The 51,551-nt window shown below is 70.2% G+C and carries 46 protein-coding genes and 4 tRNA genes; 16 read left to right on the top strand and 34 right to left on the bottom strand.

What is annotated here, in order from left to right:
• Positions 1–61: 61 nt before the first annotated feature.
• The 10 genes from WFI00_RS15905 to WFI00_RS15860 all read right to left on the bottom strand — a co-directional run bounded on the left by WFI00_RS15905 (position 62) and on the right by WFI00_RS15860 (position 12,572).
• Positions 62–616, bottom strand: coding sequence for a hypothetical protein (locus WFI00_RS15905; protein WP_336642373.1), 555 nt, complete (start codon positions 614–616; stop codon positions 62–64).
• Between the two features lie 135 nt (positions 617–751).
• Positions 752–2,296: an amidohydrolase family protein gene (locus WFI00_RS15900; protein WP_336631839.1), complete on the bottom strand. Its 1,545-nt coding sequence runs from the start codon at positions 2,294–2,296 to the stop codon at positions 752–754.
• Positions 2,185–3,114: an SMP-30/gluconolactonase/LRE family protein gene (locus WFI00_RS15895; protein WP_336631838.1), complete on the bottom strand. Its 930-nt coding sequence runs from the start codon at positions 3,112–3,114 to the stop codon at positions 2,185–2,187. Before WFI00_RS15895 ends, WFI00_RS15900 begins: the two co-directional genes overlap by 112 nt.
• A 117-nt stretch (positions 3,115–3,231) precedes the next feature.
• The gene (locus WFI00_RS15890; protein WP_336631837.1) at positions 3,232–4,101 is read right to left on the bottom strand and encodes an NAD(P)-dependent oxidoreductase; all 870 of its coding nucleotides are present in this window, start codon (positions 4,099–4,101) and stop codon (positions 3,232–3,234) included.
• An 8-nt stretch (positions 4,102–4,109) separates the two neighbouring features.
• Positions 4,110–5,165 (bottom strand): LacI family DNA-binding transcriptional regulator, encoded by a 1,056-nt coding sequence (locus WFI00_RS15885; RefSeq protein ID WP_336631836.1) that lies wholly within the window; start codon positions 5,163–5,165, stop codon positions 4,110–4,112.
• Between the two features lie 52 nt (positions 5,166–5,217).
• On the bottom strand, positions 5,218–6,315 hold the full coding sequence (locus WFI00_RS15880) for a zinc-dependent alcohol dehydrogenase (RefSeq protein WP_336631835.1): 1,098 nt from the start codon (positions 6,313–6,315) through the stop codon (positions 5,218–5,220).
• A gap of 38 nt (positions 6,316–6,353) precedes the next feature.
• Entirely contained in the window at positions 6,354–7,604 is a 1,251-nt protein-coding gene (locus WFI00_RS15875) for a M24 family metallopeptidase (protein ID WP_336631834.1), read from the bottom strand.
• Positions 7,605–7,675: 71 nt separating this feature from the next.
• Complete coding sequence (locus WFI00_RS15870) at positions 7,676–9,058, bottom strand: aldehyde dehydrogenase family protein (RefSeq protein WP_336631833.1); 1,383 nt, start codon at positions 9,056–9,058, stop codon at positions 7,676–7,678.
• Between the two features lie 15 nt (positions 9,059–9,073).
• Positions 9,074–10,393, bottom strand: a complete 1,320-nt coding sequence (locus WFI00_RS15865; RefSeq protein ID WP_336631832.1) for a dihydrolipoamide acetyltransferase family protein — start codon at positions 10,391–10,393, stop codon at positions 9,074–9,076.
• Position 10,394: 1 nt separating this feature from the next.
• Positions 10,395–12,572 (bottom strand): alpha-ketoacid dehydrogenase subunit alpha/beta, encoded by a 2,178-nt coding sequence (locus WFI00_RS15860; RefSeq protein WP_336631831.1) that lies wholly within the window; start codon positions 12,570–12,572, stop codon positions 10,395–10,397.
• Positions 12,573–12,710: 138 nt separating this feature from the next.
• Between WFI00_RS15860 and WFI00_RS15855 the strand changes: the two genes are divergently transcribed.
• Together WFI00_RS15855 and WFI00_RS15850 are read left to right on the top strand one after the other, a co-directional pair.
• The gene (locus tag WFI00_RS15855; protein ID WP_336631830.1) at positions 12,711–13,250 is read left to right on the top strand and encodes a VOC family protein; all 540 of its coding nucleotides are present in this window, start codon (positions 12,711–12,713) and stop codon (positions 13,248–13,250) included.
• Between the two features lie 11 nt (positions 13,251–13,261).
• Positions 13,262–13,930, top strand: a complete 669-nt coding sequence (locus WFI00_RS15850) for a GntR family transcriptional regulator (RefSeq protein WP_336638482.1) — start codon at positions 13,262–13,264, stop codon at positions 13,928–13,930.
• Between the two features lie 659 nt (positions 13,931–14,589).
• Here the strand turns inward: WFI00_RS15850 and WFI00_RS15845 are convergent.
• From WFI00_RS15845 to WFI00_RS15835, 3 genes are all read right to left on the bottom strand, one after another.
• Positions 14,590–14,712 carry a hypothetical protein gene (locus tag WFI00_RS15845; RefSeq protein ID WP_336631828.1) on the bottom strand — a complete coding sequence of 41 codons (123 nt, stop codon included), beginning with the start codon at positions 14,710–14,712 and terminating at the stop codon, positions 14,590–14,592.
• A gap of 40 nt (positions 14,713–14,752) precedes the next feature.
• On the bottom strand, positions 14,753–14,977 hold the full coding sequence (locus WFI00_RS15840) for a PadR family transcriptional regulator (protein WP_336631827.1): 225 nt from the start codon (positions 14,975–14,977) through the stop codon (positions 14,753–14,755).
• A 99-nt stretch (positions 14,978–15,076) separates the two neighbouring features.
• Positions 15,077–15,167, bottom strand: a tRNA-Ser gene (locus WFI00_RS15835).
• Positions 15,168–15,267: 100 nt separating this feature from the next.
• Between WFI00_RS15835 and WFI00_RS15830 the strand changes: the two genes are divergently transcribed.
• The 3 genes from WFI00_RS15830 (at position 15,268) to radA (ending at position 19,248) form a co-directional block, all read left to right on the top strand.
• Positions 15,268–16,644: an MFS transporter gene (locus tag WFI00_RS15830; protein ID WP_442928338.1), complete on the top strand. Its 1,377-nt coding sequence runs from the start codon at positions 15,268–15,270 to the stop codon at positions 16,642–16,644.
• Positions 16,645–16,786: 142 nt separating this feature from the next.
• Positions 16,787–17,740, top strand: coding sequence for an L-lactate dehydrogenase (locus WFI00_RS15825; RefSeq protein ID WP_336631825.1), 954 nt, complete (start codon positions 16,787–16,789; stop codon positions 17,738–17,740).
• 164 nt (positions 17,741–17,904) lie between these two features.
• On the top strand, positions 17,905–19,248 hold the full coding sequence (gene radA / locus WFI00_RS15820) for a DNA repair protein RadA (protein ID WP_336631824.1): 1,344 nt from the start codon (positions 17,905–17,907) through the stop codon (positions 19,246–19,248).
• A 2-nt stretch (positions 19,249–19,250) separates the two neighbouring features.
• On the opposite strand, the gene WFI00_RS15815 is transcribed toward radA, so the two are convergent.
• From WFI00_RS15815 to WFI00_RS15805, 3 genes are all read right to left on the bottom strand, one after another.
• The gene (locus tag WFI00_RS15815) at positions 19,251–19,655 is read right to left on the bottom strand and encodes a dehydrogenase (RefSeq protein WP_336631823.1); all 405 of its coding nucleotides are present in this window, start codon (positions 19,653–19,655) and stop codon (positions 19,251–19,253) included.
• A 252-nt stretch (positions 19,656–19,907) separates the two neighbouring features.
• The gene (locus WFI00_RS15810) at positions 19,908–20,606 is read right to left on the bottom strand and encodes a hypothetical protein (protein WP_336631822.1); all 699 of its coding nucleotides are present in this window, start codon (positions 20,604–20,606) and stop codon (positions 19,908–19,910) included.
• Between the two features lie 27 nt (positions 20,607–20,633).
• The gene (locus WFI00_RS15805; protein WP_336631821.1) at positions 20,634–21,134 is read right to left on the bottom strand and encodes an amino-acid N-acetyltransferase; all 501 of its coding nucleotides are present in this window, start codon (positions 21,132–21,134) and stop codon (positions 20,634–20,636) included.
• 64 nt (positions 21,135–21,198) lie between these two features.
• Between WFI00_RS15805 and WFI00_RS15800 the strand changes: the two genes are divergently transcribed.
• From WFI00_RS15800 to WFI00_RS15785, 4 genes are all read left to right on the top strand, one after another.
• On the top strand, positions 21,199–24,453 hold the full coding sequence (locus WFI00_RS15800) for a transglutaminase family protein (RefSeq protein WP_336631820.1): 3,255 nt from the start codon (positions 21,199–21,201) through the stop codon (positions 24,451–24,453).
• Entirely contained in the window at positions 24,450–26,963 is a 2,514-nt protein-coding gene (locus tag WFI00_RS15795; RefSeq protein ID WP_336631819.1) for a circularly permuted type 2 ATP-grasp protein, read from the top strand. Before WFI00_RS15800 ends, WFI00_RS15795 begins: the two co-directional genes overlap by 4 nt.
• A complete protein-coding gene (locus tag WFI00_RS15790) occupies positions 26,960–27,844 on the top strand; it encodes a transglutaminase family protein (RefSeq protein WP_336631818.1) in 885 nt (294 codons plus the stop codon). The genes WFI00_RS15795 and WFI00_RS15790 overlap by 4 nt, the downstream gene beginning before the upstream one ends.
• A gap of 67 nt (positions 27,845–27,911) precedes the next feature.
• Positions 27,912–28,907: a zinc-binding metallopeptidase family protein gene (locus WFI00_RS15785; RefSeq protein WP_336631817.1), complete on the top strand. Its 996-nt coding sequence runs from the start codon at positions 27,912–27,914 to the stop codon at positions 28,905–28,907.
• 91 nt (positions 28,908–28,998) lie between these two features.
• On the opposite strand, the gene WFI00_RS15780 is transcribed toward WFI00_RS15785, so the two are convergent.
• Positions 28,999–31,524, bottom strand: a complete 2,526-nt coding sequence (locus WFI00_RS15780; protein ID WP_336631816.1) for an ATP-dependent Clp protease ATP-binding subunit — start codon at positions 31,522–31,524, stop codon at positions 28,999–29,001.
• A gap of 402 nt (positions 31,525–31,926) precedes the next feature.
• Here WFI00_RS15780 and WFI00_RS15775 point away from each other — a divergent pair, with 402 nt between their 5' ends.
• Together WFI00_RS15775 and WFI00_RS15770 are read left to right on the top strand one after the other, a co-directional pair.
• Positions 31,927–32,532: a hypothetical protein gene (locus tag WFI00_RS15775; RefSeq protein ID WP_336631815.1), complete on the top strand. Its 606-nt coding sequence runs from the start codon at positions 31,927–31,929 to the stop codon at positions 32,530–32,532.
• On the top strand, positions 32,529–32,759 hold the full coding sequence (locus WFI00_RS15770; protein ID WP_336631814.1) for a helix-turn-helix domain-containing protein: 231 nt from the start codon (positions 32,529–32,531) through the stop codon (positions 32,757–32,759). Before WFI00_RS15775 ends, WFI00_RS15770 begins: the two co-directional genes overlap by 4 nt.
• 43 nt (positions 32,760–32,802) lie before the next feature.
• On the opposite strand, the gene WFI00_RS15765 is transcribed toward WFI00_RS15770, so the two are convergent.
• The 3 genes from WFI00_RS15765 to WFI00_RS15755 form a co-directional block, all read right to left on the bottom strand.
• Positions 32,803–33,531 (bottom strand): hypothetical protein, encoded by a 729-nt coding sequence (locus WFI00_RS15765; protein ID WP_336631813.1) that lies wholly within the window; start codon positions 33,529–33,531, stop codon positions 32,803–32,805.
• A gap of 96 nt (positions 33,532–33,627) precedes the next feature.
• Positions 33,628–35,097 carry a cardiolipin synthase gene (gene cls, locus WFI00_RS15760; protein ID WP_336631812.1) on the bottom strand — a complete coding sequence of 490 codons (1,470 nt, stop codon included), beginning with the start codon at positions 35,095–35,097 and terminating at the stop codon, positions 33,628–33,630.
• 70 nt (positions 35,098–35,167) lie between these two features.
• On the bottom strand, positions 35,168–35,353 hold the full coding sequence (locus tag WFI00_RS15755; RefSeq protein WP_336631811.1) for a hypothetical protein: 186 nt from the start codon (positions 35,351–35,353) through the stop codon (positions 35,168–35,170).
• A gap of 101 nt (positions 35,354–35,454) precedes the next feature.
• On the opposite strand from WFI00_RS15755, the gene WFI00_RS15750 reads away from it, so the two are divergent.
• Positions 35,455–36,621, top strand: a complete 1,167-nt coding sequence (locus tag WFI00_RS15750; protein WP_336631810.1) for a DUF4192 family protein — start codon at positions 35,455–35,457, stop codon at positions 36,619–36,621.
• 23 nt (positions 36,622–36,644) lie between these two features.
• Here WFI00_RS15750 and WFI00_RS15745 read toward each other — a convergent pair whose 3' ends face one another.
• The 13 genes from WFI00_RS15745 to tilS form a co-directional block, all read right to left on the bottom strand.
• Entirely contained in the window at positions 36,645–37,358 is a 714-nt protein-coding gene (locus WFI00_RS15745) for a LysE family translocator (RefSeq protein ID WP_336631809.1), read from the bottom strand.
• Between the two features lie 12 nt (positions 37,359–37,370).
• Positions 37,371–38,921 (bottom strand): lysine--tRNA ligase, encoded by a 1,551-nt coding sequence (gene lysS, locus WFI00_RS15740; RefSeq protein WP_336631808.1) that lies wholly within the window; start codon positions 38,919–38,921, stop codon positions 37,371–37,373.
• A gap of 146 nt (positions 38,922–39,067) precedes the next feature.
• Positions 39,068–39,763 (bottom strand): DUF2520 domain-containing protein, encoded by a 696-nt coding sequence (locus tag WFI00_RS15735; RefSeq protein ID WP_336631807.1) that lies wholly within the window; start codon positions 39,761–39,763, stop codon positions 39,068–39,070.
• Complete coding sequence (locus tag WFI00_RS15730; protein ID WP_336631806.1) at positions 39,760–41,439, bottom strand: PH domain-containing protein; 1,680 nt, start codon at positions 41,437–41,439, stop codon at positions 39,760–39,762. The genes WFI00_RS15735 and WFI00_RS15730 overlap by 4 nt, the downstream gene beginning before the upstream one ends.
• Positions 41,436–42,056: a PH domain-containing protein gene (locus WFI00_RS15725; protein WP_336631805.1), complete on the bottom strand. Its 621-nt coding sequence runs from the start codon at positions 42,054–42,056 to the stop codon at positions 41,436–41,438. The genes WFI00_RS15730 and WFI00_RS15725 overlap by 4 nt, the downstream gene beginning before the upstream one ends.
• Entirely contained in the window at positions 41,998–42,492 is a 495-nt protein-coding gene (locus WFI00_RS15720) for a DUF3180 domain-containing protein (protein ID WP_336631804.1), read from the bottom strand. Before WFI00_RS15720 ends, WFI00_RS15725 begins: the two co-directional genes overlap by 59 nt.
• On the bottom strand, positions 42,489–43,028 hold the full coding sequence (folK, locus tag WFI00_RS15715) for a 2-amino-4-hydroxy-6-hydroxymethyldihydropteridine diphosphokinase (protein ID WP_336631803.1): 540 nt from the start codon (positions 43,026–43,028) through the stop codon (positions 42,489–42,491). The genes WFI00_RS15720 and folK overlap by 4 nt, the downstream gene beginning before the upstream one ends.
• Positions 43,025–43,441: a dihydroneopterin aldolase gene (folB, locus tag WFI00_RS15710; RefSeq protein WP_442928337.1), complete on the bottom strand. Its 417-nt coding sequence runs from the start codon at positions 43,439–43,441 to the stop codon at positions 43,025–43,027. Before folB ends, folK begins: the two co-directional genes overlap by 4 nt.
• Complete coding sequence (gene folP, locus WFI00_RS15705) at positions 43,435–44,280, bottom strand: dihydropteroate synthase (RefSeq protein ID WP_336631801.1); 846 nt, start codon at positions 44,278–44,280, stop codon at positions 43,435–43,437. The genes folB and folP overlap by 7 nt, the downstream gene beginning before the upstream one ends.
• 1 nt (position 44,281) lies before the next feature.
• Positions 44,282–44,881: a GTP cyclohydrolase I gene (gene folE, locus WFI00_RS15700; protein WP_336631800.1), complete on the bottom strand. Its 600-nt coding sequence runs from the start codon at positions 44,879–44,881 to the stop codon at positions 44,282–44,284.
• A 9-nt stretch (positions 44,882–44,890) separates the two neighbouring features.
• Positions 44,891–46,900, bottom strand: coding sequence for an ATP-dependent zinc metalloprotease FtsH (ftsH, locus tag WFI00_RS15695; protein ID WP_336631799.1), 2,010 nt, complete (start codon positions 46,898–46,900; stop codon positions 44,891–44,893).
• Between the two features lie 88 nt (positions 46,901–46,988).
• A complete protein-coding gene (hpt, locus tag WFI00_RS15690; RefSeq protein WP_336631798.1) occupies positions 46,989–47,540 on the bottom strand; it encodes a hypoxanthine phosphoribosyltransferase in 552 nt (183 codons plus the stop codon).
• 85 nt (positions 47,541–47,625) lie between these two features.
• A complete protein-coding gene (gene tilS / locus WFI00_RS15685) occupies positions 47,626–48,615 on the bottom strand; it encodes a tRNA lysidine(34) synthetase TilS (RefSeq protein WP_336631797.1) in 990 nt (329 codons plus the stop codon).
• A gap of 114 nt (positions 48,616–48,729) precedes the next feature.
• Between tilS and WFI00_RS15680 the strand changes: the two genes are divergently transcribed.
• The gene (locus WFI00_RS15680; protein WP_336631796.1) at positions 48,730–49,263 is read left to right on the top strand and encodes an inorganic diphosphatase; all 534 of its coding nucleotides are present in this window, start codon (positions 48,730–48,732) and stop codon (positions 49,261–49,263) included.
• Between the two features lie 79 nt (positions 49,264–49,342).
• On the opposite strand, the gene WFI00_RS15675 is transcribed toward WFI00_RS15680, so the two are convergent.
• Complete coding sequence (locus WFI00_RS15675; RefSeq protein WP_442928336.1) at positions 49,343–50,737, bottom strand: M23 family metallopeptidase; 1,395 nt, start codon at positions 50,735–50,737, stop codon at positions 49,343–49,345.
• Between the two features lie 257 nt (positions 50,738–50,994).
• Between WFI00_RS15675 and WFI00_RS15670 the strand changes: the two genes are divergently transcribed.
• The 3 genes from WFI00_RS15670 (at position 50,995) to WFI00_RS15660 (ending at position 51,321) form a co-directional block, all read left to right on the top strand.
• Positions 50,995–51,067, top strand: a tRNA-Glu gene (locus WFI00_RS15670).
• A 27-nt stretch (positions 51,068–51,094) separates the two neighbouring features.
• Positions 51,095–51,168, top strand: a tRNA-Asp gene (locus tag WFI00_RS15665).
• 80 nt (positions 51,169–51,248) lie between these two features.
• Positions 51,249–51,321 (top strand) — tRNA-Phe (locus WFI00_RS15660).
• The last annotated feature ends 230 nt before the right edge of the window (positions 51,322–51,551 follow it).

The following is a 51,551-nucleotide window of genomic DNA, read 5'->3' as shown; positions in this document are numbered from 1 at the left end:
CCTTCCGGACTGGTAAACGTTGCTCTAGACAATCAACATTTTCCCAGACCAGAAGGACATTTCACTTCACGGCACGCCCACGAACCGCACCCGACATGGTGGATCGGGGCTGAGTGTCCCAGAACTCCGCCATCGACTGCGGACACACCTTGACGCGGTCGGTGTTGCAGACGATGAGCATCGCCGTGGTACCGCTGTGGTAGCCATAGTCGGTCACGTTCTCGGCACCGAGCTCGTCGACGAGTCGAGCTTTCACGTCGGAAGGGATGGGATCCAGAAGGTCCTGGGCCGCGAGGAACTCGACGTCCGAATCGGTGATGGACTCCAGCACGTCCCACTCCGTACGGTTCGCCGAGGCTTGCGCCTCGGTGCGCGCGACGAACAGGCCGGGCGCATCGACCTGCTGCACCTCGATGCCCGTGTCGGCCGTGAACGGCTCCACGTACGCCGCCTGGTAGGCCTCGCTGGCCAGACCACCCCAGTTCGCGACCACGACCGGCCCGGAAGACTGCTCGGCACCTCCGGCTGACGATGCGCAGCCCGTGAGGGCCACCGCGGCCACAGCCACGAACGTTCCTGCGGCCGCGACGGCCGTCCGTCGAAGTGTCAGCACCATGTTCGATCTCCTCGTCGTTGAAAAGTGAACGGACCGTCCGGTCGTTCGAGTTGCAGAGCCCGTTTGCTAATGCAATCGTTTGCACTTCGATAGTATGCCGCGCGGCGATGTGACGCAAGCGGAAAGATGTCGGTGCTATGCGGGGATGTCGATGCGAAAGCCCCTCGACCACCGGGCGCGGATAGGAGCTTCGGGGATCAGGGAGAATCTCTCGTCGATCCTCTGCTTCGAGGCATCCAGCGCGGCCCGCGCGCCCGCCCAGTCGAACCCCACCAATCGACCATCGCGCTTCACGATGCGTCCGTCGACCATCACCAGGTCGACGAGAGCGGGAGCACCGTAGTTGACAACCGCCGCGTACGGGTCGCTCATCGGAGCCAGCCCGAGGACGTCCGTCCGCATCAGCAGGAGGTCGGCCTTCATCCCCGGCGCAAGGCTGCCCGTGATGTCGCCGAAACCCGCCGACCTCGCGCCTCCCGCGGTCGCGATGTCCAGGACCTGCTTCTGATGCACCTTCCGGGTCATGCGGAGGCGGTTCGAAAGCGCGCGCTCCAAGCGCCACACGTTCAGCAGAGCGCGCATCTGCCCGAACATGTCGGCCGACAGATCGATGGTGGCGTCTACGCCGAGGCTGGATTGCCCGCCGAGCGCGGCGAACCTCTCGACGGCGGGGAACGCCCCATAGGTCATCTCGATCTCGATGGCCGAGCTCAGAGACGCGCCGGCGTCGATAATCATCTGCAACTCGTCGTCCGGCAAGTGGTTGCCGTGGACGAACAGCAGGTCGGGGCCGATCTCACCGGCGTCATGCAGTTCGCGTACGACCTTCAACGGCTCCTTGGCACTCATGCCCATGTGGATGCTGATGCGCATCGGGTCGAGGGTACGACTCCAGCGCACCTCCTCGAGCATCGACCCGGGCTCCGAGAGAGTCTCGAACTCCCGCGACGCGATACCGAACCGGACCCGTGCGGACTCGTTCGAGAAGTAGGCGTCTCGCACGCGCACGGCGTTGTTTCGGTGCCACTGGTTCAGCGGGACGTTCACTTCTTCGAGCAGTGCCGGGAGTTCGCTCGGGTCCTGACCGGGACGATAGCGAAGATTGCGATAGGTGCCGTAGCCGAAGATCCCGCGGATGCCGGAGGAGATGAGCCCCTCCGCGAGTGCATCGGAGTGCTCTTCCGACAGCTGCAGGTGCGAGTGATCCACGATCGTCGTGATCCCGGAATCCAACGCCTCCATGGCGCCCACACGATTCGCCAGCTCGGCATCCTCCGGTTCGTAGCAGATGCAGTACATACCTCGGATGTAGGTCATGTAGTCCAGCAGGTTCCAGTCGGTGCGGATGCCGTGCAGCGGCGTCAGCCAGGTGTGTCGATGCGTGTCCACGAATCCGGGGCAGAGGATGGTTCCCGTCGCATCGATCACCTCGGCATCGACGACGTCGAGGTGGGGCGCGATCGCCGCGATCCGCTCGTCCTCGACGAGCAGGTCGCCCGCCGGCAGGTCATCGATGTCCCCTCGCATCGGCAGGATCGTGGCACCGCGGAAGAGGGTGCGCCGCCGGGTCAACGCTGCACCGATTCCGGCGAGGCGGCCATGTACGACTCCCGCCGCGGACCCACCATCGTCTCGATCGCGTACAGCGATGAGGATGCCGTGATGAACAGCGTGCGCCACGCATCGGCGCCCCACGTGAAGTTCGCCGCCCGCTCGGGAGTGCGCACGACGCCCAGACGCGCTCCGTCGGGGTCGAACACCCAGATCCCGCCCGGTCCCGTGACCCACACGTTGCCGAGTTCATCGCACTTCATGCCATCGGGAAGACCGGGATCGTCATCGCTGCGAATACCACGGGCGAAGACGCGCTCCCTCTTCAGCGACCCGTCCGGACGCACGTCATAGACGAGGATGCTCGCCCGGTCGGTGTCATTGACGTAGAGGAGACTCTCATCGGGCGAGAAGCACAGTCCGTTCGGCTCGATGAACGAGGCGCGGTCCACTACGAGCTGAACGTCCCCGCCGCCTGGTGGCACGCGATACACGCCCTGGAATCCCATCAGGAGGGGTCGCGCGACACCGAAGGCGGCCCGCCGCCCATACGTCGGGTCGGTGAAGTACACCGAACCGTCCGAACGGACGACAACATCGTTCGGACTGTTGAGCTCACACCCGTCGAAGTGCGTCGCCAGGGTCGTGGCCGTGCCGTCGCCCGCGGACCGGAGGACCGACGATGTCGCGTGCACACAGACGATCAGTGAAAGATCGGCGTCGTACGTCATCCCGTTGGCGAAACCGGTCGGCCGAGCAACGGCGGTCGCGCCCGATGCATCCCAGCGGTGGCGGGCGTCGCCGGGGACATCGGAGAAGTACAGCGCGCTCTCGCGCGGATTCCAGACCGGACCTTCCAACCAGGAGTATCCGGTGGCGAGGCGTCGAACGGGGGCGTCGACATTCACCAGCTGGGCGAAGCGGGGGTCTACGGAGATGTGGAGCACGACGGAGTGCCTTTCTTCTGCAGTGGAGGAGCGGTGGACGGTCGTCAGCGACCTGCGGGCCGCACGCCGGAGTCGGTGGCCATGAGCGCGGTCGCCTGAGGCATCGCGCGGCGCCCGTCAGCCGATACGGCGGCGGGTGATCTCCGCCATGACCGACCAATCGCGATCGGCGAGCTGCGGGTCGGCCAGAGCCTCCTCGAAGATCTCGCGCAATACCGGTGCGGTCGGGAGCGCGGCGGACGTCTCGGCAGCGGCCTCCTGCGCGAGCGAAAGGTCCTTGAGCCCGAGCTTCACGCTGAACGCAGCCGGCAGGTACTCCCGGGTCGCGATGACGGGGCCGTAGCCCTGATACGCGGAGCCGGTGTACGCGGCGTCCGTGAGAATCTCGACGAACGTGTGAGCGTCGACGTCGTCACGCTCCATCAGGTTGAGCGACTCCGCCAGGGCTTGCATCGTGTGGATGAGGTTGTAGTTCACTCCGATCTTCACCAGGTTCGCTTTTGCGGCGTCCTCACCGACACGCCATATGCGCCGGCCCAGCACCTGAAGGAAAGGCTCCGCGCGATTCAGTACGTCCTGCGGGCCGGCGGCGACGATGTTGAGCGCACCGGAGGCCGCCAGATGCGGTCTGCCCAACACGGGAGCGGCAGCATAGCCCACGCCGTGAGCCTCGTGACGAGTCTGCAGCCGACGCGCGGTGTCGAGACTCACGGTCGACATGTTCACGTGCGTTGCACCGCGGACGTCCCGAAGAGTCTCGTCGGTGAACACCGCGTGGACGGCCGCATCATCGGAGAGCATGGAGAAGGCGATGCCCGTCTGCAGCGCCTCTGCGGGGGAGGACGCCGCGCGGGCGCCGGCTGCCTGCAGAGGGATGACTGGCGCGGCGGAACGGTTCCAGACGGTCACATCGTGTCCGGCATCGAGCAGGCGGTGCGCCATGACGACACCCATCGTGCCCAGGCCGATGAATCCGATCGCTGCCATGCAGACTCCTACGTTCCGGACCCGATCGCTCGGGTCGATTTGCGCTCGATGAACTCCGGGGCGAGCATGATGCGCTCGGCGACGGCGCTTTCCCCCGCCACGGCGGCGAACGCGAGCCGTGCACTGTGCTGGCCGAGTTCGAACCCGGGCAGCCGCACCGTCGTGAGGGGAGGGTCGAGATGGTCGCTCAACGGCGCATCGTTGTACCCGACGACGGAGACATCCTCGGGGCAGCGCAGTCCGGCCTCGCGCAGCGCGTCGATGGCGCCCACGGCCATGAGGTCGTTGTGGGCGAAGAGCGCCGTCGGCCGTCGCTCGGGGGGAAGCCTCAGCACCGCAGCGGCCAGACGTCGCCCCTCGTCGATCGTGCTCGCCATGGCGTGACCGTCGACCGAAACGTCCTCAACGCCGATGTGCGCGGCGACGGCCTCGTGAAAACCACGTGATCGGCCGACGAACGATGAGATGCGGGGGTCCCCCGCGAGCTGGGCGATACGCCTGTGGCCTTGGGAGATCAAGTGGGTGACCGCCATGCGGGCGCCCATCCTGTCGTCCTGCAGCACCTCCCGGCGGTCGCCACCGCCTCCGGGCACCATGTCGAAGCCGCGCACCGCGAGCACCACCGGGACGCGGCTCTCCAGGTCGGCAACGTATTCTTCGTCGTCCATATGCGCGGCGCTGAGGATGATCGCGTCGACCCGATACCGCAGCAGCCGCGTCACGGCGCTGCGCAGGATGGCAGGATCGTCGTGAGTCTCGGCCACGAGCGGGAGCACCCCTCGCTCATGCGCCTCCTTCTCGACACCGCGGAGCAGAGCGAGGACGAACCCGTTGGACAGGTCGGCGACGATCACTCCGACAACCCCTGTGGATCCTTTGCGGAGCGAGCGTGCGACCGCGTTCGGCCGATAGCCCAGGTGCTCCGCGGCCGCTCGCACCCGGGCGCGGGTCTCCTCGTTGACGAGATGCGCCTGCTGCTCGTCCAGGGCGCGCGAGGCGGTGCCCACGTGCACCCCGGCGCGCAGTGCGACGTCCTTGAGGGTGGCGGGTGCGGACTTGGTCATCTGCGAGGCCTTCTTCCCCTTCGCGTGCGGGGTCGCGCACGTCCTCCGCCCATTATCGTGATGGCCGGACCAGGGTCTTGATCGCCGGCGGTGCGCCGTCTGACATCGGCCTCAGCGCCTCGTCCACGAGCCGATCGAGAGTGAGCGGGTCCGGCGCGATCGAGCCCCATCTCCCGCGCCGCGTGGCGACCAGCCGCGCAGCCTCCGGGAAGTCGGTCTCGCGCACCATCGCATTGGTGCCGATCAGGCTCAGCTCACGCACGGTCACACGCGCCAGGTCGACGGAGCGCAGGGCCTTCTGAATGCCCACGAGCACGATCTCGGTGCCCATGGGTACGATGTCGATCGCGAGCTGGATCCCGGGGTCCGACCCGGTGACCTCGAAGAACACCGGGATGCTGTGCGCGAACTCCGCAGCGATGCGGTCGCCGCTGCCGGGTTCCCCGGCACGCACCGTGACCTGTGCGCCCAGATCGGCCGCGACATCGAGACGCTCCTGCGTGAGATCGACGGCGACGACGTGGGCACCGGCATCCACCAGAGCGTGGATGAGGAACGCGCCGATGCCACCGATACCCTGCACGATCGCGACCGTCCCCGGCTCCACGTGTGCTCGCCGCAGCGAGTGCACGGCGATCGCCATCGGCTGCGCCAGCGCCGCCTCCTCCTCCGTCAGCCCAAGGGGTCCCACGTCGACGCAGCTGCCTACCGGCGTGGAGACGTACCGGGTCAGCGCGCCATCGCGATGCAGACCCACGGCCGCGTACCGGCGACAGAGGTTCGAGCGGCCCGTCACGCATTCACGGCAGGTACCGCACGGCGCAGATCCGCAGGAGGCGACGAGCTTGCCGAGCCACGTGGAATCCACTCCCTCTCCCACCTCGACAACCGTCCCGGAGAACTCGTGCCCCATCACCATCGGTCCGATGTGCCCCGTCACGGGGTGGGCACTCTCCACCGGGAAGAGCCTCGGCCCGTACGCCCACTCGGTCGCATCGGTGCCGCACACCCCGACCACTCCCACCTCGAGGAGGAGTTCTCCGGCGCGGGCCCGCGGAACCTGCACGTCTTCGAGCCGCAGGTCCTGACGACCGTGGAGCACCGCAGCACGCATGGTCGCTGGACGGGAGGGGGCGAGACTAGGGATCATCGATGACTCCTCGGTGGAGATGGGACAGCGTCGGTAGGTCAGTACGGGTTGGCGACGACGAGCTCTTCGGCCGGATACTTCGTGATGACGACCGGGCCGTCATCGGTGACGACGACCTCTTCCTCGATGCGCGCGGCGGAGTAGCCGTCGCTCGCCGGACAGTAGGTCTCAACCGCGAACACCATGCCGGCCTTGATCTCCACCGGCTCGCGGTAGCTGTTCAGCCGCGAGATGACCGGCCGCTCGTGCAGCCCCAGGCCGAGTCCGTGGCAGAACTGCAGTCCGAACGCCGACAGCTCGTCATCGAAGCCCAAGGACTCCGCTGTCGGGAAGAGCGACGCGATCTCGTCCGACCCGACGCCTGGCGCGATGGCGGCGAGAGCGTTGTCCATCCACTCCCGAGCTCGGCTGTAGGCGGCACGCTGGGGCGCCGTCGACCTGCCGACGCTGAACGTGCGGTAGTAACACGTGCGGTAGCCGTTGAACGAGTGGATGATGTCGAAGAACGCCTGGTCGCCGGGGCGGATGATCCGGTCGGTGAAGTTGTGGGGATGCGGGTTGCACCGCTCCCCCGAGATGGCGTTGACGGCCTCGACCTGGTCGGAGCCGTACTCGTACAGCTTCTTCGCCGCCAGAGCGACGATCTCGTTCTCACGGACGCCAGGCTTGAGCGCCTCCACGATGTCGGTGTAGACCCCGTCGACCATGGCTGCAGCCTGGTTGAGCAACATGATCTCGTCCGCGCTCTTGATCTCCCGCGCATCAAGCATGTGCTGCTGCGCGTCGACGACGGTGAAGCCCTGACGCTGCATCTCGAACAGGAAAGGCGGTTCGACGATATCGATTCCCACCGGAGCGTCCTGCAGGCCGAGGTCGGTGAGGATTCGTCGGATCTGCGTGACGGCATCGACCATGAGTCCCGCCGACGGCGCGACCGCGCCGCGGAAGCCGAGGAAACCAGGGTGATTGTGGTCATGCTTCAGCCACGGCGAGTAGAGCCGGTGATGCGTGACCGCTGAGCCGAAGTCCCACAGGTGCGGCTGGCCACCTCGTGTGAGCAACGCGTACCGGATCATCTTGTCGCCGAGCGCGCCGCCGACCCAGGACTGGGTGGTGTAGCGGATGTTGTAGAAGTCGAACAGCAGGAAGGCCCCGCACTCGCTGGCGTCCAGGGCGGCCTGCGCGCGGGTCAACCGATAGTCACGCAGCCGATCGAAGTCGACTCGCATCTCGTAGTCGACGCTTCCCACACCGGGCGTCAACAGCGGACGCGACGTGTTCTCGCCCATGAGCACAACTTCCTCCTCGATGAGTCTTCGCTGTCATCGTATTGCAATCGTTTGCATATCGCAACTGGCCCTTAGGCCACCCAGACGGTCTTGAGGTTGCAGAACTCGCGAATGCCTTCGCGTGAGAGCTCGCGCCCGTACCCTGACCGCTTGATGCCGCCGAACGGCAGCTCTGCGTACGAGACGGTCATGCCGTTGACGAAGACCGCGCCCGCCTCCATGCGCCGTTCGGCGTACGCGATCTCGTCGGGATCACTCGACCAGAACGCGGAACCGAGCCCGAAGTCACTGTCGTTCGCGATCTCGAGCGCGTGGTCGAGCGAGGTCGCACGATACAGGGAGGCGACGGGACCGAACGCCTCCTCCGACCACAGCCGCATGTCCCGGGTGAGCCCGCCGACGACCGTCGGTGCATAGAACCAGCCGGCGTCGGCGTCGCCGCGCGAACCTCCGACCAGGATTTCGGCCCCTTTCGCGCGCGCATCATCGACGAGCTCCTCGATGTCACGGCGACCGGATTCCGTGGCGAGCGGGCCGATGTCGGTGGACTCATCAGCCGGGTCGCCGACGACGAGCGCTGCCATCCGCTCGGTGAACCGACGGGCGAACTCGTCGTAGAGGTCCTCATGGATGATGAAACGCTTCGCGTTGATGCATGCCTGCCCGTTGTTCGTCGTACGGGCTCTCACCGCGGTCTCGACCGCGCCGTCGAGGTCGGCCGAGGGCATCACGATGAAAGGATCGGACCCGCCGAGTTCGAGCACGGCTTTCTTCAACACGTCCCCGGCCGCCGCGGCGATGGCACGTCCGGCCCCCTCAGAGCCCGTGAGGGTGACCGCGGCGACGCGTGAGTCGCGGATGACCGCCTCCACGCCCGCCGAGCCGATCAGCAGCGTCGAGAATGCACCGGACGGGAACCCGGCCCGGGTGAACAGTTCACCGAGGTACCGAGCGGACTGCGGCACGTTCGAGGCGTGCTTGAGCACGCCGGCATTGCCCGCCATCAGCGCGGGGGCGGCGAATCGGACGACTTGCCAGATCGGATAGTTCCACGGCATCACCGCCAGCACGACACCCAACGGCTCGTACCGGGTGCGCGCGGACGATGCCGTGACGGAAGACGGATCCTCGAGCTCGCGTCCCCGAAGGAAGAGGCGGGCGTTGTCGGCGTAGTAGTGCATGGTGTGCACGGACTTCGCGACCTCCGCGCGCGACTGGGCGAGCGGCTTGCCCATCTCGGCGGTGATGGTTGCGGCGACGTCGTCGATCTCGGACGCCAGGATGCCTGCGGCCGCCCGCATCCACTCGGCACGCCGGTCCCATCCGGCCACGTCGAGCGCGCCGACGGCGACGGCGGCTGCGGCGAGCTTTCGCTCGACCGCGTCGGCACCGTCCTCTTGGTACGCCGCGAGTTCGGTGCCGGTGGTCGGGTCGATGCTGCGGATGATCGCCATGGTGTGCTCCCTGGGTCAGATGAGGATGGTGAGCGGGTTCTCGATGCGCCGCTGCAGCGCGGCCAGCCACTGCGCCGCGACAGCGCCGTCGAGCACCCGATGATCGGCGGAGAGCGTGACCGTCATCACGGTCGCCGCGACGAGGTCGCCGGAGGCGTCGACGATTGGCCGTCTCCGCGCCGCACCGACAGCGAGGATGCCCGACTGCGGCGGATTGAGGATTGCGGTGAACGCGCCGGTGCCGTACATGCCGAGGTTCGACACAGAGAAGCTGCCGCCGTCGAGCTCGTGCGGCGTGAGTCGGCCGGCGCGAGCTCGTCGGGCGAGCTCGGCGACCGTGTCGCTCACACTGGTCAGCGACATCCGCTCGACAGCCCGCAGAACGGGCGTCACGAGCCCGCCGTCAGTCGCCACAGCGACGGAGATCTCGACGGAGGAGAACTGGCGGATGCTGTCGGCGTTCCAGATCGCGTTGGCGGCCGGCACGTCCATCAGAGCTCCGGCGACCGCCTTGATCACGAAGTCGTTGACCGACACCCGTCGAGGCGACGTCTCGTTGACCTGCGCGCGCAGCGAGAGGAGGTCGTCGACGCGGCAGTCCGCCTCGAGGTAGAAGTGCGGCACCGTCGTTGCGCTTTCGGTGAGTCGGCGCGCAATGGCGCGCCGCATCCGGCTGAGGGGCACGTCCTCATACGACCCGTCCGACGAGGCGGATGGGGACGAGACGGCGACGGAGGTCTCCTGCTCGAATGCGGGCTCCGGCGCCGCGTGGGCCGCTGACGTCAGCGCAGGATCCTGGGCGAGGTGGCGCTCGAGATCGCGGCGGACGATGCGGCCGTTAGGCCCGGTTCCCTCGATGCGGGCGATATCCACTCCCTGGTCGGCGGCGAGACGGCGCACGAGCGGACTCGTGAACACACGCGCCGCCACGCCGGCCGCCGAGCCCGCCGACGCCTCGCCGATCGGCGGCACCGTCGACGGCACGTCCTCATCGCCCGGGGACCGGTCATCCGGCGCCGCATCCACATCGGACTGCGCCTCGGAGACAGCCACCCCGCCGGCAGCGAGCGCATCGGCGACTGCACCGTCCCCGTCACCCTCTCCGAGCATGACGAGGATGGGCTCGCCCACACTCACGCTGTCTCCCTCGGCGGCGAGGAGGCGACCGACGACGCCTGCCGATTCCGCGGTCAGCTCGACGACGGCCTTGTCTGTCTCGATCTCGGCCAGCGGTTGGCCGAGCACGACGCTCGCGCCGACGGCGACCAACCAGGTCTGGATGGCGGCCTCGGCCGCACCCGCGAGCACCTCCGGCATGCGGATCAGTTCGGCCACGTCAGGCTCCGAATCCAGCACGTACGGCTTCGAGTCCGGCGATGACTTCCTCGGTGCGAGCGATCGCCGCGCGCTCCAGGACCCGCGATATGGACGGCGAGGCCTCCTCGCCGGTGACTCGCGAGACGGGCTGGTCCAACCAGTCGAAGAATCGCCGCTGGATCTCGTCGGCGAGCCACGCACCGTAGGACGTGCCGCGCGCGCCCTGTTCCACGATCAGAACCGCGTTGGTCTTGCGAATGCTCGCGCCCAGGGTCTCCCAGTCGAGCGATGCCCGATCGAGCCACCGCAGATCGATGAGCTCGGCGTCGATCCCCGTCAGCTCGATGGCCTCTCGAGCGTGCGCGATCATCGACAGGTAGCTGACCACGGTGACGTCGGATCCTTCACGAAGGACCGCGGCGCTTCCGGGCGGGATGACCCAATCGAGGTCGCCGACGGGCACCTCGTCGGCCACGCCGTAGAGGTCGACGTGTTCGATCACCAGGACGGGGTCCTGTAGCGCGAGCGCGGCGTTGACGAGCCCCACGTAGTCGGTGGCGTTCGACGGAGCGACGATCCGCCATCCCGGACTGGTCGCGAAGATGCCGGCGGGATCCATGAGATGCTGCGAGCCGTAGCCCGAGCCGATGGCCACCTTGGTGCGCAGGACCAGCGGGACGGGGTTGTCGCCTCCGAACATGTGGCGCGCCTTCCCGATCTGGTTGAAGACCTGATCGGCGGCGACCCACATGAAGTCGGGGTACATGAATTCCACGACGGGGCGGTAGCGGCCGTCGAGCGCGAGACCACCGGCGAGTCCGACGAACGCGTTCTCGCTGATGGGCGTGCCGAGAACGCGCTCGTCGCCGTACGTGTTCGCCAGCCCCTTCGTCGCGCCGTTCGTGCCACCGCCCAGGCGATGCACGTCCTCGCCCATCACCACGATGCGAGAGTCCTCGCTCATCCGCCGGTCCATCACTTGCGCTACAGCGTCGACGAACTTCAGCGCGCGCCTGTCCGCTCCCGGCTGGAGTGTCTCGAGAGCATCGAGCTCCGAGGCATCCCCCCGAACACCCACATTGACGAAACTCGTCTCCGGCCACAGCCCGGGACGAATCCGCCTCGTGCCGGGGCTCTCGGGGTCGCCTTCCACGAGCTGCGCGACGACGGCCGACATCGCAGACCGCACCCGATCGCGCAGACCGGCGACACCGGCAGCGTCGATGATGCCGCGTTCGATCATGCGGCGGGCGACGAGCTCGAGCGGGTCACGTGCACGCCACTCCGCTTCCTCGGCCTTGGTGCGGTAGCCGAACGCCGACCCCGGGTAGGCGCCGTTCTGGTGGAAGAAGCGGTAGACCTCCGCCTCGATCACCGTCGGCCCCCCGCCGGAACGCATCCGCTCCGCGGCCTGCTGCATCGCGAGGTACACAGCGAGTGGATCCATTCCGTCCACCCGCCAGGACGGAATGCCGAAGCCCTGGCCGCGCACGCTGAACCGAGGGTCTGCGGTGATCTCATCCGCACGGGTCGAGACGGCGTAGAGGTTGTTCTCGACGAAGAAGCAGACCGGCAGCTTCCAGGCGGCGGCGAGGTTCATCGACTCGAGCACCGACCCGATCTGGGCGGCCCCGTCTCCGAAGTAGTTGATCGTGAGGTCGGTGGTTCCGCTGTGTTTCTGGGCCCACGCGTTTCCTGTCGCCATCGGCGCGCCGCCGCCGACGATGGCGTTGGTCCCGAGTGCACCGGCCTCGAACCACTGCAGGTGCATCGACCCGCCGCGACCGCGGCAATACCCTTGCGCGAGGCCGAGGATCTCCGCGAGGGTGCGCTGCAGCACGGTCTGGATGGCCGCGCTCACCGGCTCAGCAGGATCGATGTCGCCTCCGCTCACATGGGTGAGTGCTTTCGCGAGGAACTGATGGTGTCCTCGGTGGGATCCATTCACCCCGTCGGAGGAGCGGAGGCCGATGATCGATCCGACCGCTCCGCCCTCCTGACCCACGCTCGAGTGCGCCGGCCCGTGGACCAGCCCCTCTCCGGCCAGCTCGAGCACCGTCTCCTCGAAGGCACGGATCAGATGAAGCTGGCTCAGCATCGTGCCGAGGAGGCGCGGGTCGGCAGCATCCCAATCCGCGGGTGTGGTCGACACCTCGACCCAGGGCACCCCCGTCTGCAACTTCTTCGTCTTCGGCATCGTCGCCTCTCTCATCACTCTCGTCACTAATCGGATCCAATGCTAGGCACAGGCGCGCGGTCTAGCAAGGAAAACGGGGGTTGAGTTACGCATGATCTCGCACTTAGGATCCAATCATTGAGACAGAGAGGTCACGCCATGGCAGAACACACTCCGGGGATCCCGGGCCTCCGAGGTACCGAACACATCGGGTTCACCGTCCCCGATCTGACTGAGGCGGAGCACTTCCTCGTCGACATCCTGGGGTGCGAGCGTGTCTACACGCTGGGCTCGAAGCAGGCGAACGACGACTGGATGCACACTCACTTGGGCGTGCACCCCCGCACCACGATTCGCGAGATCCGCTTCTACCGGCTCGGCCACGGGACCAACTTCGAGGTGTTCCTCTACGAACCCGCCGACGGTCAGGCGCCGCCGCCTCGCAACAGCGACCTCGGCGGCTATCACCTCGCGTTCTACGTCGACGATCTCGACGCGGCGGTGTCGTTCCTGCGCAGCCACGATGTCGAGGTGATGGGCACACCCACGAGCAGCAAGCACGCGGCGGAAGGCCAGCGCTGGGTGTACTTCCGCAGCTCCTGGGGCATGCAGTTCGAGCTCGTCAGCTTTCCGAACGGCAAGGCATACGAGAATGGAGCTCAGCGCGCACTGTGGCACCCCGCGGATCCCGCGCGCTGACGGGAGATCGGATGACAGTGGAGACCGTCCCACACGGAGCCACCGGTGCGCGCATCGCCACCACACTGCGCGACGCCATCCTCGCCGGCGAGTACACGCCCGGCGAACGCATTCGCCAAGACGAGCTCGCCGAGCGGCACGGCTCGAGTCGACTCCCTGTGCGCGAGGCCCTGCGGATGCTTCAGGCCGAGGGCCTCGTCACCCTCGTGGCCAACACGGGAGCCTGGGTGTCGCGCATCAGCCTCGCGGAATGCCACGAGATGTACCAGATGCGAGAACATCTGGAGCCGCTCCTCCTCCGCATGAACGTGCCACTCGTCACCGACGACACGATCGATGGTCTCGAACTTCTGGCCGATGCGATGGAATCCTCCGACGACGTCGAGCGCTTCCTCCGACTCGACCGCGAGTTCCATCTCTCCGCATTGGAGGCGGCGTCGACAACGATGCTCGGAGACACGGTGCGGATCCTCTGGAACCGCACGCAGCACTACCGCCGCGCGGCGACGCGCCTGTTCTATGCCCAGGGGGATCAGAGCGTTCACCACGACCACCATCTCATCGTCAACGCGCTTCGGCGACGAGACGATGTTGAGGCGGAACGCGTCCTCGCGGGGCACATCCGCCGCAGTCGCTTGGAACTGTCGGATCACCCCGAGCTGTTCCTGCCCGAACCGTGAATCTGCGTGGGTCAGGCGAGTGCGCGGGAGGCGCGTGCGCGGCGTGATCCAGTGTCCGTCCAGACGCCGAATGCGGCGATCAGGGGAATGGCGATGGCCAGGAGCAGTGTGATTCCTGTGCCATCGCGACGGTTCCATCGCTTGCTGCGGGCGACCAATGGATCCGGTGAGCGCATAGGCGACCCCGAAGGCGCCGCCGAGAGCGGCGCTGAGCGCAAGGACCCGGACCGTTGACCTGGCGGTTCGAGGCGAGGACCGCGGCCCACGATGCGGGCGCGGAAAGGAGCTCGACATCAATGGCGTGGCGCGGTGGGGTGTGGCGGCGAGGACGGCAGCGATCAGCGAGAGGGCGATCCGAGCGAATCGAGGGAGATCTGTTCGCGAGAGAACACTGTCGGCGAACAGGCCGAGGGATACCGCGCCAATGATCAGCCCCGCGCCGCTGGGAGGCAGCCAGGCCTTGGCCACAGGCGGAGCAGGCGTACCTGCGTCGGCCGCGTCGAAGCCCAGCGACCACGACCATGCCGCCAGCCCGGCGAGCACACGTGCAGGCACCGTGAGAAGAGCCATGATGATCGCGCGACCGTCGCCGACCCAGCCGCGATCGCGTACGACGGCAACGGCGGAGACAGCAGTGAGAAGCGGGACGATCCCGATGGTCAGGAGGGCAGCAGCACGGCAGTCGCAGCACTGCCCAGCGTCCAGATGTACATCACACCCGCGGCGATCGACAGCACCAGCGCGAGCCGTGCGGTGAGACGCGCCCCCGTCCCGTGAAGCACGGCACCCCACGCATCGGCGGGCGACAGTCCGGTACGCCCCTCATGCTCCGTTCTGCGCCGATATCGCTCGCCGCTGCACGCTCAGGCGACTCCTCGCGACCGCCGCCTGGACTTCGAGGGCCGTGACTTCATCAGTGAGCGCCGTCACGCCCTCATCCGTCAGGCAGTAGTAGCGGCGAGCGCGCCCCTTCACGATCTCTTCACCGTCCGCTCGAATCAACCCCTCGCGCTCGAGCCGCTCCAACGCGGCATACAGCGTCGTCACCTTTGCCCAAGAGCGATGACGCGCTCCTACGGGACGGGATCAGGGAATGAAGAAACCCCCGCGATCCCAATGTTCCCAGGGACCTGCGGGGGTTCTACGTGGCGGTGACGGTGGGATTTGAACCCACGGTAGGGGGTTACCCTACACAACTTTTCGAGAGTTGCACCTTCGGCCGCTCGGACACGTCACCGCCGACAAGCTTACGACACTCCGGGCATCCCCGCGAACCGGGCATCCGTGCCCGCGCCGGTGTCCCCCCGCGCGGGTAGCGTGAACGCGTGGCAGAACGGATGACCGGGCAACAACGACTCGTCGTGGCGATCGCCGTGCTCGGCTCCTTCGTCGCGTTCCTCGACGGCACGGTCGTGAACGTGGCACTCCCCGCGATCGCCCGCGAGCTCGGCGGAGGCCTGTCGACGCAGCAGTGGACGGTCGACGCCTACCTCGTCACGCTCGGTGCGCTCATCCTGGTCGCCGGCGCCGCCAGCGACGCGTACGGCCGCCTGCTGGTGCTGCGGATCGGCCTGATCGGGTTCGGGGTCGCCTCCCTCGCCGTCGCGGCGGCTCCGACCATCGAGCTGCTCATCGCGGCGCGGGCTCTCCAGGGGGTCGCGGGCGCGTTCCTCGTCCCGAGCTCGCTCGCCCTGATCACCTCGACCATGGCCGACCCCGTCCGCTCGCGCGCGATCGGCGTCTGGACGGCGCTGACGACGGGGGCCATGATCGTCGGACCGCTTCTCGGGGGCGTCATCGTCGACAACGCGTCGTGGCGGTGGGTCTTCCTCATCAACGTCCTGCCGATCGGCGCGGCCCTCTGGCTGCTGACCCGTCTCGACGCGCGCGACGAGCGACGAGCCGACGCCCGCATCGACTGGATCGGCGCCGTCCTGTGCACCGCGGGCCTCGGACTCGCCGTGCTGGCCCTCATCGAGCTGCCCGCGGGCGGCCCCGCGACCCCGTGGCTCTGGGCCGCGCTCGGCGCCGGCGTCGTGCTCTTCGCCGCGTTCGTCCTCCGCCAGCGCAGCGCCGCCGAGCCCCTGCTCCCCCTGGATCTGTTCCGCGCCCGCACGTTCGCCAGCGGCAACCTGGCGACCCTCTTCATCTACGCCGCTCTGTCGCTGAACGGATTCGTGATCGCGGTCTACCTGCAGCAGGGGGCCGGGTTCTCGGCGACGCTCGCAGGTCTGGTGAGCCTGCCGACGACGATCCTCGTCATCGCGCTGAGCTCGCGGATCGGCGTGCTGTCCGGGCGCCTCGGCCCTCGCCTGTTCATGACGGTCGGCCCGCTCGTGATGGCGGGGGGATGCCTTCTGCTCCTGACCGTCGGGGCGGAGGTCGACTACTGGTGGCAGGTCCTTCCCGGCATGATCGTGCTCGGTCTGGGGCTCGCGATCACCGTCTCGCCGCTCACCGCCGCGATCCTGGGGTCGGCGGACCCGGCGCGATCGGGCATCGCCTCGGCCGTCAACAACGCCGTCGCCCGTGTCGCGGGACTGCTCGCGATCGCCTCGCTCGCAGCGATCACCGGAGGGGCGCTGGACCTGCCCGGCTTCCATCGCGCGTCGGCCGTGGCCGCGGCGCTCATGGTGATCGGGGCGATCGTGTCCGCCGCGGGCGTGCGCAACCCGCCGCATCCGTCACGAACGGTCGATCAGGGGCTCGCGTAGGCCGCGGCGGCGCGCCGCCCGCACCTCCGCGGCACGGCCGCGTCCACGATGCGCGTCGCGTGGCGCGTCCGTCCGGCGCTCTCGATCGGTTCTCGCCGTCTCCGCGGTGGCACCCGGGTCGGCGCACTGCAAGACTGAGCGCATGAGCCTGATCGAGAACTCGAAACTGACCGTCGTCGGCGCGGGAGCGGTCGGATCCTCCGTCGCCTACGCCGCCCTGATCCGCGGCTCGGCCCGCCACGTCGCCCTGTACGACATCGCCGCCGAGAAGACCGAGGCCGAGGTGCTCGACCTCGCCCACGGCGCCCAGTTCACCGGTTCGAGCGACATCATCGGCGGGGCGGACATCTCGGTCGCCGCCGGCTCGCACGTCGTCGTGATCACGGCGGGGGCCAAGCAGAAGCCGGGTCAGACCCGCATCGAGCTCGCCGGGGTCAACGCCGGCATCCTGAAGTCGATGATGCCGCAGCTGCTGGAGGTCGCGCCCAACGCCACCTTCGTCATCGTCACCAACCCCTGCGACGTGCTCACCGTGCTCGCGCAGGAGGCCACCGACCTCCCGTACCAGCGGATCTTCGCCTCCGGCACGGTCCTCGACACGTCCCGCCTGCGCTGGAAGATCGCCCAGCGCGCGGGCGTGTCGATCTCCAGCGTGCACGCCTACATCGTCGGCGAGCACGGCGACACCGAGTTCCCCCTCTGGTCGCACGCGACCATCGGCACCGTGCCGATCCTCGAGTGGGAGCCCCTCGACGGCCAGCCGAAGTTCACCGTCGACGAGCTCGACCGCATCGCCGTCGACGTGCGGGATGCCGCGTACAAGGTCATCCAGGGCAAGGGGGCGACCAACTACGCGATCGGGCTGTCGAGCGCGCGCATCGTCGAAGCGATCCTGAAGGACGAGCACTCGGTCATGCCCGTCTCGACCGTGCTCGACGACTTCCACGGGGTGAGCGGGGTCGCCCTGTCGGTCCCCTCGGTCGTGTCCGCCTCGGGAGCCGAGCCGGTGCGTCAGACATCGTTCTCGGCGAGCGAGCTGGGCCTCTTCCGCCGCTCGGCGGACGCCCTCCGCGAGGTCGCCGACTCCCTGCGCTGACCTTCTCGGGCGGGGTGCCCGCTCCGGTCGTCGGACCGATGGGGCTGGTGTGTCGTCGTGATGCCTCACCGGCATCGCGAGCCCCACGGATCCGACGACCGGCACCCTGTCGACCCCAGGCCGACCCCGGGTCGGGTGTCGGGCCCCCGGGCTAGCCTGGTGACATGGCATCCAAGCGGACGACTCTGGCGTACCGCTGCACCGAGTGCGGCTGGACGAGCGCCAAGTGGGTGGGGCGCTGCGGCGAGTGCCAGCAATGGGGCACCGTGGTCGAGGCGGCCCCTGTTGTCGCCGCGATGACGACGATGACGCCGACGCAGGCCGCTCGGCCGATCACCGAGATCGACACGCGGGAGACGCCCCGGCGCACGTCGGGAGTCGGCGAGTTCGACCGGGTGCTCGGCGGAGGCATCGTCCCCGGCGCGGCGATCCTGCTCTCCGGCGAGCCCGGCGTGGGCAAGTCGACACTGCTGCTCGAGGTAGCGGCGCGGACGGCGGCGGCGGGCCGCCGCGTTCTCTACGTGAGCGCCGAGGAGTCGCTGGGGCAGGTGCGCCTGCGCGCCGAGCGCACGGGGTCGCTGCATCCCGAGCTCTACCTCGCGAGCGAGACGGACCTCGCGACCATCCTGGGCCACGTCGACGAGACCAGGCCCGACCTCCTCGTCGTCGACTCGGTGCAGACGGTCGCCTCGGCACTCGTCGACGGCGCTGCGGGCCACCCCGGCCAGGTCCGCGAAGTGGCGTCCACCCTCATCCGGGTCGCCAAGGCCCGGTCGCTGCCGGTCATCCTGGTCGGCCACGTCACGAAGGACGGCCAGGTCGCGGGCCCCCGCATCCTGGAGCACCTGGTCGACGTCGTCTGTCACTTCGAGGGCGACCGGCAGACGTCCTTGCGCTTCGTCCGCGCCCTGAAGAACCGTTTCGGCGCGACCGACGAGGTCGGCTGCTTCGAGCAGACGCAGCACGGCATCGCCGAGGTCCCCGACCCGAGCGCGCTGTTCCTCGGCCACGGCTCTCGCGAGCCCGGCACCTGCGTCACGATCGCCCTCGAGGGGCGTCGCGCTCTGCCGGTCGAGGTGCAGGCGCTCACCCTGCCGGGGTCGGGCCCCAACCCGCGACGGATCGTGAGCGGCGTCGACGGCGCGCGCGTCGCGATGGTGCTGGCGGTGCTGGAGAAGCGCGCGGGCATCCGAGTCTCCGACCAGGACGTGTACGTGTCGACGGTCGGCGGCGTGCGACTCACCGAACCCGCCGCCGATCTCGCCATCGCCCTCGCCGTCGCCAGCGCGGTGTCCAACCGACCCAATCCCGCCCAGCTCGTCGCGATCGGCGAGCTGAGCCTCGCGGGCGAGGTCCGCGCCGTCACCCAGCACGACCAGCGCCGCGCCGAGGCGACTCGTCTCGGGTACCGCACAATCGTCGACACCGCGTCGGTCGACCTCCGCCGGGCGTTGCGCGATCTGCCGAGGCTGCACCCGGTCGAGAAGGGCGACGTCCCGGACTTCTGAGGTCAGGCGTCGAGAGCGGCGATGACGTCGGCGGGCGCCGCCTGCATGGGGTGCGGCCCGGCGATGTCGAAGAACACCGTCGTGATCTCGGACGCGTGGGCATCGAGGAACGCGCGGAGCCACGCGGGCGAGTGCAGGCCCACCGCCGGAGGCAGCGCCGCCGGCTTGTGCGCCGCGTCGCTGAACAGCAGGAGGGCCACATCGCCGGTCTTCGGGTCGCGGTAGGTCCAGACCTCGCCGGAGTCGCGCGGGTCGTCGCGCTGACCGGGACGCAGCAGCGGGACGACCGTCGGGCCGTGTCGGAGGGCGAAGGCCAGCGCCGCCATGTCCTGGGTCTGCAGGGCGTCGGCGAGCTGCGGGTTGCGGAAATCGAGGGGCGACGCCTTCGCACGCTTCTTGCCTGCCATGCATCCAGCCTACGAGAGCCGGACAAAGGGGGGACCCTCTCGATCCTCACATTGGGGACTGGAAGGATCGAGAGGGCCCGTGCTCTCGTGCGACGGTGAGTCCGGAACTCCGTCCACTGGGGTGGACGTCGAGGACCGCAACTGGGGACTGCGGGGACTCGTCGAGGAGCTGGCTCCAGATTACGCGCCCCGGCCCGCGTTCGTCAGGCGGGAGGCGGGAAAATGCATGAGAATACTCTCAGCATCACCGGGTCACCGAAGTTCGAACATCCCCGTGTCGGCGGCCTGGATGCCACCGATCGACACCTGCAGGTGGAAGTAGCCGGCGGGCGCCTGCGGACGGGCAGAGCCGCACGTGTCCACCGACGACCGGGTGCGGTCCCACACGACCGGGGTCACGCTGGACACGGTCTGGCCCGCGGCGAGCTGGACGACCTGATCGCTGGACTCGCTCTGGCAGTCGGTCGAGCGCCACCAGGTGTCGGTGCCGCTCGTGATGACGAACTCCTGCGTCGCCGTGCCGACGTTGATCAGGCACGGTTGGCTCGACGTGTTCGAGAGGGTGATCGACAGCTGCGGCAGCTCCCCGGCGGCGTACGAGTCCTTGTCGGTGACGGCCAGGACCGAGATGCCCGAGGTAGAGCACGCCGGGATCGGCGCGTCGCTGCCGGACGCCGACGGATCCGGCGCCGGCTCAGTGGACGAATCCGCTGCGGCATCGTCCGTCGGTGCCTCCGACGACGTCGCCGCGGGGCTGGAGGCGGCAGGACTGGTCGCGGCGGGACTGGCCGCCGGCGAGGATCCGGTGGGAGTGGAGCTCCGCCACGGCTGCCAGAGGGCGAGCACGAGCGCGACGATCCCCGCGACCACCACCACGGCGAGCAGCAGGACGGCCAACCGTCGCCGGCGGTACACGGCCGGCGACGGGCGACGACGGGTCGGGGTGCTCACTCCCCCAGGCTATGCCGCGGCATCCGGTCAGAGCTGTTTGAGCATCCGGGTGTTGCCCAGAGTGTTCGGCTTGACGTGCGCGAGATCGAGGAACTCGGCGACGCCCTCGTCGGGGCTGCGCAGCATCTGCGAATACACGTCGGGGTCGACGACCTGCTCGCCGATCGGGGCGAATCCGCGCCGGCTGAAGAAGTCGACCTCGAAGGTGAGGCAGAACAGCCGCGAGAGCCCCAGCGCGCGGGCGTTGTCCTCGAGACGGTCGACGAGCGCACCGCCGACGCCGTGGTGCAGCCAGGCATCCGACACGATCAGCGTGCGGATCTCGCCCAGGTCCTCCCACATGACGTGCAGGGCTCCGCATCCGACGAGCTCGCCGTCCGCCTCGGCCACCACGAACTCCTGCACGGATTCGAAGACCGTGACGACCTCTTTGCCGAGCAGGATGCGACGCTGCACCCACGGGTCGAGGAGCGCGAGGATGCCCCGGACGTCCGACGTCCGGGCCGGGCGGACGGAGAAGGCGGGCACCGCACAACTGTAGCCCGCGCGGCGTGTAATCCAACGGCAACAGGAATGCACGATGCTGGGGGTCATGTCGATCAAGGTCGCACTCGAGCACTACACGGGGTACGAGTTCGCACACCCCGTGAAGGTCGCCCCCCACGTCATCCGCCTGCGGCCCGCCCCGCACGCCCGCACCCCGATCGAGGCCTACTCGCTCGACGTGCAGCCGAAGAACCACTTCCTCAACTGGCAGCAGGACCCCTTCGGCAACTGGCTGGCGCGCGTCGTGTTCCCCGAGAAGGTCTCGAAGCTCGAGATCACGGTGGGCGTGGTCGCCGACATGATGGTCATCAACCCGCTCGACTTCTTCATCGAGGAGTACGCGGAGCGCTTCCCCTTCGCCTACGCGCCCGATCTGGCCGCCGACCTCGCGCCGTACCTGCGCCCCGTCCCCGACAGCGACGCCGCGGCCCGCTGGCGTACGACGCTTCCGGAGCTTCCCGCCGACGGCATGCCGACCGTGTCGTTCCTGTCGCAGCTGAACCGGGCGGTCCAGTCCGCCGTCGGCTACTCGGTGCGGATGGAACCGGGCGTGCAGACCCCCGACCACACCCTGGCCTCGGGCATCGGATCCTGCCGTGACAGCGCCTGGCTGCTGGTGAGCCTGCTGCGCCAGTACGGGCTCGCCGCCCGCTTCGTCTCGGGCTACCTCGTGCAGCTGTCCGCCGACGAGAAGTCCCTCGACGGCCCCAGCGGGCCGGCCCAGGACTTCACCGATCTGCACGCGTGGGCGGAGGTGTTCGTACCGGGCGCGGGCTGGATCGGACTCGACGCGACGAGCGCCCTGTTCGCCGGGGAGGGGCACATCCCCCTCTCCGCCACCCCGGACCCGTCGGCGGCCGCGCCGATCAGCGGTGCGACCGATCCCGTCGAGGTGACGTTCTCGTTCCGCAACGAGGTGCGTCGGATCCACGAGGACCCCCGCACGACCAAGCCCTACACGGACGAGCAGTGGGTGCGCATCGACGCGGCGGGAGAGCTCGTCGACGAGCACCTCGCCGCCGCCGACGTCCGGCTCACGCTCGGCGGCGAGCCGACGTTCGTCGCCCTCGACGACGCGACGGCCGCGGAATGGAACACGGCGGCCGACGGGCCGCACAAGCGGGATCGCGCGAGCGCCCTCGCCGAGCGCCTGCGAGAGACATATGCCCTCGGCGGCATCGTCCACCGGGGGCAGGGCAAGTGGTACCCGGGCGAGGATCTGCCGCGGTGGAACATCGCTCTGCAGTGGCGCACCGACGGCGAACCGCTGTGGCGGCACGACGAGCTGTTCGACGACCCGTGGGCGACGCCGGATGCGGAGACGGTGCGGACCGCCCCCGACCGCGCCGCCCGTCTCGGCGAACGCGTCACCGCGCTGCTCGGGCTTCCGCCGGAGCAGCTGCTCCCCGCCTACGAGGATGCCCTGGCGTCCTTCTCGGCCGAGCTGCGTCGCCCGGAGGGCCCGCCGCCCGGCGTCGACGAAAGCGCGGGCGCGGAGGAGGCGGAGCGCCACCCGGGTGCGCCGCGCGGACACGTCCTCCCCCTCGTCACGGGAGAGGAGTGGGTGAGCCCCGCCTGGCGCTTCCGGCGCGGCCGGCTCGTCCTGCTGCCGGGAACGAGCCCGCTGGGGCTCCGCCTCCCGCTCGACTCCATCGCGTGGACCGACCCCGAGTGGGCGGGCGAGCCGTCGTATCTGGAGGCCGGCGCGCCGCTGTCCCCCGGCATCCCGCCGGTGGCGATCGTCGATCCCGAGGGCGCGCAGACCACCGCGCTGGCCTTCGAAGCACGCGAGGGCCACGTGTTCGTCTTCCTGCCGCCGACGACACGCCTCGAGGACTATGCGGCTCTCCTGCACGCCGTCGAGACGGCCGCGACGGAGGTGGGGACCCCGCTCGTCATCGAGGGATACGGACCGCCGCCGGATGCCCGCCTGACGCAGCTGATCGTGACGCCCGACCCGGGCGTCATCGAGGTGAACGTCCAGCCCACCTCGTCGTGGGCCCAGCAGCGCGCGCTGACCTTCGACCTCTACGAGACGGCGCGACGGGCGCGCCTCGCGACCGAGAAGTTCGACCTCGACGGAACCCACACCGGCACCGGCGGCGGCAACCACATCACGCTCGGAGGGCGGACGCCCATCGACTCCCCGCTCCTGCGACGCCCGGACCTGCTCGCCTCCCTCGTGACGTACTGGCAGCGGCATCCGTCCCTGTCGTACCTGTTCTCGGGTCGGTTCATCGGCCCGACGAGCCAGGCGCCGCGCTTCGATGAGGGCCGCCCCGAGGCGGTGTACGAGATGGAGATCGCCCTGCAGGAGGTGCGCCGCCTCGCCGCCGAGACCGACGAGCCGCGCCCCTGGATGATCGACCGGGCGCTGCGGCACCTGCTCACCGACCTCACCGGCAACACGCACCGCGCGGAGTTCTGCATCGACAAGCTCTACAGCCCCGACTCCTCCCGCGGGCGGCTGGGGCTGCTCGAGCTGCGCGGGTTCGAGATGCCGCCGCACCCGCAGCTCGCGCTGGTGCAGGCGCTGCTGGTGCGAGGCCTCGTCTCGATGTTCTGGCAGAAGCCGCTGAGCGCGCCGCTCGTGCGCTGGGGGACGGCGCTGCACGAGGACTTTCTGCTCGCCGAGGGTGCGCGCCGGGACATCGGCGAGGTCGTCGCCGACCTCCGCGCCCACGGCATCCCATTCGAGGAGAGCTGGCTCGAGCCGTTCGTCGAGTTCCGCTTCCCGCGGGTGGGTATCACGCGCATCGACCCCGGGATCGTGCTCGAACTGCGTCAGGCCATCGAACCCTGGCACGTCCTCGGCGAGGAAGCGACCGCGGGAGGGACGGCGCGCTACGTCGACTCGTCCCTCGAACGCATGCAGGTGAAGGTGTCGGGGATCGACCCCGCCCGCCACGTGGTCGTCGCCGGCGGCGCCGTCGTGCCGCTCACCTCGACGGGGGTCCGGGGCGAGTACTACGCCGGGGTGCGCTACCGCGCGTGGCAGCCGTGGTCGGCGCTGCACCCGTCGATCCCGATCCACGCGCCGCTCACGGTGGAGGTCGTCGACGCGGAGGCTGCGGTGTCGCTCGGCGGCGCGACCTACCATGTCGTGCACCCCGGGGGCCGCGCCTACGAGCATCCGCCCGTCAACGCCAACGAGGCGGAGGCGCGCAGATCCGGCAGATTCGAACCGCGGGGCCACACACCCGGTAGGTTCGATGTGGCTGCGGCGCGTGAGGCGGGGGCGCGTGCAGCGACACCCGACTACCCCCGGACCCTGGATCTGCGGAGGATTCCTTCGGCGTGAGCGTGCTGCGGGACTATGCCGCGGCGGTGTCGCAACCGACACTGCCGCTGTCGGTCGCGCCGGAGCCCGCCCGGTACGACGAGGTCGTCAGCGGCGACGGTTCGCTCCGGCCGCCGTGGCAGGCCCTCGCCGATCTCGCCCTCGCCCTCACCCGCGACGAGCTCAGCCGGGTCTCCGGTGAGATCTCCCGCTTCCTGGCCGACGACGGCGTCTCCTATCTGCGGCCCGGGTCGGGCGCCGAGCCCTGGCAGCTCGACCCCATCCCCCTCGTGATCGACGCACCGGCCTGGGCGCGGCTCGACCTCGGCCTCGCCCAGCGCACCGAGCTGCTCAACGCGATCGCGACCGATCTCTACGGGGAGCAGACGCTCCTGCGCGAGGGCATCATCCCTTCGGCGGTCGTCCTGGGGCACAGCGGTTTCGTGCGCGCCATCGCCGCCTCGCGCACCGACGATCGGCATCCGCTCCTGCTCGCGGGCGCCGACCTGGGGCGGGACTCCGCCGGCGAGTGGCACGTGCTGGCGGACCGCGTGCAGGCGCCGTCGGGCCTCGGCTTCGCGGCCGAGAACCGGCGCGTCATCTCGCAGGTGCTGCCCGACCTCTTCCAGGAGAGCAGTCTTCACCGGATCGATCCGTTCCTGTCGGCCCTGCGCTCCGCGCTGCTGTCGTCCGCTCCGGAGGGCGTCACCGACCCGCGGGTCGTGATCCTCTCGCCCGGCACGCACAGCGAGACCTCGTTCGACCAGGCCTTCCTCGCGACGGCCCTCGGCTTCCCGCTCGTGCAGGGCAGCGATCTCGTCGGCCACGAGGGCGGTGTCTGGATGAAGCCGGCGCGCTGGCCGGGCCGGCGCCCCACCGACCGGGTCGACGTCATCGTCCGCCGGGTGGATGCCGAGTGGTGCGACCCCCTGGAGATGCGCGGCGACTCGCGGCTCGGCGTCGCGGGGCTGTCGGAGGCGGTCCGGCGCGGAAGCGTCCGGCTCGTCAACGGCCTCGGCACCGGCGTGCTGGAGAACCCGGGGCTGCTCCCCTTCCTCGCCGACGCGTGCGAGCACCTGCTCGGCGAGCAGCTCCGCCTGCCCTCCGTCCCCACCCTGTGGTGCGGCGACCCGGACGCGCTCCGCACCGTCCGCGCACGCCTGCTCGACGGCGACCCGAACCTCCTGGTGCGGACGATCGACGAGCCGCGCAAGACCTTCGCCGCCCTGCCGACGGACGAGCTCGTCGCCCGCCTCGACGCGGCGCCCCATCGCTTCGTCGGTCAGGAGCTGCTCTCGCTGTCGCAGACGCCGGTGTGGCGCCAGGGCGAGCGCGCGCTGGCCGCCCCGGTGAACCTGCGGGCCTTCACGCTGCGCTACGGCTCGGCGTACCGGCCGATGCTCGGCGGGCTCGCGACCGTGCGCGACCACCCGGATGCGATGCCCTGGACCAAGGATGTCTGGGTCCTGAAATCCGACCTCGCCGACGCCGACCAGAACCTCGTCGAGATCGCACCGGAGCCGGCGGCGCGCACCGTCCCGGCGCTCGCGCCCCGCGCCCTCTCGGACATGTTCTGGACGGGCCGCTACGCCGAACGCGCGGAGGACATGCTGCGCCTCTCGCTCGCCGCGCAGGCGCTGCTCGACCAGCCCGGCGCCCACTCCTCGGGCCGGGTGGAGGAGAGCGCCCGCGTCCTCCTCTCCGTGATCGCCCGTCTGGCCGGCCGCCGCTCGCCGGACCACGAGGCCGAGTTCCGCGACATCCTGCTCGACTCCCGGCGCGCGGGTACGGCGGCGCATTCGATCCGGCGTCTGCGTGAGGCGATGGAGGGCGTCCGCGACCAGCTGTCCGGCGACACCTGGCGCGTCTTCTCCAACGTCGATCGCGCGATGCGCGCGCTCCGCGTCGCACCCCACCCGCACCGTTCCGCCGAATCGGCAGGCCGGATGCTCGCGGCGATGCTGTCGCTGTACGGCATCACCGCCAACATGATCCGCGACACCGGGTGGCACATGATCGAGGCCGGCCGGTTCCTGGAGCGCGGGCTGCAGCTGACGCATCTGCTCGGCGGACTCGCCGAACAGCACGACACGCGCGGCGAGCGCGGCGTCCTGGACGGCGTCCTGCTGTCGGCGGAGAGCGTCGTGACCTATCGCCGGCGCTATCGCGGCTCGGCCCGCGCCTCCGACGTGCTCGACCTCCTCCTGCTCGACGGCGGCAACCCGCGCTCGCTCGCGTTCGCGCTCGCCCGGGTGCGGGAGCACCTGGCCGCGATGCCGGCGTCGACCGGTTCGACACGCGCCGAACGGATCCTCGACCACCTCGAGTCGGACGTCGCCGCACTCGACGTGTCCGAGCTCGGCCGCGTGCGCTCCGGGCGACGCGAGGCGCTTCGGGAGAACCTGGACGACATCTCCGCGCGGCTGGAGCTGCTGGCCGTCGCCGTCGGCGACCAGCACTTCGAGAGCGGGCCGCCGCCGGTGCCGCTGTCGGCGCTGTCGCTCGTCGAGCTCATGGAGGCGCGGGCATGAAGCACTACCGCGTGTGGCACCGAACCGCGTACACCTACTCCAAGCCCGTGCAGGACAGCGTCGGGCTGTTCCACCTCATGCCTCGGGAGCTGCCGTGGCAGCAGGTGACGACGTCCGCGGTCACCGTCGACCCGGTGCCGGGCGACATCTCGCCCGACGTCGACTACTTCGGCAACCCCTCGACCTACTTCCACCTGACCGAGCCGCACGAGGCGCTCGCGATCGAGGCGTCGAGCGACGTGTCGGTCGAGATCCCGTCGTACGACGAGGACGCGCTCGCCCAGCCGTGGGAGCTCGCGCGACCGCTCGTGCACGCCGATCAGCCGCACGCCTGGCGTGCCGCGGAGTATGCGCTCGAATCGCCGCGGGTGCGGCACGCCGAGGAGGCGACCGCGTACGGCGCCCTGTCACTGACCCCCGGGCGCCCGATCGGCGAGGCGGCGACCGACCTGATGCACCGGATCTTCCGCGACTTCGACTACGACAAGACCGCCACGACCGTGACCAGCACCGTCGGCGATGCCATGCGCGCCCGCGCGGGCGTGTGTCAGGACTTCGCCCACGTCGCTCTCGCGTGCCTGCGCGCCCACGGAGTCGCCGCCCGCTACGTCTCGGGATACCTCGCGACCCAGCCGCCGCCGGGCAAGCAGCGGGTCTTCGGCGCCGACGCCTCGCACGCCTGGCTGGCGGTGTGGCTGCCCGGCACCGACCAGTGGCTCGCGATCGACCCGACGAACGACCAGTGGGCGAACGACCGCTACGTGACGGTGGCCTGGGGCCGCGACTACGGCGACGTGTCACCGGTCAAGGGCATCATCTACACCAAGGCGAAGAAATCGACCCTGCGGGTGCAGGTCGACGTCGCCCCCGTGGAGGCCTGACGCGGCGAGCCGCCACGTCGCTGTCAATCCCCGCCGGCCATCCCTGGTGTCGTGACAGGCTGAACGCGTGAAGGCCTACTCCTGCCGCGTCTGCGCGAACGTCCTCTACTTCGAGAACTCGGTGTGCGTGGCCTGCGCGACGCCGCTCGGGTACTCCCGCCGCGAACGCGACATCGTGCCGGTCGACGTGGCGGGCGTCTACGTCGACGCGGAGGGCTGGGTGTGGCACGTCTGCCGCAACCTCGGGCTCTCCGGCTGCACGTGGCTCGCACCGCTCGAGGGCGGCCAGTGCGCCGCCTGCGATCTCACCCGCACGCGGCCCGCCGACGACGATCCCCGCGGGCTGGCGGAGTTCGTCATCGCCGAGCGCGCCAAACGTCACCTCGTCGCCGAGCTCGACACCCTCGGGTTCCCGGTGGTGCCGAAGTCGGCGGACCCCGTCGACGGGCTCGCGTTCGACCTGCTGTCGTCCGTGCGGGTTCCGGTGATCACCGGTCACTCCGACGGGATCGTCACGATCGACCTCGCCGAGGGCGACGACTCGCATCGCGAGCGCATCCGGCACGAGCTCGCCGAGCCGTACCGCACGATGCTCGGGCACTTCCGGCACGAGGTGGGCCACTACATGGAGTGGCGCCTCGTCGAATCGGACCCGTCGATCCTCGCGCGTGCGCGGGAGCTGTTCGGCGACGAGACCGTCGACTACGACGCCGCCATCCAGCGCCACTACGACGAGGGGGCGCCGGAGGGGTGGCAGGAGCGCTTCATCTCGGCGTACGCGACGATGCATCCCTACGAGGACTTCGCCGAGACCTGGGCGCACTACCTGCACATCTGCGACACGGTCGAGACCGCCGTCGTGACGGGCCTCCTCCCCCTCACCGACACCATCGGCTACCCGAGCTTCTCGGCCTTCGTCGGCGAGGTATGGATCCCGCTGTCGACGGCGTTGAACCTCGTCAACCGGTCGATGGGCGAGAGCGACCTCTACCCCTTCGTCATCCCCGCGCCCGTCCTCGACAAGCTCGAGTTCGTCGCGTCCCTGCGTCCGACCGCGCAGTAGCGGCCGGACTCGGTCCGCCTAGCCCCGCGGTACGACGAAGGGGCGGATGCCGCAGCATCCGCCCCTTCGTGTCCGTCCTGGTCGTGCGTGCTCAGCCGCCCGCGACGATGTCGGGGGTGGCTTCGATCTCTCCGGCAGCGCCGACACCCACCGAGACCTTCTCGCCCCGCGGACCGTGCTCGAAGAGGAACTTCCCGTTCTCGGCGTCGACCTTCACGTGGTCGCCGGGGTTCAGCTCGCCGTGCAGGATGCGCTCCGACAGCTGGTCCTCGACCTCGCGCTGCATCGCACGGCGCAACGGCCGGGCGCCGAGCGTCGGGTCGAAGCCGATCTCGATGAGGCGGTCCTTCGCGGCGTCCGACAGCTCGACCGTCATGTCGCGGTCGAGCAGACGCTCGCTCAGCCGCTTCGTGAACAGGCCCACGATCTGGCGGAGCTCGTCCTTGTTCAGCTGCGGGAAGACGATGACGTCGTCGACGCGGTTGAGGAACTCGGGCTTGAAGTGACGCTTGAGCTCTTCGTCGACCTTGCCCTTCATCCGCTCGTACGTCGTCTGCGCGTTGCCCTCGACCTGGAACCCGACCGGACCGCCGGCGATCGCCGACGAGCCCAGGTTGGTCGTCATGATGATGACCGTGTTCTTGAAGTCGACGACGCGGCCCTGACCGTCGGTCAGGCGACCCTCTTCGAGGATCTGCAGCAGCGAGTTGAAGATGTCGGGGTGGGCCTTCTCGATCTCGTCGAACAGGACGACGGAGAACGGCTTGCGACGCACCTTCTCGGTGAGCTGACCGCCCTCCTCGAAGCCGACGAACCCGGGAGGGGCACCGAACAGGCGCGAGACCGTGTGCTTCTCGCCGAACTCGCTCATGTCGAGCGAGATGAGGGCGCCCTCGTCGTCGAAGAGGAACTCGGCGAGCGCCTTGGCGAGCTCGGTCTTGCCGACGCCCGTGGGACCGGCGAAGATGAACGAGCCCGACGGACGCTTCGGGTCCTTGAGGCCGGCGCGCTGACGGCGGATCGTGCGGCTCAGCGCCGCGATCGCCTCCTCCTGGCCGATGACGCGCTGGTGCAGCGCCTTCTCCATGAAGACGAGACGGCTGGTCTCCTCCTCGGTGAGCTTGAACACCGGGATGCCCGTGGCCTGAGCCAGGACCTCGGCGATCAGGCCCTCGTCGACGACCGCGTGGCTCGCGACGTCGCCGCTGCGCCACTGCTTCTCGAGACGCAGGCGCTCGGCGAGCAGGGACTTCTCCTCGTCGCGCAGCGACGCGGCCTTCTCGAAGTCCTGCTCCTCGCTGGCGGTCTCCTTGTCCTCGCGGACCTTGGCGATCTTCTCGTCGAACTCGCGCAGCTCCGGCGGGGACGACAGGATCGACAGCCGCAGGCGTGCACCGGCCTCGTCGATCAGGTCGATCGCCTTGTCGGGCAGGAACCGGTCGCTGATGTAGCGGTCGGCGAGGTTCGCCGCCGCGACGATGGCGCCGTCGGTGATCTGCACCTTGTGGTGCGCCTCGTAGCGGTCGCGCAGACCCTTCAGGATGTTGATCGCGTGGGGCAGGCTCGGCTCGGCCACCTGGATCGGCTGGAACCGGCGCTCGAGCGCGGCATCCTTCTCGAAGTGCTTGCGGTACTCGTCGAGGGTCGTCGCACCGATCGTCTGCAGCTCGCCGCGGGCGAGGAGGGGCTTGAGGATCGACGCCGCGTCGATCGCGCCCTCGGCGGCGCCCGCACCCACGAGGGTGTGGATCTCGTCGATGAAGACGATGATGTCGCCGCGCGTGCGGATCTCCTTGGTGACCTTCTTCAGGCGCTCCTCGAAGTCGCCGCGGTAACGGGACCCGGCGATGAGCGAGCCGAGGTCGAGCGAGTAGACCTGCTTGTCCTTCAGCGTCTCGGGGACGTCGTTCTTCACGATCGCCTGCGCGAGGCCCTCGACGACGGCGGTCTTGCCGACGCCGGGCTCGCCGATGAGGACGGGGTTGTTCTTCGAGCGGCGCGACAGGATCTGCATCACGCGCTCGATCTCCTTCTCGCGCCCGATGACCGGGTCGAGCTTGTTGTCGCGCGCGGCCTGAGTGAGGTTGCGGCCGAACTGGTCGAGCACCGCCGAGCCGCCCTGGGCGCCCTGCTGGTTCTGCTCGCCGGCACCGGCGGCGACGCCCGCGGGCTCCTTGCCCTGGTAGCCCGAGAGCAGCTGGATGACCTGCTGGCGCACCTTGTTCAGGTCGGCGCCGAGCTTGACGAGAACCTGGGCGGCGACGCCCTCGCCCTCGCGGATGAGGCCGAGCAGGATGTGCTCGGTGCCGATGTAGTTGTGGCCGAGCTGGAGCGCTTCGCGCAGGCTCAGCTCGAGCACCTTCTTGGCGCGCGGCGTGAAGGGGATGTGGCCGGTCGGCTGCTGCTGACCCTGGCCGATGATGTCCTGGACCTGCTCGCGGACGGCGTCCAGCGAGATCCCCAGGCTCTCGAGCGCCTTGGCGGCGACGCCCTCGCCCTCGTGGATGAGACCGAGCAGGATGTGCTCGGTGCCGATGTAGTTGTGGTTGAGCATCTTCGCCTCTTCTTGGGCGAGGACGACCACACGACGGGCACGGTCCGTGAATCTCTCGAACATGTCAGACTCCTCCGGGTGCCCAGTGTTCTGGCACCTACGTAGAGGCTAACGAGAGCCGGATGCCCGCATGCCCGTGTTCGCTGGGGGCGTGATGGTCTCCCCGCGCCGCCACGGCTTCGGCCGCCACGGCTTCAGCCGCGGGTGCGAGCTCGCCCGGCTGGCACGGGGGTGGCCCGGGCGGCCCGGGCGACCCCGGGTGCTCGCCCGGGGCGTGGCGAAAGCAGGCCAGATCCGCTCATCCTCGCCCCGACGGCGCCGCGGGGCTCGATCGAGCCTGCTGATGTGACGGGTGCCGCCCACGAGCCGCCGCAGGTCTCCTCCGCTTGACGCGGCGTTCATATCGTTTATCGTTAGTATCGACAATCGATACATTTCCGCTGGAGTACCGAGAGGACGACGACCATGACGACGACGGCGACCGAACCGGGCAAGGCCGACCGCATCGGCATCCGGGTGATCCTGGGGGTCGGCCTGGCCGGCGGTCTCATCATGGCCGCACTGGGAGTCTTCACCGCGATCACCCGCGTGATCGACCCGGCGCGCTACCCCGTGAGCCTGCTCGCGCACATCCCCGTCGCGACCGGCCCCGGCGTCATCGATGCCTACGGAGACAGCATCGTCGTGCGCACGTCGGCTCTCTCGCCGGGGGCGACCTGGCTGCTCGCCGCGGGAGATCTGATCGACGCCCTCGTGATCGGCGTCGTGACCCTCTGCTTCGCCGCCACACTGTGGGGCGTGGCGCAGCGGCGGCCGTTCCATCGTTCGCTCCCCGCCGCGGCGATCGCCGCGGGGAGCGCGCTGGGGATCGGTAGTCTCCTCGCACAAGGGCTCGGCGGCATCGGGCGCATGATGGCGGCCGACGACCTCTCCGACTCCCTGGGCGGCGTCGTCGAGCCCGGCTTCCTGTTCACGCCCGTGCCGGTCGTCGTGGGCTTGGGGCTGATCGCCCTCGCCTACGTCTTCCGCGCCGGCGCGCGGCTGCAGCGCGACACCGAGGGACTCGTGTGAGCCCCGCGGACGACGAGGAGCCGACCGGCATCCATTGCCGCCTCGACGAGCTGCTCGCCGAGAGGGGCATGACGCTCGCCCGGCTGTCCGAGCTCGTCGGGGTGTCGGTGGTGAACCTGTCGGTGCTGAAGAACGACCGTGCACGGGCCGTCCGCTACTCGACGCTGTCGGCGATCTGCCGCGCGCTCGACTGCGAGGTGGGCGAACTGCTCGTGCGCGCAGACTGAGGACGGGGGCGGGGACTCGGATCGACGAACCCCCGCCTTCGTCTCAGCCGAGGATCGAGACCGTCACGGGGGTCTCGAACTGCGCGTCCCCGCCGGAGAGCACGACGCTCGATCCTGTGCGCTCCACGCCGAGCCCCTCGACACTCGCGAGGGCGACGCGGGAGGCCATGTCCATCGTGCAGGGCTGGTCCGCCGGCTGATCGGCGAAGGTCACCGCGACCTCGGTCGGCGTGGGTGCGGCGACATCCTTCACCACCGGCGCGCACGACGACGAGCCCCAGCTGAGGATCGCGATCAGATCGTCGCCCACCCATCCGGCGCTCGGCGCGTACGCCACGGCGTCGCCGCCGGGCGCGCCCGCGAGCGGCGGCAGAGCGGTCTCGCCGCGGCCGCCCTCGGCGAAGGAGACCACGAGGTCGATGCCCGCTGCCGGGTCGACGCCGTCCGGAACGCCGACGAGGGTCGCGCGCGGGGCGAAGTCGGCCGTGCACACCCGGTCGGCGGGACCGTCGTCGAGCGTCACGGCGATGGCGCCGTCCGCCTGCACCGCCACATCGGCCGCCGTCGGCACGCAGGTCGAGGACCCCCAGGTGACGAGGGCGATCTGGCGACCTCCGTCGAGCCAGCCGGCCTCGACCTGCAACGGCGCAGCATCCGACGCCGTGGGCGATCCGGACGCCGCCGGAGGGGTAGCGCCCGCGCATCCGGCGAGCGCGAAGGCACCGGCGGCGAGGAGGGCGATGAAGGGGGCGAGGCGGCGTGCGGGTGTCATGAGGTCATCCTTCCGGTGCGTGCGACTCTCGTCGGCCTTCCGGCGCCGGGAGATCCGGGCGCCCACCCTCATAGTGTCGGGGCCGCGGAAAGCGTCTCATTGCAGTGCGGAGGTCAGGCGCGCGATGTTGTCGAGCACCGTCGAGCGCAGCGGCTGCGTCAGCCACTCCTCCAGTGTCAGCTCGCGGCTCAGCGAGCGGTACTCGTCTTCGACGGCACGCAGCTGCCGCACGTACTCCTCCCCCCGCACGAGGAGCGAGATCTCGAGGTTCAGACCGAACGAACGCATGTCCATGTTGCTCGACCCGATGACGGCGACCTCGTCGTCGATGGACATCGACTTGGAGTGCAGGATGAAGGGCTTCTCGTACATGTAGATCTTCACGCCACCGCGCAGCAGCGCCTCGTAGTAGCTGCGCTGGGCGTGGTACACCATGGCCTGGTCGCCCTCTTCCGAGACGAACAGTTCCACGTGCACCCCGCGCTGGCAGGCGGTCTGGATGGCGAGGAGGAGACCCTCGTCGGGGACGAAGTACGGCGAGACGATGATGATCTTCTCACGCGCGGCGAACAGCAGCGACATGAACAGCTTGAGGTTGTTCTGGAACTCGAACCCTGGCCCCGACGGGATGATCTGGCAGTCCAGGTCGCCCGTCCCCGGCTGCACGTGGAAGATCTCGATGTCGTCGACGAGTTCGTCGGTCTCGCTGTACCAGTCCGACAGGAAGACGGCGTTGATGGATGCCACCACGGGCCCGTCGACGCGGGTCATCATGTCGACCCAGTGCAGGCCCCGCTTGATGTTCTTCGGCAGGTTGTAGGTCGAGTCGGTCACGTTCTGCGACCCCGTGAACGCGACCACCCCGTCGACGACGAGGAGCTTGCGGTGGTTGCGCAGATCGGGGCGCGTGTACGCTCCACGGAACGGCTGCACCGGCAGCATCAGGTGCCAGTCGGCGCCCATCCCGGTCAGCCGCGCGAGCGTCTGGCGGTAATACGGCTTGCCTCGGTTGGCCCAGTGGTCCAGCAGAACGCGCACCTTGACGCCGCGCGCGGCGACCTCTTCGAGCGCGGCGAAGAACCCGTCGGTCGTGGCATCGGATTGCAGGATGTAGAACTCGACGTGGACGTACTGGTTCGCCCCGCGGATGGCCTCCGCCATCGCATCGATCGAATCCTGGTACCCCGAGATCAGCGTCGCCCCGTTGTCGCCGGAGATCGGCATGGCTCCGAGGTTGCGGTTGAGTCGGACGAGCGCACGGAACCAGTGCGGCGCGTTCGGTCGGAGCGTCCCGAGGTCGAGCCCGCGACTCATGTGGCGGATGCTCTCGTTGATGACCTCCTGCTTGCGCCGGCGCTTGCGCGGCAGACGCGGGTTGCCGATCAGCAGGAACAGCAGGACGCCGATCACCGGGATGAAGTAGATGGCGAGCAGCCACGCCATCGCGGCGGTCGGCCGACGGTTCCGGGGCACGAAGATCACCGCGAGCACGCGGATCGTGATGTCGATCAGTGTGAGGAGGACGACGTACCAGGTCCATGTCCAATCGACCGTGATGCTCAGCACGTCGGTTCCTCTCCGGCGATGCTCTCGGCCGCCTGGGGATCAGCGTAGCGAGTAGGGCCGACGCGCTCGGTCACCTCGGGTCGGAGCTCAGCGGCGGAAGTCCGCGCTTCGCGCGCTCCTCCGCCTCGACGCGTGCGTACGCGCGTCGCTCGGAACGGTCCATCCGCAGGATCGAGCGGAGGACGAACACGAAGAGGCCGAGGACGACCACCGTGGGCAGCAGTGACCAGGCGACGGCAGCCCAATAGGAGTCCATGCTCCTATGGTACGGAAGTTATCCACAAGGCGTCGATCTCGCGTCCACAACCGGCGGTTCCGCGGCCCCACGACGCGTCGCGGCCGGGCACGCTCGTGCGCATGTCGATCACCGTGAAGGCCGCCGACGCGGCCCAGTTCCTCGCCTTCGTCCCCCGCCTGCTGGGCTGTACACCGAGGGAGAGCCTCGTCCTCGTGCCGCTCGCGAGCGGCCGCAGCGTCGGCGCGCTGCGCGTCGACCTGCCGCCCGCCGACGCCGTGGAGAGCGTCGCGAGCGCGGCGATCGGGATGCTCTGCCGCGTCGCCGAGGTCGATGCGTTCGCCGCCGTCGTGTACACCGATGCCTCGATCGGTTCGTCGGAGGACGACCTCGGCCATTCGCCGCCCACCGGGCGCACGCCGCGCCTTCCGGGAGGCGCGCTGATCGACGCGTTGCGCGTGCGCGCGGACGCGTGCGGATTGCGGATCGTCGACCTGCTGACCGTGGCGTCCGACGGCTGGGGCTCGCACGACGACGACGAGCTCCCGCCGGGCGGGCGCCCGCTGCGAAGCATCCGTGTCCCGGCCGCGGCGGCGGGCGCGCTCGCCGCGTCCGGGGCCGTCGCCCGCGGCGATCAGGCCTCCGGGGCCGCCCTTCCCCGTGTCGGTCAGCAGGCCCGCCGCGCGGTCGCGGAGGCGATCTCGTCGCTCGGCGCGGCTCTGGAGGCGGTCTGCGGCGTCCCGGCCTCCCCACGCAGGGCCACGCGCATCGACCCGGCAGCGCTCGAGGCGGTGGGCGAGCTCGACGACCTGGCCTGCCTGTTCGAGGAGGCGCTGTGCTGGTCGACGCCACTCGCTCCGATGCGCGCCGCGATGCTGGGCTGGTGCCTCGCGCGCCCTGCGCTGCGGGACATCGCCCTGGTGCAGTGGGCGACCGATCAAGACGGCGGCGACGTGGCGACGGAGGCGCAGCGGCGGTGGGAGGCCGGCGAGGACTACCCCTCCGACCTTGCGGAAGTCATGTGGGGCGACGGGTACCGGCCCGACCCGGATCGGCTCGGCACCGCTCTCACTCTCGCCCGCGAGGTGGCCGCGCTCGTGCCGAAGGCCATGCGGCCGGGGCCTCTCTCGATGTGCGCCTGGCTCGCCTGGGCGCTCGGACGCTCCACCCACGCGGATCGTTACGCGGCGATGGCCCTGTCGATCGACCGTCGCCACGGACTCGCCGGGATCGTGCGTACCTTCGTGAACGCCGGACACCTGCCCGACTGGGCGTTCCGGCCCCGATGACCGAACCGGCGAGAGGAGGACCGTCAGTGAACGAACGCGAGCACGATCGCGACTCCGACGAAGAGGGCGCCGAACACGCGATCGATCACCCGCTGTCCGCGCGCGGTCCGGGTGAAGCGGCGGAAGCCCTGGGCCGCCAGCGCGAAGAAGCCCCACATCACGGCGATGTCGACGGCGACGACGGTGACCGCGACGGTCGCATACTGCGGCAGGAGAGGGGCGTCGGGGCGGATGAACTGCGGCAGGAACGCGAGGAAGAAGACGATGGCCTTCGGGTTGAGCAGGTTCACCCAGAGTCCCCGTCGGAACATGGACCACCGCGACTCCGCGACGACGCGAGCGACGCGGAGCCGACCGCTCTCGCCGGCGGCTTCGCCCGGGCCGGCCTCGGAGCCGGCTCCGGGCGGCACAGGATCCGCGGGCACGGTGAGGTCGCGAGCGGGCTCCGGGAGGGGGCGGCGCAGGATCAGCCGCAGACCCAGGTAGGCGAGGTAGGCGGCTCCCGCATACCGGATGGTCGCGAACAGAGGCGGCGACGATGCGACGAGCACGCCGACGCCGAGCGCGACGACGGCGATGAGCACGACGAGCGCCGCCTGCTGCCCGAGGATGCCCCAGATCGCCCGCCGGAATCCGTGACTGAGCGCGTTGGTCATCGTGTTGATCGCGCCCGCACCGGGCGTGAAGCTGATCACGACGCACGCGACGACCAGCGTGAGCCAGAGCGAGAAGGCCACTCCCGCCCCCCGCTACTTGACGAGTGGGAAGAGGATGGTCTCGCGGATGCCGAGACCGGTGATGGCCATCAGCAGGCGGTCGATGCCCATCCCCATCCCGCCGGTCGGGGGCATCCCGTGCTCGAGCGCGCGCAGGAACTCCTCGTCGACGCGCATCGCCTCGTCGTCGCCGCGAGCGGCGAGCTTGGCCTGCTCGACGAACCGCTCGCGCTGGATGACGGGGTCCACGAGCTCCGAGTACCCGGTGGCGAGCTCGAAGCCGCGGACGTAGAGGTCCCACTTCTCCACGACCCCCGGCGTCGTGCGGTGCTCGCGCACGAGCGGGCTCGTGTCGAGAGGGAAGTCCATGACGAACGTCGGACGGCTGAGCCCGCTCTTGACGAAGTGCTCCCAGAGCTCTTCGACGTACTTCCCGTGCGTCGCGACCTTCTCGGGCACCTCGACGCCCGCGGCGCCCGCGAGCGCCTTCAGCTCGTCGACGGGCGTACGCGGGGTGATCGTGCGGGGCAGCCCGTCGGGAAGCTCGGCGGCGCCGAGGGCGTCGGACAGGGACTCGTACATCGAGATCCGGTCCCACTGGCCGCCGAGATCGAACTCGGTGCCGTCGGCCCAGACCACGGTGGTCGAGCCGGCGACAGCGATCGCGGCGTTCTGGATAAGCTCCTGCGTCAGGTCGGCGATGCCGTGGTAATCGCTGTACGCCTGATAGGCCTCGAGCATCGCGAACTCGGGGCTGTGCGTCGAGTCGGCGCCTTCGTTGCGGAAGTTGCGGTTGATCTCGAAGACGCGGTCGATGCCACCCACGACGGCGCGCTTGAGGAAGAGCTCCGGCGCGATGCGCAGATAGAGCTCCGCGTCGAACGCGTTCGACTGCGTGACGAAGGGTCGCGCCGCAGCCCCGCCGTGCTGGATCTGGAGCATGGGCGTCTCGACCTCGAGGAAGCCGTGACCGGCGAACGTCTGCCGCAGCGAGGCGTTGACCTTCGCGCGGGCGATCACGCTCTCGCGGGCCTGATCGCGCACGATCAGGTCGAGGAAGCGGGACCGCACGCGGCTTTCCTCGCTCAGCTCGCTGTGGAGGTTCGGCAACGGCAGCAGCGCCTTGGCCGCGATGGCCCAGGCGCTCACCATGATCGACAGCTCACCGCGGCGGCTCGAGATGACCTGACCGGTGACCGACACGTGGTCGCCGAGATCCACGAGGTCCTTCCACGCCTGGAGGGACTCCTCACCGACCTCCGCGAGCGACACCATCGCCTGGATGCGCGAGCCGTCGCCCGCCTGCAGCGACGCGAAGCACAGCTTGCCCGTGTTGCGGCTGAACACGACGCGCCCCGCGACCGACGCGGTCACGCCGGTCTCCGCGCCGGCCTCCAGGTCCGCGTAGCGCGACCGCAGGTCCGCGATGGTGTCGGTGACGGGAACGGCGACGGGGTACGGGCCGCCGGCCGCGTCCGAACGCTCCGCGAGCAGCCGGTCACGCTTGCCGAGGCGGACCGCCTTCTGCTCGATCACGTCGTCTACGGCCTCGAGCGCCTCGTCGGCGGGCGGGGTGTCGGTCATGGTGGCAGGCTCCTCGGAAGTGACCCTCCAGTGTATCCAGCGCACGGCCGCGCTCCGCCGCGAGCCGGCCCATCGGCGCATCGGCGGTGGGGCGCATCGGGGCGGGGCCGCGTCGGTGGGAGGGCTGCACCGGGCGACCCCGTGCGTCAGGGCTCCGGGTCCACCCCATCGGTCGCGACGCGCAGCGCCTGGTCCACCGTGGAGTGGATGAGACTGGCGAGATAGCGCCCCGGCGCCTCCACGCCCGCCTCCCGCAGGAGCCCGGCGGACTGCCGCACGACCGACGCGGAGAACTCCGTCGCCGTCGCGATGGCTTCCCCGTACGCTGCACGGTCCGCCTCGGCGACCACGACGGGCTCGCAACCCAGCTCGACGGCGAGAGCCTGCGCAATCGGCAGGACCGCCGCGGGAGCCGTGACCGCGGCGAACGCGTCGCGCAGCTGGCGCAGGTCGATGGTGGTGCCGGTGAAGGCGATCGCGGGGTGGACGGCCAGCGGGATGGCGCCTCGGGACGCCGCGGGGGCGAGAGCTCCCACGCCTAGACCGGGCACGGTGTGCAGGACGAGCTGACCGACCTGCCAAGCGCCGAGGTCGGCGAGACCGTTGACCACGCCGGCCAGCTCCGCCTCGGGGAGGGCCAGCACGACCAGCTCGCTACGGCGCACGACCTCGTCGGCGGGCAGCACGGGCACGCCGGGCAGGATCGCCTCGACGCGGTCGGGATCGGAGCCCGAGGTGATGCCGGTGAGGGCGTGGCCGGCACCGGCGAGCGCCGCGCCCAGGACCGGACCGACCCGCCCGGCCCCGATGACGCCCACCCCGAGCCTGCTCGCCGGCGTCATCGGACCGGCTCCTCATCCCAGCGATGCGAGTGGTCGCCCGCCGCCGCGGCCAGCGCCGCGGCCTCGATCCCGGCCCACGCGACGAGCGCATCGTCGCGGTCGAGGACGCCCACCGATCCCGACACCTGACCCACGACGGTGTGACCGGTCAGCCCGGCGACCCGGAGCGCGCGGGCGAGCGGGCCCTGGGAGATCCGCACCGACTGCAGGCGCGCGAGCGGAAGGAGGACGAGCGACCGGCGCAGCATCCCGCGGCGCAGCAGGAGCTGCTCCGGAGTCAGCAGCAGACCGTTGCGTCGCCAGGACAACGGACGCAGCCAGCGCGCACGGCGCGGCGTCGTCGTGTAGGGGTCGTCGGTCGTGCCGCGGTCCACCGCGAGCATGCCGTCCTCGATGAGCGGCGACATCTGCTCCGCCGTGATGCCGGGAAGGAAGAGGTGCAGCACGCGTGCGACGTCGTCGCGGGTGCCGACGGGAAGCACCGTCGCCGCCTGGAGGGCTTGGGAGTCGGAGGCGGACCGTCCGGACAGGCGGTTCACGCGGATCGCCCACCACCCGAACGGCCGCCACAGGATCGGCTGATGGATCTCGAAGGCGTGCACCCGACCCGGCGGAAGGGTCTCGGTGATCGTCGTGAACAGCCCGAAGGTGATCCGCACGCCGGCGGAGGTGGGGGCGATCGAGTAGCGCAGCGCACGGGTGATCGAACGGAACCAGTACGCGCCGAAGGCGATCACCATCGGCACGATCGTGAACAGCACCCACGGCGTCGCGAGGATCGACCCGGTGACGACCGCACCGACGAGCACCAGCAGCCACAGCGTCGAGCCCGACAGCAGGTGCGACGCCACGAGGCGACCGGCCGGGATGTGGACGACAGAGGCGGGCTCCTCCGCCGGGCCGTCGACGCCGTCGATGAGCCCCGAGAGCCCCTGGGCGACGGCACCCGCGGCGGCCCGGGTGAGCGGTACCCCGTCGCGCGGGGCCGCACCCGCCTCGGCGAGCCGGCGGCCGGAGGCGAGGCGGAGGATGTCCGCCCGGACGGCTTCGGCGTTCGCGGTCGACAGGTACTCGAGCTTGACGTTGGCATCCAGCCCCGCTCCGACCACCTCGAGCTTGGCGGTACCGAGCAGTCGCGCGACCATGGGGCGGGTCAGGTTGACACCCTGCACACGATCGAGGGGCGCGCGACGATGCGTGCGGAACAGCACACCGCTGCGGACCTCGACGTCGTCGCCCGTGATCCGGAAGGTGTGGAACCGCCACGACAGCCAGAAGATGCCGAGCAGCGCCAGCAGCACGACGAGGACGACCAGTCCCGCGACCAGCCACAGGTTGTTCTCCGAGACGAAATCGACCGGGTCGCCGTTGTACCGCTCCCATTCCGACAGGCTCGGGAAGAAGAACGCGATCAGCCGGTCGCGGAGGTTCGTGATGACGATGCCGAGCACCACGATGAGGAACAGGCCACCCCGGAGGATCGGCGTCAGCGGGTGCAGCCGGTGCCACTCCCCGTCGCTGAGCGGCGAGCGCACGTCGGCGACGGCCGACGGCGCGATCGGCGCCTCGGCATCGGCCGCGGAAGCACCGGCCTCAGGCGAGGCGGACGCGTCGGTCCGGGGCGCCCCGGACCGGTCGCCATGGGGCACGGCGGACGGGTCGAGCGGATCGCTCATAGGCCCGTCCGGCGGGTCTCGGCGACCGCGATGAGCGTGTCGCGCAGCCGTTCGGCGCTCTCCTGGCGCAGGCCGGGGATCGTGACCCCCGTCGTCGCCGCCGCCGTGACGAGCTTGAGCTGCGCGATGCCGAAACCGCGATCGAGCGGCCCGTGGGTGATGTCGACGAGCTGCATGCGCCCGTACGGCACGGCGACCATCCGCTGCCACAGGATCCCCCGCCGGAAGACGAGGTCGTCCTCGCGGAGCTGATAGCCGTAGGCGCGAGCCTGTCGCGGCAGGATGACGAGCGTCCAGATCGTGACGACCGTGAGCACTCCCGCCGGGATCAGCACCCACACGAGCCCCCAGACGAGCCACGCGAACAGCGCGGCGGCGACCACGACGGCGAGGAACGCGCCGGTGGAGATCAGCTGCACCGTGACGTACTTCGGGGAGATCTGATGCCACACGCCGTCGCCGAGGGGCAGTCGGCTCTCGCCGCGCGGCTCGAGGACGGCGCGGTAGGTGTCGGCGTCCAACACGGGGTCTGGCGCTCCGGGTGTCGCCGGCGCGGCGTCAGTCGTGGTGGGAGAGTCCGAATCCGGGATCCGTGGGAGGTCCGGGGTGTTCGTCATCGTCGTCCTTCCGGATGGTGCAGAGGTGCTCGGCCACGAGGGCCGCCGCCAGCAGCACGAGGCTCGCGACGAGCGTCGTGACCACGGCCACCACCGAGCCTACGGGGGCGACGGGGCGCGTGAGGAGGAAGGACAGGAGCCCTGCGGCGAGACCCGCCATGATCGCGCCCACGATGCTGGACGCCTTGGCGAGCATGGCGATGCGCACGGCCCGGAACGGATCCACCGGCTCGGGGCTCCGCCCGGTGATGGCCCGGCGGATGGGCAGCGCGAACATCACCGTCGCTGCCCCGAGGAGCACGAGCAGCACCGGCAGTAGCAACGACGGGGTGAAGGTCGCCTGACCCGCGCCGGTGAGGAGCTGGTCGACACCGAAGCCCACGACGGCACCCACGAGCACGGCGACGACGAGGACGGCGGGACGCGTGCGCCTCATGCGGCGCCCCCGCTCCGCAGCCGGGCGAGCAGGTCGCGCACGGGGCCTGCCCCGGGCAGCTCGGCGTCGGGGTCGACGACGAGCCACGGCGCGAGCACGAAGTCGCGCTCCGCCGCCCGCGGATGCGGCAGCAGCAGAGCGGGGTCGGCGCTGCGCACGTCGCCGTAGACGATCAGGTCGAGGTCGAGCGTGCGGTCGCCCCAGCGCTCGCGGCGCTCGCGCCCGTGGCGGGCCTCGATCGCGTGCAGATACGCCAGCAGGACGCTCGGCGCGAGCCGCGTCGTGACGAGGGCGACCGTGTTGAGGTACGCGGGCGCCGAGGCATCCGGCCCGTCGAGGGTCACCGCGACCGACTCGATCGGCGCGGCCGCGCGCACCTCCGTGGTCAGCGGCAGCCTCCCGAGATCGCGCAGTGCCTCCTCGATCGTCGCGGCGCGGTCGCCGAGGTTCGCACCGATCGCGACGACCGCGGTGGTCTCGGCATCCGCGACCGGGGGGAGCTCCTCGGAGTATCCCTGCGCGAGTCGCCGGTTCATCGGGCGCTCCCGTCCGTCTGCCCGCCGACCGCGGCGCCGCCCCGGGCTCGGCGGATGGTGACGGTGACATCGTCGAAGGGCACCGGGATGGGTGCCTGCGGCTTGTGGACGGTGACGGCGACCCGTTCGACGTCGCCCCGGGAGAGGAGGTCGTCCGCGATCCGCGCCGCGAGCCGCTCGAGGAGGTTCACCGGCTCCCCCCCGACGATCTCCGCGATGCGCTCGGCGACCTCGCCGTAGTGCACGGTGTCGGTGACGTCGTCGGTCTCGGCCGCCCGGCGCGTGCTCAGGAACAGGGTCGCGTCGACGATGAAGTCCTGGCCGTCGCGACGTTCCTGGTCGTACACGCCGTGGCGGCCGAAGGCGCGGATGCCCGTCAGGGTGATCTCGTCGAGGATGTCCACACTCACCATCCTCCCCGCTCCCACGCCCCGGAGACGGCCAGCGCGTCGCGCGTCGCCGTCACGTCGTGCACGCGCACCGCCCACGCGCCCGCCTGCGCGGCGAGCACGCTCGTCACGGCGGTGGCGAGGTCGCGTCGTCCTTCGTCCACCGCTCCGGGGCCTCCCGGCGCACGCGCGCCGGACACGCGCCCGTCGGCATCCGCCAGCGTCTCGGCGAGGAAGCGTTTGCGGCTCGTGCCGACGAGCACGCGCGGCCCGATCGCGACGATCCGCGCGAGGGCGTGCAGGGCCTGCCAGTTCTGCGGGCCGCGCTTGCCGAAGCCGATCCCCGGGTCGAGGATGACCCGGTCGGGCGAGATGCCCGCGGCCGCGGCCGCACGGACGCGCTCCTCCAGCTCGGCCGCGAGCTCCGCGGCGAGGTCCCCGTAGGCGGCGTGCGCATACATGTCCGCGGACGGGCCGCGCCAATGCTGCAGGACGATGTCGGCGCCCGAGCCCGAGACGGCGGGGAGCATCTCGGGGTCGGCGATCCCTCCGGAGACGTCGTTGACGATGCGGGCGCCGGCGGCGACGGCGGCGAGGGCGGTCGCCGCGTTCATGGTGTCGATGCTCACCGTCACGCCCGCGCTCGCGAGGGCGTGGACGACGGGCAGCACCCGCTCCTGCTCGAGCTCGGGCGCGACGCGCTCGGCGCCGGGCCGCGTGGACTCGCCGCCCACGTCGAGCAGGTCGGCGCCGGCGGCGCGCAGCGACAGACCGTGCGCGACCGCGGCATCCGGGTCGAGGTATCTGCCCCCGTCGCTGAACGAGTCGGGGGTGACGTTGAGGATGCCCATGACGAGGGTCATCTCAGCCGCCGCCGTCCACGTGCCCGCTCAGGAGCATCATGATCTCCGCGCGCGCCGCGGTCTCGGCGAGCTCACCGCGCGCCGCGATGGTCACCGTGGCGGCGTCGGGCTGGCGTCCGCCGCGCATCGTGACGCACTCGTGGTGGGCCGACAGCACGACGACGACGCCCCGGGCGTCGAGGGAGCCGGCGATCGTGTCCGCGATCTGCTCCCCCAGGCGCTCCTGCACCTGCGGGCGCGAGGCCAGGATGTCGACGACGCGGGGCAGCGCCCCGAGGCCCACGACCTGCTCGCCGGGAAGGTAGGCGATGTGCGCGCGCCCCGCGAACGGCAGCAGGTGGTGCTCGCAGACGGAGCGGAAGCGGATGTCGCGCAGGAGCACCGCCCCCGAGGGGAGCGTGTCGGGGGCCGGTCCGCGCGAGACGGAGATCGTATGCGCGAGCGGAGCGCCCGCGTCCTCCCCCACACCCGAGAAGAAGTCGGCATAGGTGTCGGCGACCCGCTGGGGCGTCGCCTTCAGCCCCGGGCGATCGGGGTCCTCGCCGATCGCGGCGAGGATGTCGCGCACGGCGGCGGCGACGCGGTCACGATCGACGGCCACGTCGCAGCCTCACGCTGTGGCGGGACGTGCCTGCCCGGCCTGGCGCCGGACGGGTGCCTTCTCCGCGGCCTGCTCGGCGGTCGCCGCTGTGGAGGCCGCGAGACCGGCGTCGTTCTGGCGACGCGGCACCTCGACCGGCGGCAGCGTGGACACGGGCCGGTCGCTGCTGGAGAGCCACTGCGGGCGCGGCGGCAGCTTCTTGACCTGGGTGAAGATCTCTGCGAGCTCGAGGTGGTCGAGCGTCTCCTTCTCGAGGAGCGCCAGGGCCAGCTTGTCGAGCACGTCGCGGTTCGCGTTGATGACCTCGTACGCCTCGTTGTGGGCCTGCTCGATCAGCAAGCGCACCTGCTGGTCGACCCGCTCCGCGATGCGCTCGCTGAAGTCGCGTCCGTGGCCCATGTCGCGGCCCATGAACACCTCGCCCGACGACGAGCCGAGCTTCACCGGACCGACATCCGTCGTCATGCCGTACTCGGTGACCATCTTGCGGGCGATGCTCGTCGCCTTCTCGATGTCGTTGCTGGCACCGGTGGTGGGGTCGTGGAACACGATCTCCTCGGCCACGCGGCCGCCCATCGCGTAGGTGAGCTGATCCTGCAGCTCGTTGCGAGTGACCGAGTACTTGTCCTCGAGGGGCAGCACCATCGTGTAGCCGAGCGCCTTGCCGCGCGGGAGGATCGTCACCTTCGTGACCGGATCGGTGTTGTTCATCGCCGCCGCCGCGAGCGCGTGGCCGCCCTCGTGGTACGCCGTGATGAGCTTCTCGCGGTCCTTCATGACGCGTGTGCGCCGCTGCGGACCCGCGATCACGCGGTCGATGGCCTCGTCGAGGGCGCGCATGTCGATGAGCTGAGCGTTGGAGCGCGCCGTGAGCAGCGCCGCCTCGTTGAGCACGTTGGCGAGGTCGGCGCCGGTGAAGCCGGGCGTCTTGCGCGCGATGACCGACAGGTCGACCGACGGCGAGAGCGGCTTTCCGCGACCGTGGACCTCGAGGATCTTCTGCCGCCCCTTGAGGTCGGGCGCGTCGACGCCGATCTGACGGTCGAACCGGCCCGGACGCAGCAGCGCCGGGTCGAGGATGTCCGGGCGGTTCGTCGCCGCGATGACGAGCACCGAGACCTTCGGGTCGAAGCCGTCCATCTCCACGAGCATCTGGTTGAGGGTCTGCTCGCGCTCGTCGTGTCCGCCGCCCATGCCGGCGCCGCGGTGGCGTCCGACGGCGTCGATCTCGTCGATGAAGATGATCGCGGGGGCATTCTCCTTGGCCTGCGTGAACAGGTCGCGCACGCGGCTCGCACCGACGCCGACGAACATCTCGACGAAGTCGGAACCGGAGATCGAATAGAAGGGGACGCCCGCCTCGCCGGCGACCGCGCGGGCGAGGAGCGTCTTGCCGGTTCCGGGAGGGCCGTACAGCAGCACGCCCTTCGGGATGCGGGCGCCCACGGCCTGGAACTTCGCGGGGTCCTTCAGGAAGTCCTTGATCTCCTGCATCTCCTCGATGGCCTCGTCAGCTCCGGCGACGTCGGCGAAGGTGACCGTCGGGGTCTCCTTCGTCACGAGCTTGGCCCGTGACTTCCCGAACTGCATCACCTTGCTGTTGCCGCCCTGAGCGGCAGAGAAGAAGAACCAGAAGAGGAGGCCGAGCAGCAGGAGCGGCAGCAGCAGCGAGATCATGCTCTCGAAGAAGGTCGTGCGCGGCACGACGTCGTTGAAGCCGTCCTTCGGGTTGGCCGCGTCGATCGCCGTCACGACTTCCTGGGCCCGGGGCGCGACGTAGTAGAACTGGACCTGCGTCGAGCCCTCGAACGGCTTCGACAGCGTCATGTCCACGCGCTGATCGCCGTCGGTGGTCGTCACCTCGGTGACGGACCCGCCGCCGAGGAGGGTCAGGCCCTCCTGCGTCGTGATCTGCTTGGCGCCGGTCAGCGACGAGATGAGCGTCATCCCGGCGATCAGGAGCGCGCCGATGAGCAACACGTAGACGAACGGGTTGCGCGTGAGCTTCTTGAAATCCATGGTCCGCTCAGGCTACCTCGCGCACACTATGCGATCACTGTGCATTCGCCCACGGCGTACGGTGTGCGCGGCGCCCGGCCGCGGTCCGTCAGCTGTAGACGTGCGGGGCGAGGACGGCGACGTCGCGCAGGTTGCGGTAGCGCTCGTCGTAGTCGAGGCCGTACCCGACGACGAAGTCGGTGGGGATGTCGAAGCCGACGTAGCGCGAATCGATCTCGACCTTCGCGGCCTCGGGCTTGCGCAGGAGGGCGAGGATCTCGATGGACGCGGCCCCGCGCGAGGCGAAGTTCTCGAGCAGCCAGCTGAGCGTGAGGCCGGAGTCGATGATGTCCTCGACGATCAGCACGTGCTTGCCCGTCAGGTCGGTGTCGAGGTCCTTCCGGATCTGCACCACGCCGCTCGACTTCGTCCCGGCGCCGTAGGAGGACACCGCCATCCAGTCGATCGTGACGTCGCGCCGCAGCTGGCGCGAGAAGTCCGCCATGACCATGACGGCGCCCTTCAGCACGCCGATCAGCAGGAGGTCCTTGCCCTCGTAGTCGGCCTCGACCCGCTCGGCGAGCTCGGCGAGCTTCTCGTGGATCCGTTCCTCGGTGACGAGGACGGTGGACAGCTGGTCAGCGATGTCGGCCGCGCGCATCCCTCAAGTGTAGGTCGCGCACGCGGGTTCCCGTGCGGCGCATCGTGGGTCTCACCGGCCCGCGACGGGGGCGCCGGGTCGCCGGTCAGTCGGGGGCGGTGAACACGACGCGATCGCCGCGGCGCGCGGCGCGGCATCCGGGCAGATCGATCGGGCCCTGCCCGCTCCAGTCCGTCACGAGCCGCGCGACCTCGAGGGTCTGCGAGCGGCTGAGGCTCGCGCCGAACTCGCTCGCCACCACGTGCCGGATGATGCGGTGGCGCAGGGCGGGCGGATTCGCGGCGAGCGCCGGAGCGGACACCGCGATGCCCGCCTCGGCGTGCTCCACGATGTCCTCGATCGTCTCGTCGATCATGTCGGCGAAGGCCGCGGCATCCTCGCGCAGCTGCTCGGCCGTGCGGGCGAGCGCCTCGGCGACCCCCGGACCCAGCTCGGACTCGAGGACCGGCATCACGTCCTGACGCACGCGCACCCGCAGGAACCGGCGATCGAGGTTGTGCGGGTCGTCCCAGGGCGGCAGATCCTCGGCGAGACAGGCGGCCCGCGTCGTCGCGCGGCGGATGCCCAGGAGAGGACGCAGGATCCGGATGCCCTCCTCTTCGCGGTCGGGCGACATCCCGCCGAGGCTCGCGGCGCCCGACCCCCGGGCGAGACCGATGAGAACCGTCTCGGCCTGGTCGTCCAGGGTGTGCGCGAGCAGGACGGCCTCGGCCCCCGCGTCCCGGGCCGCGGCGAGGAGCGCCGAGCGTCGCGCGTCGCGCGCGGCGGCCTCGGGACCGCCCTCGGTGCCGACGTGCACCCGCACGACGCGGGCGGGGAGGCCCAGCGATACGGCCACGTCCGCGGCGCGCGCGGCGACCCGGTCGGACCCTTCCTGCAGGCCGTGGTCGATGACGGTCGCGGTCGCCGCCACGCCCGCCTTGGGCGCCTCGACCGCGACGGCGGCGGCGAGCGCGAGCGAGTCGGCTCCGCCGGACAGCCCGACCAGCACCGGACCGGTGACCCCGTGCAGCGCGCCGCGCACGGCGCGACGGATCTCGGCGACGGCGGGAGGGAGGCTGGGGCGATGGTCCACACGACCACGCTAGCGAGGCGACGACGCTCTCGCCGCCCGTCCGCTCGTGCCCGCTCGACGGGCGCGACTAGGCTGATGCGCGGCATCCACCTGACTTTCCGAAGGAGTACCAGCATGGGCGCATACGACGCCGTCATCGAGATCCCGCGCGGCAGCCGCGTGAAGTACGAGGTCGACCACGGCACCGGCCGCGTGTTCCTGGACCGCGTGCTGTTCACCCCGATGGGCTACCCCGCCAACTACGGATTCTTCGAGGACACCCTCGGCGAGGACGGCGACCCGCTCGACGTTCTGCTGCTGCTCGACCGCGACCTGTACCCGGGCGTTCTGGCCAAGGTGCGCCCCGTGGCCGTGCTGAAGATGCTCGACGAGGCCGGCGGCGACGACAAGGTCGTCGCGGTGCTCGCGAAGGACCCGCGCTGGGACCACATCCAGGACGTCTCCGACCTGGACGAGTGGACCAAGGGCGAGATCGGTCACTTCTTCGAGCACTACAAGGACCTCGAGCCGAACAAGTGGGTCAAGGTCGACCAGTGGGGCGACGCGGCCGAGGCCGAGCGCCTGGTCGGCGAGGCGTTCCAGCGGTTCCAGGACGAGGGCGGCCAGACCGCCACGCAGGGTGAGGGACACGCCCCCAAGACCATCTGAGTGCCGCGCCGGAGCGGCGCGCACATGCGAAGAGCGGATGCCTCGGCATCCGCTCTTCGTCGTCTCCGGCGGCCTCGCGTCAGTAGACGTCGATGCCGCGGTCGTAGAGGAAGGGGGCCGGGTCGATCCGGTCGCCCCAGGTCCAGACCTCGAAATGGAGGTGGCATCCGGTCGACGCGCCCGTGCTTCCGACGTAGGCGATGACGTCGCCGGCGTTCACGGACTGCCCGTAGCCGACGTTGTACCCACCGGTCGCGATATGCGCGTACGCCGTCTGGAGGCCACCGCCGTGGTCGACCTTGATGTAGTTGCCCCAGTCGCCGCTGTACTGCGCCCACACGACGGTGCCGGACGCCGCGGCGTAGATCGGCGACCAGCATCCGGTCGCGAAGTCGATGCCGCGGTGCCCGCTGCTCGTGCAGGAGCCGTTGCCGCAGATGCTGCCGCGGTCACCGAACCACGAGCTGATGTAGCCGGAGGCGGGACGCACCCAGCCGTTGCTGCCCGCGGAGCCGCCACCGCCGCCCCCACCGCCGCCGCCTCCACCGCCGGCGTTCGCGGCGGCCTCGGCTTCGGCCGCTGCCGCCGCGGCAGCTGCGGCGCGCGCCGCGGCGGCCGCCGCCTGGCGGGCCTCCTCGGCCTTGCGGGCCTCCTCGACGCCGATCTGGTAGTCGGCGATCGTCTTGGCGGTCGTGTCCTGGAGGGCGGCGAGCTGCGCCTGGAGGGTGCCGAGGTTCTGCGTCTGCGCGTCGAGCGCGGCCTGAGCAGCCTGGGCGGCCTCCTGGGCGGCCTGCATCTTCTGCTCGGCCTCCTTCTTCAGGCGGTCGCGCTCGGTGCGGGCGACCTGCGCCTGGTTGCTGAGGTTCTGCGCGTTGTTGCGGGCGCTCACGGCATCGGCATAGACGCCCTGGTTGGCCGCCACAAGCCGGTCCATCGTGCCGAGCTTCGCGAGAAGGTCGTCGGCGCTCGCGGCCGACCCGGAGAAGAAGAGCTCGAGCGCGGGGTCGTCGCCGCCGCCGCGGTACTGCTGAGCGGCGAGACGACCCAGCTTCTTGGCCGTCTCCGTGGCGCGCGCGGCCTCGGCGTCGGCCTGCGCCTGCAGGGATTCGGACTGCTCGACCGCGGTCTCGTAGGCGATCTGGGCGGCGACGTACTCGCTGGCGAGGCGCTCGGCCTCGGCCTGCTTGGCCGCCACGTCGGACTGGAGGGCGGCGATGAGCCCCTGGATGCGGTCGATCTCGGAAGCCTTGGCGGCCTCGTTGTTCTTGGCGTTCTGCACGTCGTCCCACGACGGGTAGTCCACAGCGAAGGCGGCGGGCCCGAGGCCGAGTCCGAGGGCGCCGAGCCCCACCACGCCGAGCCCGCCCAGGCCGAGGGCCGTCCGCCGCGTCAGAGGGGAGCGCAGCGAGGTCAGCTCGCGCTTGGTCGGCGCGCAGCCGCAGTCCTCGGAGGAACCGGCTTCGTCCATCACCACGTCACGCCTTCTTCCCGCGCTCATCGGCACGTTCTCTCGCAGGTTTTCCCGCAGGCCAGGCCGCCGGAGCCACTCCGACACCAGGAGTCACAATAACAACATTCGCCCCACAGGCACAGGGGCAACCGGGCATCCGCAGACTCCGCCATCCTCCTCCCGAAATCGCCGTGCGCACGGACCCCGCGCCCTCGATTTCCGATTTGCTCGGGGATCTCGTATGCTTGAGCGTCGGTAAGAATGAGCCTCCGGGTTCGCTCGGCCCCATCGTTTAGCGGCCTAGGACGCCGCCCTTTCACGGCGGTAGCACGGGTTCGAATCCCGTTGGGGTCACTCTCCGACACATAACTGAAAAAGCATGGCCCTGTAGCGCAGTTGGTTAGCGTGCCGCCCTGTCACGGCGGAGGTCGCGGGTTCAAGTCCCGTCAGGGTCGCTCCGAGCGACGGGCCCTTTGTCTTCAGAGGGCCTTTCGTCTAGGACGCGGCAGTGTCATTGGTTTGGCGGATGCCGCGCGGCTCTGTAGCTCAGTTGGTAGAGCGCACGACTGAAAATCGTGAGGTCACGGGATCGACGCCCGTCGGAGCCACACGGACCGTCGTTACAACGGTCCCAGAAACCCTCGCCTAGCTTCTACATGGCGGGGGTTTTGCTTTTGGCCGGTGAGGGGCGGTTCTGGAGCCCGCCTGTCAACTCCGCCCGGCGATCGCTGAGCCCTGATCCACCGTCGCGATTCGGTTGAGCCGCGTTTCGCTTTTCGTTGAGTTGTTTCGGCGGGCGGGCGTGCGTGTTCTGCCAGCCGGGGCTCTGGCTTATCCA

Origin of the sequence: Microbacterium sp. MMO-56, assembly GCF_037146215.1 — a bacterium.
In the GTDB taxonomy this organism is placed as follows: Bacteria; Actinomycetota; Actinomycetes; order Actinomycetales; family Microbacteriaceae; genus Microbacterium.
The sequence above is the reverse complement of the archived record's forward strand: the minus strand, read 5'-3'. Positions and strand labels throughout refer to the sequence as shown.

Coding starts and splice junctions, on each gene's coding strand:
- WFI00_RS15680 (WP_336631796.1), top strand. CDS start 48,730: ATGGGCGCATACGACGCCGTCATCGAGATCCCGCGCGGCAGCCGCGTG.
- WFI00_RS15790 (WP_336631818.1), top strand. CDS start 26,960: ATGAAGCACTACCGCGTGTGGCACCGAACCGCGTACACCTACTCCAAG.
- WFI00_RS15860 (WP_336631831.1), bottom strand. CDS start 12,572: ATGCCGAAGACGAAGAAGTTGCAGACGGGGGTGCCCTGGGTCGAGGTG.
- WFI00_RS15720 (WP_336631804.1), bottom strand. CDS start 42,492: ATGAGGCGCACGCGTCCCGCCGTCCTCGTCGTCGCCGTGCTCGTGGGT.
- radA (WP_336631824.1), top strand. CDS start 17,905: ATGGCATCCAAGCGGACGACTCTGGCGTACCGCTGCACCGAGTGCGGC.
- WFI00_RS15725 (WP_336631805.1), bottom strand. CDS start 42,056: ATGACGAACACCCCGGACCTCCCACGGATCCCGGATTCGGACTCTCCC.
- WFI00_RS15890 (WP_336631837.1), bottom strand. CDS start 4,101: ATGGCAGCGATCGGATTCATCGGCCTGGGCACGATGGGTGTCGTCATG.
- WFI00_RS15885 (WP_336631836.1), bottom strand. CDS start 5,165: ATGACCAAGTCCGCACCCGCCACCCTCAAGGACGTCGCACTGCGCGCC.
- WFI00_RS15765 (WP_336631813.1), bottom strand. CDS start 33,531: ATGACACCCGCACGCCGCCTCGCCCCCTTCATCGCCCTCCTCGCCGCC.
- folP (WP_336631801.1), bottom strand. CDS start 44,280: ATGACCCTCGTCATGGGCATCCTCAACGTCACCCCCGACTCGTTCAGC.
- WFI00_RS15830 (WP_442928338.1), top strand. CDS start 15,268: ATGACCGGGCAACAACGACTCGTCGTGGCGATCGCCGTGCTCGGCTCC.
- WFI00_RS15875 (WP_336631834.1), bottom strand. CDS start 7,604: ATGGGCGAGAACACGTCGCGTCCGCTGTTGACGCCCGGTGTGGGAAGC.
- WFI00_RS15775 (WP_336631815.1), top strand. CDS start 31,927: ATGACGACGACGGCGACCGAACCGGGCAAGGCCGACCGCATCGGCATC.
- ftsH (WP_336631799.1), bottom strand. CDS start 46,900: ATGGATTTCAAGAAGCTCACGCGCAACCCGTTCGTCTACGTGTTGCTC.
- WFI00_RS15800 (WP_336631820.1), top strand. CDS start 21,199: ATGTCGATCAAGGTCGCACTCGAGCACTACACGGGGTACGAGTTCGCA.
- WFI00_RS15855 (WP_336631830.1), top strand. CDS start 12,711: ATGGCAGAACACACTCCGGGGATCCCGGGCCTCCGAGGTACCGAACAC.
- WFI00_RS15825 (WP_336631825.1), top strand. CDS start 16,787: ATGAGCCTGATCGAGAACTCGAAACTGACCGTCGTCGGCGCGGGAGCG.
- folB (WP_442928337.1), bottom strand. CDS start 43,441: ATGGTGAGTGTGGACATCCTCGACGAGATCACCCTGACGGGCATCCGC.
- WFI00_RS15750 (WP_336631810.1), top strand. CDS start 35,455: ATGTCGATCACCGTGAAGGCCGCCGACGCGGCCCAGTTCCTCGCCTTC.
- WFI00_RS15735 (WP_336631807.1), bottom strand. CDS start 39,763: ATGACGCCGGCGAGCAGGCTCGGGGTGGGCGTCATCGGGGCCGGGCGG.
- hpt (WP_336631798.1), bottom strand. CDS start 47,540: ATGCGCGCGGCCGACATCGCTGACCAGCTGTCCACCGTCCTCGTCACC.
- WFI00_RS15880 (WP_336631835.1), bottom strand. CDS start 6,315: ATGATCCCTAGTCTCGCCCCCTCCCGTCCAGCGACCATGCGTGCTGCG.
- WFI00_RS15815 (WP_336631823.1), bottom strand. CDS start 19,655: ATGGCAGGCAAGAAGCGTGCGAAGGCGTCGCCCCTCGATTTCCGCAAC.
- WFI00_RS15780 (WP_336631816.1), bottom strand. CDS start 31,524: ATGTTCGAGAGATTCACGGACCGTGCCCGTCGTGTGGTCGTCCTCGCC.
- WFI00_RS15905 (WP_336642373.1), bottom strand. CDS start 616: ATGGTGCTGACACTTCGACGGACGGCCGTCGCGGCCGCAGGAACGTTC.
- WFI00_RS15850 (WP_336638482.1), top strand. CDS start 13,262: ATGACAGTGGAGACCGTCCCACACGGAGCCACCGGTGCGCGCATCGCC.
- folK (WP_336631803.1), bottom strand. CDS start 43,028: ATGAACCGGCGACTCGCGCAGGGATACTCCGAGGAGCTCCCCCCGGTC.
- WFI00_RS15730 (WP_336631806.1), bottom strand. CDS start 41,439: ATGAGCGATCCGCTCGACCCGTCCGCCGTGCCCCATGGCGACCGGTCC.
- WFI00_RS15755 (WP_336631811.1), bottom strand. CDS start 35,353: ATGGACTCCTATTGGGCTGCCGTCGCCTGGTCACTGCTGCCCACGGTG.
- WFI00_RS15870 (WP_336631833.1), bottom strand. CDS start 9,058: ATGGCGATCATCCGCAGCATCGACCCGACCACCGGCACCGAACTCGCG.
- lysS (WP_336631808.1), bottom strand. CDS start 38,921: ATGACCGACACCCCGCCCGCCGACGAGGCGCTCGAGGCCGTAGACGAC.